This is a genomic window from Bradyrhizobium manausense, assembly GCF_018130615.1.
Classification (GTDB): domain Bacteria; phylum Pseudomonadota; class Alphaproteobacteria; order Rhizobiales; family Xanthobacteraceae; genus Bradyrhizobium; species Bradyrhizobium manausense_A.
The window spans coordinates 1-54,672 of the sequence record NZ_JAFCKB010000033.1; the positions used below are offsets into that span (position 1 = coordinate 1).

A 54,672-nucleotide genomic window follows, 5' to 3' on the forward strand; every position below is an offset into this window, starting at 1 on the left:
TCCTTGTCCTGCCACAGGTCATCCTCGGAATGCCTGTCACTGAAATTATCGTGTCTCACTTCAGGGGTGCAGTCCAGCACTGTCACCGTAATAGCCACCGTTCCGGATACCCTGGGTTCGGTTATCGGCTCGCTGTCTTCGGCTTCCGGCACTTTGACCAGGACTGGGTACCTGCCTTACGGCAAGAGCGGCGGTGCTGGACCATTCGGGTACACTGGTCAGCGGATCGATTCGGAAACAAACGGGCTCTACAATTATCGAGCGCGGCATTACTCCCCCGCGTTGGGACGATTCCTACAAGCTGATCCAATCGGCTATGCGGGCGGAGCTCATCTCTATGCCTATGTCAACAATGATCCATTGAATTTGACCGATCCTACGGGTCTCACTGCTGACGGCTTTGGAAATGGATTCAGAGGCATAGTCAACCCCAATCCTGTGGATCTTTTATCTACCCTGGAGAACTATTTCGGCTCAGATAACAACAGTAGCGGATCTGGCAAGGCGGGTGTCGCTGCTGGAATCGCTTCGGCCATTATATACACCAATGTCGTATCCATTGGAGCCAGCGCCTCTGTCGCAAAGGGGACGCCGACTAGTCCTGTCATTAATCCGGCAGGCGCAATCAGAGCAGCTCAGTTCGGTGAAATGCAAGGAAGAGCATCGCTAAGCGAAACGGTAGCAAATGTTTCGGGTACGAACCCAACAATCACTTACACCGCCTCTGGTAAAACGATTTACGCAAATCCTGAAACTGGGTTGCAGGTTGTTTATGACAACGCAGGGAATTATTTTCGGGTCGAGAATACGAACGTTACGGGGGCACTTCGATACACAGATCAATATGGCAATGCGATACCGGCGAACGTCCCGCTTGTGAAACCATCGGGTTCGACGCAGACTGGTGTGCCACCAGAGGTACGGCGCGCGCTAACTCACTTCAACAATACAGATTGATAGACTATGCATCCCTCCTATTTTCAATTGTTGAATTGCGAGGCAGACGCCCCCAAGGGAAGCTTGTCACTTCGTGCTGAGACTTCGGAATGGCTATTCCATATAAAATTCTGGGACGCTATCAATGTCGAACTGGGAAGCAATTTTGGGCAATATGAAGATGATACCTTGTCATTGAGCGATGCGCCTGTCGTTTTGAGAGAGCTTGATAAGCTCAGAGATAATTACCTTAGAGATCCAACGTACTCTCAAAAGGTAGTTTATGGTTGGACCCCAGATGGACGGGATCTAGAGTTTTCCATATCGGGCCCAGAATTGAGAAAAAGCATCGAAGAGTTGAGATCGTTTGTACTTTGGGCAATCGAGCAAAAATCTGACGTATTTTGCCAGCTTTGATCCCGTCGGGACGAGGCTTGGCAGCAACAATTGAGTGCACTGGACTGCACCCCTGAAGTGAGACACGACAATTGCGGTGACGGTACCGGACTATCGCTTCAATTGGCCTGCAATCACGAAGTATCTGGTTCAGCATGAAAATGAGGATCGCTCGTTCGTCAGATTCCGAAAGCCGAGACGTCGTGCGTCGTGGCGACTGGCTGTTGCCGCTGTCGTCGAGGGCCACGATGGCATAGTGCCACTGTTTTGCCCGACGCGTCAAATTGAATTCGCTAAATACGAAACTTGGGTTAGACCTGAATCCGCGATTCCCGCGCAATTTCCGCGCGTTGCCCAATGGGCATCGTCTGCCATCGTTTTTCGAAGACCGCCCCTCGCCTCAGAGGCCGCGCTCCCTGCCCGTCTCAAGCTGGTTTGCTCGACACCGCAATGGCTTGATCGGACGGGCATCGTGTCCTTCCACACCACCGCTTCTACTGTGCATGGGGTTGTTTTTCACTCTTTGCGAGACCATGCGCCGGCGCGGTTCAGAAAGGAGGGCGCGCAGCCCCGCCTATCGCTCCGCTCTTCCTCAGCCTGAGACCGCCCGGGCAGTGCACTCAATCCGCCACCGCAATCGCCTCGATCTCGATCAGCCATTCCGGCGCGGCGAGCGCGGAGACGCCGACGAGGGTCGAGGCCGGCGGCTCCATGCCTTCGAAGAAGACCGAACGGGCTTTGCCGATGATCGGGCGCAGCTCCGGCTTATAGCCGACGACGAAGGTCGTGATCTTGACGATGTTGGCGTAGGTGGCGCCGGCCGCCTTCAGCGCATGGCCGAGGTTCTGCATCACCTGCGTGGTCTGCGCGGCGATATCGCCCTCGCCGACGATCCGCCCCTCCTCGTCCACCGACACCTGGCCGGAGATGTAGATGGTGCGCGCGCCGGAGGCGGTGACGACGTGGGAATAAGCGGGATTGTGATGCAGGCCGCTGGGGCGGAGATGATCGAGCTTGGGCATGAGGCTGGCTCCCGGAGTTTTATGGTTGGGAGGGAGCGTAGCCGGAGACTGTGTCGAGAGCTAGCCTCGCCCCTCAATTGCAGGGCTTGCTGTCCTTGACGTCGAACTTGCCCATCGCACCGGAAATGACGAAGTCGTTGTAGTCGAGCACGAGCTGGCGGGAGACGCCGTTCTCGTAGAGCTCGAACGACATGGCGTAGACCGGCGTCTGCTCGCCTTCCTTCTGCTGGGCCTCGCGATCGAAATAGCTGACGGTGACCGGCCAGCGCTTTTGCGATTTCATGTGCTCGTCCGATGTCGACGGATCGGGCGCAGCGGCGCGGTCGGCCGCGATCGGCTGACCGATCACGGTCAGCGTGTTGTAGACCTTCTGGCCGTCGTCGGAGCCGTCATAGACGGAGAGCTCGAGCAGCGACTTGCCGTCCTTGGCGGCCGCAATGATGCGCTGGATCTGCTCGGTCGGGAACACGATCTTGCCGTCCAGGGTGAAATTCTTCGGCGCCGGCAATTTCAGCTTGACGTTGATGTGGTCGCCATCGCGCTCCGCCGAGCCGTCGACGAGGCCGGCCTCGGTCTCGTTCATCCGCGTCTCGATCTTGAAGCGGTAGCTTTTGCCGGTGGCGTCCTCCCAGGAATTGGAGCGGAGGTCACTGAGCGTGATCTTGCCCTCGCCGCTGTCGAGCTCGGAGACCTGGCGGAATTCGGAGGTGTAGCCTTCGCAAGCGCTGCCGGCGAAATTGTAGAGGATGCGGCCGCGCGCGCTGTTGATGGAGTTGGAGCGCGATTTGACCAGGCTCAGATCGTAAAGCGCCTGATGCGGGAGGAACGGACCATTCGCGGCATGGGCACCGGCGCCGAGCGTGGCCGCGGCGAGCGCCATCACACCGAGTGAAGTCCGGAAAAGGTGCACCATGTCTGTTCCCTGGGGACGCGCAGATTCGACACTTTAATGACCGTTCCATTGCGTCGCAACTGCGGCGGTTTCACGTAAAGTTGCGCCTCTCCGTTGAACCTCCTGACCTGCCTTGGGAAAATGCAGTCTGCCGCAGCGTTCGTCCGCCCGATCGGCTTGCTTGCATGTGGCGGCTTGATGGGCGAAACAGGGCGCGCCCGGCGGTCACGAGACGCGCCGGAGCGGATGAGTTTTCAGACATCGAGGTCAGGACATGGCGGGCACGGTCGAGCAGAAACTGGCGGAACAGGGCATCAAGCTGCACGAGGCCCCCACCCCCGTGGCCAATTACGTGCCGTTCGTGCGCACCGGCAATCTGCTGTTCGTCTCGGGCCAGGTCTGCTTCGATCCCGCCGGCAAGCTGATCGCCAAGGGCAAGCTCGGCGCCGGCGTCTCGATCGAGGACGGTGCTGCGGCCGCGCGCGGCTGCGCCGTCAACCTGCTCGCGCAGGTCAAGGCCGCGCTCGGCGACCTCGACAAGGTCGTGCGCGTGGTGCGCCTCGGCGGCTTCATCAACTCGGCGCCCGACTTCCTGGACGGGCCGAAGGTGCTCAACGGCGCCTCCGACCTGATGGTCGCGGCCTTCGGCGACAAGGGCCGCCATGCCCGCACCACCGTCGGCGTCGCCTCGCTGCCCGCGGATGCGGCCGTCGAAGTCGAAGGCGTGTTCGAGGTCGCCTGAGGTCAGCATCGTGCGTGCTCCGGATTGGCTGACAGCGCGGCCGGTCGCCCATCGCGGCCTGCATGACATTTCGCGTGGCATCGTTGAGAACATGCCGGGCGCGGTGCAAGCCGCGATTGCCGGCAACTTCTCGATCGAGGTCGACATCCAGCTCTCGGCTGACGGCGAAGCCATGGTGCATCACGACCACGCCCTCGGCCGCCTCACCGACGCCACCGGCCCGGTGGTCGCAAAGACCGCGGCCGAGCTGAAGGCCATCGCATTCAGGGATACGCCCGAGCGGATGATGTCGCTCGGCGACCTCTGCGCCATGGTCGCCGGCCGCGTGCCGCTGGTGATCGAGGTAAAGAGCCATTTCGACGGCGACCGCAAGCTGGTGAAGCGGATGGCCGAGGTGCTGGCGTCTTATCAGGGACAAGCGGTCGGCATGTCCTTCGATCCCGACCAGGTGCTGGCGCTGCGCGAGCTGCTGCCGTCCCGTCCGCGCGGCATCGTCGCGCAGCGGAGCTATGAGGACGAGTACTGGGCCTACCTGACGCAAGCCCAGCGCGACAGCATGCTGTACCTCCGCCACGGCTTCCAGACCCAGCCACACTTCGTCGCCTTCAAGGTCGACCACCTGCCGGCGCCCGCCCCCTGGATTGCCCGCAACGTGTTCGGCTGCGCCCTGCTCGGCTGGACCGTGCGCACGGACGAGCAGCGGACGCGAGTCGGGCAATATGCCGACCAGATGATCTTCGAAGGCTTCGTGCCGTAAGCTTGATGTTCCCCGCCCTTGAAGTCGCTGCTGCAATGCACGATCTTGGGAGCAATGGCATCATCCGAAATCACGCTGGAGGCGGTACCGTCCATTGGCGAAGTCTCGCCGGAGGATTGGGACGCTTGCGCCAATCCAGGCAAGATCTGCAACGGGCATGGCTTGGGAACCTCGTCCGGGGTCCCAGACGATTCCCTCGGCTTCTTAAAGCCCGCCTATAACCCCTTCGTCTCGCATGCGTTTCTTTCCGCTGCTGAGAAATCGGGTTCGGCTACGATCCGCACCGGCTGGGGTCCGCGGCATCTCGTCGCCAAGATTGGCGGACGCGTCGTCGGCGTCGTGCCCTGCTATCTGAAATCACACAGCCAGGGCGAATACGTTTTCGACCGCGGTTGGGCGGACGCCTATGAGCGCGCGGGCGGGCGCTATTACCCGAAGCTGCAGGTCTCTGTTCCCTTCACGCCGGCGACGGGGCCGCGGCTCCTGGTCCGTGACGGCGTCGACCGCGAGCGGATCACCGAGGCGTTAGCCAGCGGCCTGATTGCGCTGTGCGGCGTCAGCAAGGCCTCCTCGGTGCACGTCACCTTCGCCCGCGAGGCGGAGTGGCAGCTGCTTGCCCAGCATGGTTTCCTCCAGCGCACCGACCAGCAGTTTCACTGGCGCAATGAGGGCTTTGCGAGTTTCGACGATTTCCTGGCGACGCTGAACTCACGCCACCGCAAGTCTATCAAGCGCGAACGACGCGATGCGGTGGCCTCTGGTATCACCATCCACTGGCTCACGGGCAAGGACATCACCGAGGACGCCTGGGACGCGTTCTTCATGTTCTACATGGAGACCGGCTCTCGCAAATGGGGCCGTCCATACCTCACGCGCGAGTTCTTCTCGCTGATCGGCGAGACCATGAGCGAGGACGTGCTGCTGGTGATGGCCCGCCGCAACGGCCGCTGGGTCGCGGGCGCGATCAACTTCATCGGCTCGGACACGCTGTTCGGCCGCAACTGGGGCGCGGTCGAGCATCATCCCTTCCTGCATTTCGAGGTCTGCTACTACCAGGCAATCGATTTCGCCATCAAACACGGTTTGAAGAATGTCGAAGCCGGCGCGCAAGGCGAGCACAAGATCGCGCGCGGCTACCTGCCGCGGACGACCCATTCCGCCCATTTCATCGCCGATCCCGGCCTGCGCCGCGCCATCGACGATTACCTCAAGCGCGAGCGCGCCTATGTTGCGGAGGCCGGCCGCGAGCTCGCCGAGCTTGGCCCGTTCCGGAAAGGCATCGACGAGGCGCCTTGACGGTTTGCCGTCGGTGGTGACAGTAAGCGCGAAATTCTAAGCGCAATGTTCTTGAAAGCTCTTGGGAGCCGCCGCCATGACCGCCTACGACACCAACAACATCTTCGCAAAGATCCTGCGCGGCGAGCTGCCCTGTCACAAGGTCTATGAGGACGAGCACGTGTTCGCCTTCCTCGACATCATGCCGCGGGTGCCCGGCCACACGCTGGTGATCCCGAAGGCTCCTGCCCGCAACATCCTCGACATCGCACCGGACGATTACGCCCACGTCGCCCGGGGCGCGAAGAAGATCGCAATCGCCGCAATGAAGGCGTTCAAGGCCGATGGCATCACCGTGCAGCAATTCAACGAGCCCGCCGGCGGACAGGTGGTGTTTCATCTCCACATGCACGTGATGCCCCGCCACGACGGCGTCGCGATGCTGCCGCCTGCGAGCCGCAAGGAAGACGTCAAGGTGCTGGAAGAGAACGCGACCAAGCTGATCGCGGCGCTGAAGAGCTGATCGTCATTCCGGGGTGCGCATCCTGGCGCGAACCCGGAATCCATCATGCGTCAGAGATGGTGGCGGAATGGATTCCGGGCTCGCGACTTCGTCGCGCCCCGGAATGACGGACTACTCCGTCTGAAAATCCCCTGCTTGCGGCGCCGCTAATGGCGTGAACTCGCAGCGGTCCGGCTTGATGTCGATCAGCGGCGTGTTGTCGAGGCAGTCGAGGCCGCGCACGAGGATCGAGCTGCCCTCGATGCCGACCAGCTTCACGATCGAGGTGCCGATCGGATTGGGTCGCACCGGCGAACGCAGCGAAAACGTACCGCGGGTCTTCTCGTTGTTCTTTGGGCTTTGCAGGACGATGTCGCGGCGGGACTTGTCGAGCCAATAAAGCACTTCGAGATTGCTGTAGAAATCGACGCCCTTGATCGCGGGTACGAAGGGCTCGAAGATCTCGAGCCTGCACACCGGGCCGTCGGCGCGACCCTGCCGCGGCGTCTCGAGCCGCGAGATCCAGGGCGTGCGGATACGACCGATGAAGACGAGGCCGGCATCCTCCGCAGGCGGCAGCTCGATGGCGACCTCTCCCTCACGGAGTTCGTTTTCGCGAACCATATTTCCACTTCCTTGGCTGTTCGCAAGGGTTTTAGCCCAACCACCATTTGCCGGCCAGCATGAAGACTTCACCGGCGACAACCCCCGCAAAGATCGAGCGGCGCGTCAGCAGGAACATGACGAGGCCGGCGCCGACGGCGCCGTAGCGCAGGCCATCAGGCACGCTGGCCAATGCGCCCGGCGGCTGGACCACGATCTGGGCGATGACGCCGGCCAGAATGGCAGTGGCAACCGCCCTCACCCAGACCAGCAACTCGGAACCTTCGTCGATGCCGCCGCCGAACCACAGGCCGAGCATGCGCCATATCTGGTTGGGAATGACGCCGGCGACGAACAGCACCAACAGCGCGTGCCAGTCGCCGATGAGTTGCGCGGCGCTCATGCGCCCACCTCCCGCCACCAGTGCACGCCGTAGGCGATCGTGCCGGCGGCAACACCGCTGACGAGAATGTCGAGGCCGGAGTTCATCTTCGCGGCCAGCGGATAGAGCAAAATTCCGAGCGTCAGCGCAACCACGTCGGCGACCTCGCGGCTGTTGCGCGCGGTCGAGAACAGAAACGATAGCGGCGTCAGCAGCAGGATCGCGGCGCCCAGCGTGTGCGTCAGGTTGGCGGCGAGAAAATAGCCGACCGTGTTGGCGGTGAGGCACACCGAAACCAGACCAAAGCCAAGTCCGTTGACGAAGGCGATGCGCCGCTCGCGCGGTACCTGCGGCAGGAAGCGATGGCATTCGACCCATAGCGTCACGGCCGTCAGATGGGCGGCGAAGAACAATTCACGCCGCCTGGTCGTCGGCGTACGCATCAGCGGCAGCACTGAGACCACCATCGGAAACAGCCGGATCGCGCTGACGGTGACCGCGATCGCCGACTGGATGATGGTCGCGCCCGAGCCGAGCGTGGTGATCAGGATAATCTGCGCCGGCCCGGCCCAGACGAACAGCGTCGAAGCCAGCGCCCAGACCAGGCTGAAATGGCTGTCATGGGCGAGCGCCCCGATGCCGAGATAGGTTGCGAACAGAACGAGCGTGAGGATCGTCTGCGTGATCGAGTGCAGCCCCCAGGCAAAGGCGCGCCAGGGACTTTGCCATTGAGGTGAATCGAGCGGAGGAAGCGCCACGGGATCTTGGGCCGGCGGGTGAGGAATCGTGCCTGAATAACGGGCAATGCGGACGGCCACGTCAAGGAAGCTCGCGGCGGGGCTGGCATGCGCACGGCACCCCCTACCCGCTCACACCCTTGTTCTTCAGGACAAAACACGCCCCACCCGCCTTCCGGATGCGGTTGCAGAGATCATCCGCCTCAGGGCGCGTTTCGGCACCGATGCGCACCTGGTAGAAGGCGTGCGACCCGCGGCTGCGCACAACCGAACTGAGCAGGCTCGGATCGCGGTCGCCGATCACGGCGCTAAGGCGTGTGACTGCACGAGAGTACATCGCCAGCGCCTTGTTGCGGTCGAAGCCAGCGGCGAGCTGAACGCCCCAGATCTTGGCGGCGGCGAGCTCGACATGCTGTTCGAGCTCTGCGACGAACGGGTTCGGCGCACGCTTCAGCAGCGCCATCAGGTCGCGGCAACTCGTTGGCGGCGAACTCGGCGGCCCCTTGCCGGCGCTGCCGGCCTTGGCCCACGCGTCAATGCTCGCTCCAGTGATGGCGTAGACATAGTTGCGCGTCTGCTCCGGCATGCCACCGGTGCCCGCGAGCCATTCCTGCACCCGTCGCGGGCCGGCATTGTAGGCGGCCGCGGCGAGGCCGAGATTACCGAACTGGTTGCGCAGCTCGTTCAGGAACTCGGCCGATTTCGGCAGCGCCTGAACCGGATTGAACGGATTGAGCAGCCCCCGCTCGCTGGCGGTGCCCGGCATGAACTGTGCAATCCCCTGCGCGTGCTCGCCACTGCGCGTCGTCGGACCCACCGCATCGGCCTGGAAGCGGCTCTCCTGCCAAATGACGCGGGCGAAGAATTCGAGCGGCAGATTGGCATCGCGCGCGGCGGCCTCCACGATCAGGCAGATCGACTCCCGCGTGTCGCTCTCGCGGCCATCCGCCGGCTTCTCCGGCGGCGCCTCGACGCTGGGGACTGCAGTATCGGTCTTTGCGGGTGAGCTGTCCTCCGCCGCCCCCGCTGTCATCAAGATCAGCATGGGACGACGAGTGATGCAATTCGCGCCAACCGTGCCCAAGCATCGCGGTGGCGGGCGCCTGCGCGGCATGCAACAAGGTGATCTGCCATATCGTGGCGCTGTGCCCTGGTTCGACGAGTTGCAATCGATGTTGCCTGACCTGCTTCTCCCAATGCGTTCCCCCGCCAGACGGATCCATACCATCCTCGCCCTCGCCGCGCTTCTCTTCAGCGCCGTGCCGGCCATGGCGCAAGTCACGCCCCAAGTCGCCTCCCAACTTACCTCCCAAGTTACCTCTCAAGTTACCTCTCAAGTTACCTCTCAAGTTACTTGGCAGATGACCACCGAATATCCGGAGAACAACATATCCGGGATCGGGCTCACCACCTTCGCCGATCGCGTCGCAGCGCGCACAAACGGTTTCGTGAGCGTGACCAACGCCTTCGACAATCAATTGAAGATCACCTCGGGCGAGATGCCGCGCGCGTCACTGGATGGCCGGATCGCCGGCGGCGACGCTTTTGCGGGCGCGCTCTCGGGCCTCGCCCCTGTGCTGGGCTTCTCGACCCTGCCATTCGTGGTGCAATCGGTCGACATCGCCCGCGCGGCAAATTTGCGCGCGCGGCCCCTCTACGAGAAAGCTCTCGCAGCACGCGGCCTCAAGCTGCTCTATCTGACGATCTGGCCGGCCACGGGCCTGTGGTCAGACCGCGCGCTCGCAGGCGCCGACGACCTACCGAAACTCGACCTGCGTGCTTACGATGCCAACTCCAGCGAGGTGATGAAGGCGGCCGGCGCGAACGCGCAGGTCTTGCCGATGGATGCGGCGCTTGCCGGGCTCCGGGAGCACCGGCTGAATGCGTTCCTCACCTCCGGCGACGGCGGCGCGGGACGCAAGCTGTGGGACTTCCTGCCCTATTTCACGGCCATCAACTACGCGATGCCGGTCTCGATCGCCTTCGTCCGTAACGAGGCGTTTGCCGCACTGCCCGAGCCTATGCAGCGCGAGGTGCTGACCGCAGCAGCCGAGACCGAACAGAGCCAGCTCGCATTGCTGGCCCATCGTACGGCCGAGAATTACGCACGCATGCGCGAGAACGGCGTCCACATCGCCGAGCCGGCACCGCCATCCCTCGTCGCAGCGCTGCGAATGGCCGCAACGGGCACGATCGCCGCATGGGAGGCGCAGGCCGGCGCAGATGCCGCCGCGATCGTCGAATGGACGAAGCAGCAATGACGCGACGGCTCTTGACTTGAAGCCCGATCCGACTAGCAACGGACCGGCAGTTTCAACGCGGGCCGGTTCCTGATGGCGACAATCTTCTTCGATCTCGACGGCACGCTGACCAACCCGAAACCGGGGATCACCCGTTCGATCCAGTACGCCCTGGAGCGGCTAAGCCTCGCAGTGCCGGGCGAGGATGAGCTGACCTGGTGCATCGGGCCGCCCCTGCATGCAAGCCTGAAAAAACTCACCGGAACCGACGCGCTGGCGGACCAGGCACTGCTGCTCTACCGCGAGCGGTTCAGCGATATCGGCCTGTTCGAGAACGAGGCCTATGCCGGCATCGTGGACACGCTGGCGACGCTGGCCGCCACGACACCGCGCATGTTCGTCGCGACCAGCAAGCCCACGGTCTACGCCACTCGTATCGTCGATCATTTTGGCCTGAAACCCTATTTCGAGCGCGTGTTCGGCTCCGAGCTCGACGGCACGCGCGTCGACAAGCGCGACCTGCTCCGATACGCGCTCGACGAGACCAGGGTCGAAGCGGACGGTGCAATCATGATCGGCGACCGCAGCCATGACGTGGTCGGCGCCCGAACCAACGGCATGACGGCGATCGGCGTGCTCTATGGCTATGGCAGTGAGGCCGAGCTGAGGGACGCCGGCGCGCACCACATCTGCGCCGCGCATCCGGAGCTGCTCGGCCACTGCGTCGCCTAAGCGCCGACCGTCTCCACGGCCGCAAGCATCCCGGTCTTCGCGTGGCAGTTCAGATATTCGAAGAACTGCTCGTCGGCGGCCGCCACCGTGACCTCGTGGTAGAGTCGCAGCTTTGCCGACGGCCCTAGCGTCGAGAGGTATTTCATCGCCGCACCAAAGATCTTGACGTGGGTCGGGTGCGATTCCGCCCAACGCTCCAGCGCGGCGAGACTTTTCCACCAGCTTTGGCCGTAGGATTTTTCGCTTGCCTTGCCATCGGCCGAAAGCACCTGCATGTAGCGGTTGGCGTAGCAGCCGATCGCAAGCCCGTCGTCGCGCAGGAAATCCATGCCCTCGCGCAATACCGGCTCGACATCGTCGAGATAGAGTTTTCGCTCCGACGCCTCGGTATCGCTCCAGTCCTGGCCTGAGCGGATCAGGCAAAGATTGTCGTTCGCTTTCACGCGCAGCCGCACGCCATCGCGGACCAACTCGGGAGCACCGTTAGGCGACATCGGATCGGTCTGCGACAGCGGAATGCGATCGCGCATGCCGCCCCAATAAGCATGCTCCTGCACCTCGCCACTCATGCCTTCTGCGATGACAGCGACACCCTCGGGCCTGCCGAGCGAGGAGAACAACGTCTCGTGTCGCGCCACAGTGGGGCGCAGCACCTCGATAAAGGTGCCGATCCCTTCGCGGCGCTTTCCGGTCCAGGCCTCGCGCGCCGACGCAAACCAGGCGTCGAAACGCACGATATCGTCCCAATAAGCCACCGAGACAATGTTCGTGTGGCCGGTCTGATCGACATGATGCGCGCGGTCCCAATGCGAGGGACCACCCTCGCCAGCGAAGAGCCCGGCGATTTCAGCCAGCGCTTCCGCCGCAGCCGACGGCGCCGTGCCGCGATACTGTATGCCAAAATAGGCCATCACGACGCGGCTCACGGCGGGTTTGTAACGCGCCACAAAGGACGGATATGGCGGCTGGTAATCGTCCGGCACGCGCTTGTGACGCGTGCGCGGGCTTTCGAGATGTTGAGGAATTGCGGATTCCATCATCGTACCCTCCTCGCGATTTCGCTGATCAACTCGCCGCCGCCGCAATGTCAGCGGGTTCGACAGTGTCGACCGGCAACGCGAATTGCTCGACACGTTTGTACGGCTTCTTGTTGAGCAGCAGCCGCGTGACGTCGGGCCGCGAATAGTGCCCGGCGGGATCGGCGGCATTCTTGGCGACGCCGATCGCGCCGAGATCGATCTCGGCCATCAGCAACCCCTCCTGGTCCGGTGCGAGCTTATCGCCGATCTGGCTGCCGTCGGGCCCGTAGATCGCAGCAAAACCGCCGCCGACATGCAGCAGCGCGTTCTTGTCCGGCCGATCGCAGAGCTCGTCGATCATCGCCTGCGACACGGTCGCGCAAGGCGCGAGCACGAAGCAGGAGCCCTCCACCGCATAGACGCGCGAGGCGGCGTTGTTGACCTCGGCGCCGAGGGCCGGCGCGAACGGATCGTACAGCGAGAAGCTCGGCCAGGCCGCGACATGGACCTGCTCGTTCTGGGCGTACATCGCGTATTTCGACAGCGGCTGGAGATGCTCCCAGCAACACAGCGCGCCGATGCGGCCGATGTCGAGGCGCGCGTGGACCGCAAGGTCGCTACCGTCGCCCTCGCCATAGACGGTACGCTCGGCATGGGTCGGGCGCAATTTGCGGCGCTTGGCGATGGTCTCGCCGTCCGGGCCGATCAGCCATTGCGCCAGATAAAGGCTGCCGCCGTCGCGCTCGGAGAGGCCGATCACGGCCGTGAGCTTGGCTTTGCGCACGGCATCGCGCAGTCGCTCGGCCTGCGGACTGTCATAGGACAGCGAATTGTCGAAATAGCGCTGCACGAAGCCACGGCCGATCGCCCAGGCCGGCGAGTCCATCCAGATGTGCCAGGGGTAACCGGGGATGAATGCCTCGGGGAATGCAATCAGCTTGGCGCCTTTCTCGGCGGCCTCCCCGATCAGCGCGATCGACTTGTCGATCGAGGCGTCGAGATTAAGCCAGGCGGGGGCCGCCTGCACCACCGCGACCTTGTATTTCGGATGTTCGATGCCCATTGCCGCCTCCCTCGCCGGTTGATCGGAGACCACGTCCGATGCAGTCTATTGGGCCAAGCTTGGCGGCCGCGCGCTCGACCACGGCGGAACAAAAACTCGACTGGAAGGGATCGCCACCCGGGACGGAACTTGCCTGCGCTCCGGCGGGATATGTGCCACCATGCGGTTTTGCTGGATATGAAAAGGAGGCCTGCCGATGACGATCCAGTTCACGACAGACGGCAGCCCCGGCTACCGGCGGCTTGCCCTCTGGCAGGACATCGTCTGCGACGTCTTCGTCGGGCTTGACTGCAAATCGGACCTCGGCAGCGCCTTCCATGGTTCGGTCACGCAGGTCCCGCTCGGCAACGCCGTTTGCTCCGAGGTCTGCTCGGATCGTCAGCATGTGTTTCGTACGCCCTCGCGCATCGCGCGCTCGGATCAGGATTATGTCCTTGTTGCGCTCGGCAATCGCGGCGATGGCGGCGTGGTGCAGGACGGCCGAGAGACCGTGATCCATCCCGGCGAGTTCGCGCTTTACGACACCACGCGTCCCTATGAGCTGAAGTTCAGAGACACGTTCTCCCAGACCATCTTCAAGGTGCCCAGGAACATGCTGCAGCGTCGGCTCGGCGGCACCGAGACACTCACCGCAATCACCTTCGGGGCCGATGTGCCGCTCGAGCGGCTCGCCTATGATTTCATCTTCAGGCTTTGCCAGAGCGCTGACCGGCTCGCGCCGAGCAGCGCCGTCGCCCTGTCGGAGCAAGCCGTCGACCTGCTTGCCATGGCGCTGAGCGAACGGCTCGGCAAGACGTCACTGCCATCCTCGACGCATCGCTCCGCCCTGCTCTATCGGCTCAAGGCGCATATCCGCGCGCGCCTCGCCGATCCCGACCTCTCGCTGGCCGAGACCGCCGCCGCGCTCGGCATTTCATCGCGTTACGTCAACGATCTCCTCGCCGACGAGGACACCTCTTTTCAGCGTCATGTGCTCGCCGAGCGTCTCGCCCAATGCCGGCGCGACCTCGCCTCGCCCGTGCTCAGCCACCGCCACATCAGCGAGATTGCGTTTGCCTGGGGCTTCAATGACGTCTCGCATTTTGGCCGCGTCTTTCGCGAGCATTTCGGGATGTCGCCGCGCGATTTCAGGCAGAGCCAGCTGCCGCACTGACATCCGGTACGCTCAGCCATCATCGCAAGCCTTCGTCTCAGGCGAAGGCCATGCTCGCCAATTCCAGATTGTCCCCTCGTGCAACCTGCATCAGGCTAGCCCGCATGAGGACTCACGCGACGATATCAGGATCGGAGCTGCTGCTGAGCGTGATCGCGTTCCGGCTCGCGGTGCTGGTCCTGGCGGGCTGGGGCTTGACGCTCCTGCCTCGGCAGACTTTGGACACCCAGCCCGCCTGCGTCCTCTCCTCCGCAGCCAGGATCGAAACGCAACCTCCGGCGACGACGATCAGCTCGCATGTCGCAGATGCAGCGGTCGATGATATGCGTCTGCACGACTAGGCCATTCCGCGGCAAGGCGGGTATGTCGGCAGGCGGTAGGATAACGCGTCTGCTTGCACTACGATCTGCCTCCACGGCCGCGCCAATCAATCAGCGGCCGCGAGGAGCAGTTCGATGGAATACCGACGCTTGGGCCGATCCGGCCTCATGGTGCCCGCTTTGAGCCTTGGCACGGGCACGTTCGGCGGCGTCGGCCGCCTCGCGGCATGGGGAACGACCGATGCGACCGAGGCGCGGCGCCTTCTGGACATTTGTCTGGAGGCCGGGGTGTCGATGTTCGACACCGCCAACGTCTATTCGCTCGGCGAATCCGAGCGGGTTCTCGGCGAAGCCATCAAGGGCCGCCGCGACAAGGTGCTGGTCTCGACCAAGGCGACCTTCCGCTTCGGCGACGGCCCCAACGACCTCGGCTCGTCGCGGCAGCATCTGCTTGCGGCCATCGACGGCTCGCTGAGCCGGCTCGGCACCGACTATATCGACCTGTTCCAGCTCCATGGCTTCGACGCCCTCACCCCGCCTGAGGAGGTGCTCAGCACGCTGGACGTGCTCGTGCGCGCCGGCAAGATCCGCTATATCGGCGTCTCGAATTTCTCGGGCTGGCACCTGATGAAGTCGCTTGGTGTCGCCGACAAGCACGGCCTCCCGCGCTACGTCGCCAACCAGACCTATTATTCGCTGATCGGGCGCGACTATGAATGGGAGTTGATGCCGCTCGGCCTCGACCAGGGGCTCGGCGCCGTGGTCTGGTCACCGCTCGGATGGGGCCGCCTCACCGGAAAGATCCGCCGCGGCCAGCCGAAGCCTGAAGTGAGCCGCCTGCCCCAGACTGCCGACTTCGGACCGCCCGTGTCCGACGAACATGTCTATCGCGTCGTCGAGGCGATCGACGAGGTCGCCAAGGAGACTGGCAAGAGCGTCTCGCAGATCGCGCTGAACTGGCTGCTCCAGCGTCCGACCGTTTCAACGTTGATCATCGGCGCCCGCAACGAAGCGCAGCTGCGCGAAAACCTCGGCGCGGTCGGATGGTCATTGACCAAGGATCAGATTGCAAAGCTCGACGCCGCGAGCAAGGTGACGCTGCCTTATCCTTACTGGCACCAGCGGGGGACCTTCTCCGACCGCAATCCGCCGCCGGTGTAATTGACCTCCTCGCAAGGGCCGGCTTGATTTTTGAGCTGCATCAATCCGGTCCATGCCGATCGTGGCATCGTGCCCGCCTCGCGAGGCAGCCTGATGCGCCGATTTGCCATGAAGGCCCTGTTCACGATCCTCAACCTCAACCGCGAGGAGCGGACGCGGATCGACTGGGATCGCACCGCTATCGTCGCCTCCACGGCAGTGACGCTCGGGCTTGTCGCCCTCTATATCTACGGCAAGGCGACCTCGCGCTGGTGAGCGCGCAAACAGGGCGCAGATCCATGCCCGCAGCGCCGGCAGACCTGCTTCCGCCACAGGAACCGTCCGTGTCCTGCCGGGTTGCGATGGTCAGCGCAATTTCCTAATCCGGGGATCACCACGGCTCGAATCAAACACGCCTTCACCATGTCGTCTGTCCCGATCGAGCATGCCGACGGCCTGCCGCAACCTCAGCGCAACCAGGCGGTGCTGACGATTGCGCTCGGCATCCTCATGGCTGTCGTCGACAGTGCCATTGCCAATGTCGCGCTGCCGACGATCGCAGCCGACCTGAACGCGAGCCCGGCCTTCTCGATCTGGATCGTCAACGGCTATCAGCTCGCGATCACGATCTCCCTGCTGCCGCTGGCTTCGCTCGGCGAGATCGTCGGATACCGCCGCGTCTATCTGGTCGGGCTCGTGCTGTTCACGCTCGCATCCGCGTTCTGCGCGCTGGCACATACGCTGCCTCTGCTGACGACCGCGCGCATCGTCCAGGGGTTCGGCGCAGCCGGCATCATGAGCGTCAACTCGGCGCTGGTCCGCTTCACCTATCCGCGCAGCCTGCTCGGGCGTGGCATCGGGCTCAATGCGCTCGTGGTCGCCTTCTCTGCCGCGGTCGGGCCGACACTCGCCGCCGGCATCCTCGCGGTCGGCAGCTGGCCCTGGTTGTTTGCCATCAACGTCCCGCTCGGCGTGGTCACGCTCGTGCTCGGCCTGCGCAGCCTGCCGCATACAACGCCAGCAAGCCATTCGTTCGACTGGCAGAGCGCGGGGCTCTCAGCGATCACCTTCGGCGTCGGCATCGCGGCGATCGACAGCGTCGGCCACGGCGAGGCGACAATCACCTGTCTCGTCCAGTTCGCCATCGCGATCGTCGCCGGCGCTTTGCTCATCTATCGCGAGACGCACATGAAGTCGCCGCTGCTGCCGGTCGATCTGTTGCGCATCCCAGTATTCGGACTGTCGATTGCGACCTCGATCGCCTCGTTCTGCGGGCAGATGCTGGCCTTCGTCGCGATCCCCTTCTACCTCCAGAGCCGCTTCGGCTATTCGGCCGTGCATATGGGCCTCCTGATCACGCCGTGGCCGATCGCGGTGGCCTTCGCAGCCCCGCTGGCCGGCCGCCTGGTCGAGCATTATCCGGCCGGCCTGCTCGGGGGCATCGGGCTGACGCTGTTCGCCTGCGGCCTCGCCGCACTCGCTTTCCTGCCCGCAAGCCCGACGTCGCTCGACGTGGTCTGGCGGATGGCACTGGCGGGCGCAGGCTTCGGCCTATTCCAGACGCCAAACAACCGCACCATGATCGCGGCCGCACCGCGCGAGCGCGCCGGCGGCGCCAGTGGCATGCTGGGCACCGCGCGGCTGCTCGGCCAGACCACTGGCGCTGCGCTCGTCGCGCTGTTCCTCGGCCGCTATCCGATCGACGGAACCCGGATCGCGCTCCTCGCCGGCGTCGGATTTGCCCTCTGCGGCGCGATGCTGAGCATGTTGCGGCTGTCGCCTGCCGGCGCGCGTGGCGCCGAACACGTCCGCGTGCAGGACGACCAGCGCCTGCGCGGCGAATAACAGGCCCCCGCTCAGGTTACCGCTACTTCCAATCCCAACCTGTGCGTGGCTTAACTAACTGGACATATGGCGTATTGCCCTCCCGCTCTGATTGCGCTTCAGTGGCAGCGGGGAATTAGGGGCATTTCATGCGTTCATTTGGAATTGTGGCGCTCAGCGTCATGCTGGGCGGCTGCGCGTCTGTCACGCGCGGCACGACCGAGAATATCAGCATTGCGTCAACACCGTCGGGCGCCGAAGCCGTCATCAGCGGAATGGAAGTACCGACGACCTGCACGACGCCCTGCTCCGTGGTCGTCAAGCGGAACGCAGATATCTCCATCACCGTCCAGAAGGCCGGCTACGAGCCGCAGATCGTCCCACTCAGCCGGGACATTCAGACCGGCGGAGCTGCTGGCTTTGCCGGCAATCTTTTGCTGGGGGGCGTCGTCGGCATGGGAGTCGATGCCGCGACGGGAGCAGCAACCGATCACAAGCCCAATCCGGTCATCGTGACGATGCAGCCGTCGGCCCCTCCCCGCGCACGGCCGCCCGCGCAGAAGAAACCGCGGCCGCCCGCGGCAGACGCACCCGAAGCCGGGACTTAGGACCCGGCACTCCAACGCAAATAAAAAGGCCGGCTTCTCAGCCGGCCTTTCGGTTCATGTGCGTCGATCAAGCCTTGACCAGCGGGCCCTTCGAGGTCGGCCCCTTGGAGCCGCCGGGGCCGCCCGGCTTGTTGGGCTTGCCCGGCGGGCGCTTGCGGGTGCCGGGCAGCTTTTCCTGCTTCGGCGTGACCGGGCCCTCGACGAACTCGAAGCCGATCTTCTCCTTGGTCTCGTCGGCCTCGTCCTTGACCAGAACGACGCGAACGTGGCCGCCACCCTTGAGCTTGCCGAACAGCACCTCGTCGGCCAGCGGCTTCTTGATGTGCTCCTGGATCACGCGAGCCATCGGCCGCGCGCCCATCTGCTCATCATAACCGTGCTGGACCAGCCAGGTCTTGGCGGGCTCGGACAGCTCGATGGTGACGTCGCGATCACCGAGTTGCGCCTCGAGCTGAAGCACGAACTTCTCGACCACGGTGCCGATCACCTCGACGCTGAGATGACCGAACGAGACGATGGCATCGAGACGGTTGCGGAATTCCGGCGCGAACTGCCGGTTGATCGCCTCGTGGTCGTCGCCTTCCCGCTTCGAACGCGTGAAGCCGAACGCCTGCTTGGCGAGATCCGAAGCACCCGCATTCGTCGTCATGATCAGGATGACGTTGCGGAAGTTGACCTGCTTGCCGTTGTGGTCGGTGAGCCGGCCGTGGTCCATGATCTGGAGCAGCACGTTGTAGAGGTCGGGATGCGCCTTCTCGATTTCGTCGAGCAGCACGACGCAATGCGGGTGTTGGTCGACGCCGTCGGTGAGCAGGCCGCCCTGATCGAAGCCGACATAGCCGGGAGGCGCGCCGATCAGGCGCGACACGGTGTGCCGCTCCATGTATTCGGACATGTCGAAACGCAGCAGCTCGACGCCGAGCGACGCCGCGAGCTGCTTCGCAACCTCGGTCTTGCCGACGCCGGTGGGCCCCGAGAACAGGTAGCAGCCGATCGGCTTTTCCGGCTCGCGCAGGCCGGCTCGCGCCAGCTTGATCGAAGCGGCAAGCGACTCGATCGCCTTGTCCTGGCCGAACACAGTGCGCTTCAGGGTCTGCTCGAGATGCTTGAGCACCTCGGCATCGTCCTTGGACACGCTCTTCGGCGGGATCCGCGCCATCGAGGCGATCGTGGTCTCGATCTCCTTGATGCCGATCGTCTTCTTGCGCTTGTTCTCGGCGACCAGCATCTGCGCCGCACCGGACTCATCGATCACGTCGATCGCCTTGTCGGGCAGCTTGCGGTCGTGGATGTAGCGCGAGGAGAGCTGCACCGCAGCCTCGATCGCTTCATTGGTGTACTTCAGCCGGTGGTAGTCCTCGAAGTACGGCTTGAGGCCTTTGAGGATCGCGATGGCGTCCTCGACCGTCGGCTCGTTGATGTCGATCTTCTGGAAGCGCCGCACCAGCGCGCGGTCCTTTTCGAAGTGCTGGCGATATTCCTTGTAGGTGGTCGAGCCCATGCAGCGGATCGTACCCGAGGCCAACGCCGGCTTGAGCAGGTTCGAAGCGTCCATCGCGCCGCCCGACGTCGCTCCCGCACCGATCACGGTATGGATCTCGTCGATGAACAGGATGGCATTGGGATGGGCTTCGAGCTCCTTGAGCACCTGCTTGAGGCGTTCCTCGAAGTCGCCGCGATAGCGCGTGCCCGCAAGCAGCGTGCCCATGTCGAGCGAGAACACGGTTGCAGCCGCCAACACCTCCGGCACCTCGCTGTCGACGATGCGCTTGGCCAAGCCCTCCGCGATCGCGGTCTTGCCGACGCCGGCTTCACCCACGAACAGCGGATTGTTCTTCTGGCGGCGGCACAGCACCTGGATCGCCCGGTTGATCTCGGAATTGCGTCCGATCACAGGATCGATCTTGCCGTCACGCGCCTTCTTGTTGAGGTTGACGCAATAGGTCTCGAGCGCCTCACCCTTCTTCTTGGTGTCCTCGCTGCCCTTGGTCTCGGTCTCTTCGTCGACACCGCGCACGGGCCGCGCCTCGGAGACACCCGGCCGCTTGGCAATGCCGTGGCTGATGTAGTTGACGGCGTCATAACGTGTCATGTCCTGCTCTTGCAGGAAGTACGCAGCATGGCTCTCGCGCTCGGCGAAGATCGCGATCAGCACGTTGGCACCGGTCACCTCTTCGCGGCCGGAGGACTGCACATGGATTACCGCGCGCTGGATCACGCGCTGGAAGCCGGCGGTCGGCTTGGCGTCATCGGCGCCATCCGTCACCAGGTTTTCGAATTCGGTTTCAAGGTAGTTGACGAGACTCGTGCGGAGCTTGTCGAGATCGACGCTACAGGCGCGCATGACGGCGGCCGCATCGGAATCATCGATCAAGGAAAGCAGGAGATGCTCGAGCGTCGCGTATTGGTGATGACGCTCATTGGCGATCGCCAGTGCACGATGCAGGGATTGTTCAAGGCTTTGAGAAAAAGTCGGCATTCGCGTCCTCTATGGCCCCCACCATCATGATCGCCATCGCCCGGTCAGGCAACAACAACCTTTGTCACATATAGTTATACAAGATCGCGGCGAAAGACCGGTTCCGCGACTCGGCAGCTCGGCACCTGCGGTATTCTCGATGCAAAACCCGTTCCGATTTGGGCAGGATTCTTAGACGGATTCTCGCCGGTGCGAATTTCCGTAGTTTTGCCGATGGCCATAGACACTTCGCCGGGACAATACGCCGGTACACAACACCAAGGCATCACGCGACACTGCGTCATGCGCAAGGCTGGCTCGAACCTGCCGTGACGCGTCCTATTTCTTTTCCATCACGCATTGCAGCGGATGCTGGTGCTTCCGGGCGAAATCCATCACCTGCGTCACCTTAGTCTCGGCGATCTCGTAGGTGAACACGCCGCACTCGCCGATGCCATGATGATGAACATGCAGCATGATCTTCGTCGCGGCCTCGACGTCCTTCTGAAAGAACTTCTCCAGCACGTGGACGACGAATTCCATCGGAGTGTAGTCGTCGTTAAGGATCAACACGCGATAGAGGTTCGGCCGCTTGGTCTTCGGTTTGACCTTGGTGATGACGGACGTGTTCGGACCCGCCGGACCTCCGGAACGGTTCTCGTCATTGCTCATCCGGGGAGCGTGGGCGGCGGCGGACAGGTCGAGTCTGGAAGTCAGTTGCGGCATGGCTCAGGCGTTCAAAATTCCCCACGGAAGCGAGTGACGCTCGGCCCCACCCTTTCGGAGCTTGGCACGGGCGCGCCACCTTGTTGGATCGCCGCTTCCAACCGGTCCGGTCAGGCCCGGATCAATTCTGGGGAATATGGGCCTGCCCCCGGCTCCCTGCAAGCGTGCAACAATCTGGCCGATATGGCCAAGGCAATCCCGATTCCCGCTCCGGGCGATCCTATCCAAGGTTAATCAATCCGGACCGATTTGACAAAAATTTCCGCCTCGACCGCCTAGAAGCAACTTGACCAGGAACCGGCCCTCAGCGTTGCGCGCCGGGACATCTCCGGTCTTCTACGGTCCGATTGAACTTGCCGACCCAGTCCCAGGACACGGCCTTCGGATGACGATCGTTGCGCGTTACCTTCGCGCACGTCTCGATGTTCAAGCACATACCGAGCTGCGCGCGGCACGCCGACGAAATCGTCACGACAAACGAAAAAAGCCCGGCTGAACCAGCCGGGCTTTTCGATTCCAGAAGTTCAGAAATTACTGGGCGGCCGGGGTGAACTTCGACACGACCGTCTCGACCGGCTTGAACGCCTGCTTGGCGAGGTCGCTGTAGAGGCCGGCGATTTTCTGCGATTCCGCGACGAAGGTCTCGTAGGAGGAGCGGGCAAAATCGGTCTGCGCTTCAAGCGCCTTGTCCAGCGACTTCACGCCGGAAAGCTTCTCGACGAAGGACTTGGTGTCCTCGAACGACTTCTTGGTGTAGTCGCCATAGGCGCTGGCGATCGCCTGGAGGCCGTGCTGCACCGAGGTCGCGGAAGCAACGCACGACTCGAAGTGCTCTTTCCCATAGTTCTGAAAGTCTTCAACCTTGAACATTTTGGAATCCTTTTCCTTGGCTCGCGTCCGGAAGCCCCGGCTCCCTGACTCTGCCCACAATTAGTGCAGCGCACAAAAAAGTCAAGAATCTTGTGCGTCGCACAAAAATCAATCCAACTTACGGAGATTCCCGGGCTTTCCCGCAAGGGTTCCTTAAGCTTTTGGAAACCGCGGCCCCCTACCCTGATTCCCTGGACGTGTTCACCTTCCGCAGACGGTCAAAAGCCGTTTGAGAACATCACCTTAGCCAGAACAGCGGCTCAGGCCCAACGTCTCCCGCGGTGAGCACCAGCGGAGCGACAGCCTGAGCAGGTAATGATCCCGGGTCCGCAGGGCACAATTTCGCCTCACGAGCCGGTGATCAAGTCACAAACGGGGACGGGGTTCCATGCTTCGTAACAACTGGTCTTCCTCGCGCTTGGCGCGGGTTGGCGTTTTCGGGCTTCTTACGGCCGCCACAGCCGTCATTGTCACAACCGATGCCGCGGACGCACGGCGCTATCGGCGGCACTACGCGCACCACCGGGTGCATCGCGATGTCTCCGAGAGCTACAGCCCGCAATTCGCGTCGATCATCGTCGACGGCAATTCCGGCGCGGTACTCCAGTCGACCAGCCCCGACGGGCTGCGCCATCCCGCCTCGCTCACCAAGATCATGACGCTCTATCTGCTGTTCGAGCGTCTCGAGTCCGGCAAGATGAAGCTCGACACCGAGATGCCGGTGTCGCAGCACGCCGCCGATCAAGATCCGACCAAGCTCAATCTGCGTGCCGGTCAGACGATCCGCGTCGAGGACGCGATCAAGGGTCTCGTCACCCGCTCCGCCAACGACGCCGCCGTCGTGATCGCGGAAGCGATCGGCGGCGACGAGGACGATTTCGCCGCGATGATGACGCGCAAGGCGCGCGCGCTCGGCATGTCCAAGACAGTGTATCGCAACGCCAACGGACTTCCCAACGACGAGCAGGTGACGACCGCGCGCGACCAGGCCACGCTCGGCCGCGCCATCCAGGAGCGCTTTCCGCGCTACTACCGCTATTTCTCGACCACCTCGTTCACCTGGCGCGGCGAGCAGATCCGCAACCACAATCACCTGCTCGGCAGCGTCGAGGGCGTGGACGGCATCAAGACCGGCTACACCCGCGCCTCCGGCTTCAACCTCGTGAGCTCGATGCGCCGCGGCAACCGCCATCTGATCGGCGTGGTGCTCGGCGGCCGCAGCGGCGGTTCGCGCGATGCCATTATGCGCAACCTGCTCGCGGAGAACCTCGAGAAGGGTGCCACCACCCACACCGTCGTGGCGGTGACCGAGCGCAACAGCGCTGACACCAGCAACGACGTCGCCGATGCTTCGGATACCCCGGCCCGGCCCGCTGCGCCGGTTCAGGTCGCGGCTGCGCCCGCCCCCGAGACGGCCGCACCGCGTCTCGCATCGCGCCTGTCGGCGCTTGCAGCTGCGACCGCTGCAATGCCCCCGGTTCAGGCCAAGCCTGAAGCCAAGCCTACCGAGTCAAAGATCGAGCCCGCGCCGCTCACCAACGGTGTGATCGCGAGCCAGCCGCTCTCCCTCATTCCGGGCTCGTCCGAGCCAATGAAGCCGGTCCGGGTGAAAACGGTTCAGGTCAAGGCCGGCGCGCTGAAGGTCGCGTCCGCCGCCCCGACGCAAGTTGCGCCACAGGTCACCAACACGATTTCGTCCCATAACGACGTCGCTGAGACTTCCGGCGCCGTCGTCGCCAGGGCCGACATCATCAACAAGCCGGAACCGGTCAGGACCGAAGCCGCCCGTGCCGAGTTGCCGCAGCAGCCGGCGGGCTTCGGCACCGGCAACGGCATCCTCGGCGTGCTGCCGGCGGCCACCGCCGCGGCCCCGGTCGCCAAGCTCGCCTCCGCCGATCCGGCCCCCCAGCCGATCCAGCTGAGCGCCACCACCAAGCCGGTCGTCACCCATAGCGGCTGGATCGTCCAGGTTGGCGCGCTCGAGAGCGAGAGCGAAGCCCAGCAGCGCATTGAAGCCGCCCGCAGCTCGGCCCGCGGCCTGCTCAGCAAGGCCGATCCCTTCACCGAGCCTGTTGTCGCCCGGGACAATCGCAAGCTCTACCGCGCCCGCTTCGCCGGGCTCGAGCGGGACCAGGCCGAGGCGGTGTGCAAGGCGCTGAAGCGCGCCGACATCTCCTGCATGACCGTCCGCAACTGATCTCTCTTACCTTCCAAGCCAAAATGCCCGCGCCTTGCGCGGGCATTTTTGTTTTGGGGATGTGGTGGCGCGGGAAGCTGTTCCGCGACAACCTCTCGTCAAGAATTTACGGTTAAAACTTTGCTCAAGGGATCGACCACGCCGACAATGGCGGGCATCGGGGCGACGGCAAACAGAGCAAGCGGGGCCCACGCGGTACGGGCGTTTGTGGCGTGGTGCCGGAGTTAGCCGTTATGCGTACGAAGCAGAGTATCCTTGGCCTCGTTTACCCGGGCAGCGAGGTACGTCGAGCCCCCCTGGTCGGGATGCAGTTTCTTCATGAGGGATTTGTGCGCCCGGCTGATGTCGTCGCGCCCCGCTCCCGGCTGCAAGCCAAGGATCTGATAGGCTTCCTCCGCCGTCATTTTGCCGCTCGCCGCCGTGCGGCGCTGCCCCCCTGCCGCGTTGCCCTGCGCGTTCTGACGCCAAGCGGGAAACCGGCGGTCCAGATAGCTTTCAAGTAAGGCCACGCTCTCAGCGTCGAACGCCGGGACCATTGCCAGCAGGCTAGCAAGATCGAACTCGTCGAGACTGCGCCCGGCGTAAGGCCCGGCGACGATCTGGCCCGACAGCTGGCCAGACTCATGGTCGAGCCGCATATCCAGGAATTGCGAGCGCACGTGCGAGGTCTGACCGGATGGGCGCGTTGCGCCACCGCCGAACAACCCACCCATATTGCCAAACCCCGCATTCGCCAACGGCGTCCAGCCAAGCAGTCCGGCGCCGAATATCCCGAGCGGGATCGCCACCGCCAGCTCGCCCCTCAAGCCGGTGAAGGCGGCCACCGCGAGCGCGACCACGCCGCCACCGAGCTTGAGGGCGCGCGCCAGCACCGCCGGATTGGCGGCGCGGAACATCTGCAGCAACAGATAGAGCGTGATAACGGCGACAACGCCGGCGATCAGGGTCATGGCTGGAATATAGTCGCGCTTCCGGCAAAATGCACAGCATCCGCCTCCGCCGCGCTGGCCGGCTATTTCATCTGTCCGATTAGCTGCGCCGCGCCGCTCGCCGTCTTCGCCAATCTCAACAGCGCCTCGCGACCTCCGGCCGCGTAGGCCGCCGCAGCCCGCAACAACTCGCGCAACTGTGCCGCCGCACCCGGATCAAACCGGCACCAGGCGCCGCCGGTCAGACGCGCGATCTCGCGAAACGCCTGCTCGGCGCCCGCATCATGGCCTTCCTGAAACAGGAACACCGGCACCTTCAGCATGCCGAGCTCACCTGCCTTGGCGCAGAGCGCGTCGACCTTCTCCTCCATGGCATCGCCGACGAAAACCACGGCGCGCACGCCCGATGCAACCGCCTCGCGCCGCGCGTCCGTCAGCACCCTGCCAATCTGGGTGTCGCCGCCACGGCAATCGATCTTGCTCATCAGCGTCGCCAGTTTGGCGCTGTCGGAAATCCACCCGGTGGCGCGGCATTCGTTGTAACCGCGGTAATAGACGAGCCGAATGTCGAGGCTTCCGAGCGCTGCAGCCTCGCGAAACATGTCGGCCTGAAGCGCGCAGGCCATGTCCCACGTCGGCTGCCGGCTCATCGTCGCATCCAACGCAAAGATCAAGCGGCCCTTCGCGCCAGGTGCATGCGGCGACAGCGAACGCGCCTTGGCGACGAAGGCGGCGACGTCCTCCGACGTCGACGTCTTTGCCTGCGGCAACGCGCCGTCGCTTTCGGCTCTCGCCGACACGGCCTCGCCATTACGCGGTTTGATGGGGTCGCCGGGCATCCGAAGTTACACCTGGTCTCACACCACCAATGTGGATAGCGTGCCCTGCCCGGTCAATGTGCAAAGCCCCCGCGGGCGGAAGCCGGCGGGGGCTTTGAAACTCGTTTCCGATTATGACCGAATGGATCGGCTGGTTTCAGATCAGCTTTTGGCGGGTGCCATCAGCGCGACCGGACCGGGCTCCAGGATCTTGGGCGGAGCCGAACGGGTGTCTACCGGCGCGATTGCGCTGTCGGTGTCGGTCAGGAATTTATCGAGCATGCCCTGGATCGAGTTCTTGGCGTCATCCGGGCCGGTGTCGCGCATGTCGTTGTGCTGGAAGTCCGTCTTCACGACCTGAATGCCGGCCTTCTCGCACTCCTCGTCGGTCGGGATCACGCCCGGATCGGTCTTGAACTGCGGATCATGAGAACGGAACGACAGGATCTTGAACTTGCCCGCGGTCACGAACGGCACGCGGAGATTATCCAGCGTCACGACCTTCTTGACCTCATCCGGATACTGCTTGGCGAAGTACATCGTGATGTCGCCGCCCATGGAATGGCCGACCATCGTCACCCTGGAGTAGTCGGCGTTGGGCTGAACCTTCTTCATTTCCTGCATCGCCAGATGAATGTTGGCGACGCCGCGCAGAATTTGCGGCAGGCGGCCGACATAGAGTTCTCCGGGCTTGGTCACCATCGGAGGATCGGTCGGCAGATCATGCTGCGGGCTGACAACGAGATAACCGCGGGCGGCGAACGCGTTGGCGAGGAATCCGTACTCGGTATTCTTGACGGTGTTGCCGTGATTGATCACCGCGACCGGCATGGTGATCATGCCGGCATTTGCCTGCATTTCCTTGTCGCGACGGATCGCGATGTCGACAGGCACGGGACGATTGTCGCGCGAAGCGTCGTAAAAGGTGATGGTCTCGTGCTTGATGGCCCACTTGCTCGCCGTGAAATAGGCGACACCGCAGAGGGCTCCGACAGAAACCAGAACGGCAATTCCACGCTTCATTTTCGTCCTCAGCCTCAGGCCTTGCGACCTGATCCCTGTTGAAAATCGTGTTGTTCGAGGAGCTCTTCGGCCCCTTCGCGCCTATTCCCTAATATATGTCACAGCCGCGTGACAGGAAGGCTAAATATTGTGATCCAGCAGCCCTTTCATTGTGCGACGCACACGTTTGGTGAGCACCCTGTTCTGATACCGCTACGTCCGAATGCAGATGACCCTCCGACGCAACCCGTCACGATCGGGTTCAATCTCACAGTGAATGCCTGATGAAAACGGCTTTGCAGGCGTTCGGTTCCCGCAGGAACTCGCTGCCGTGATCGAGCGGAAGTAGCAACGTACCGCTTAGGCGCCGAGGATGTCGTGAACCTCGAGCGGCTTATCCACCTGGCTGAACCACTCTGCGCGATTTGCCGCACGTCGCCGGCCGCGCTCGTCGAGTGGCAGCTTGAGCTGGCGCAGCAGGCCCGTCACCTCTTCCCGCGCGGTGAGATGGCCGAGATTGGGCCGCATGCCGAGCGTCGTCTCGTCGATTTCGTCCAGCGCCGTCAGGCCGCGCGGGAAGAACTCGCGATAGACCACGCGTTCGGCGAAGCCATCGACGTAACGGAAGCCGAGCCGCAGCGACAGATCCTTCAGCCCCTCGGCGACAAGCTGCTTGTTGCGGGAGCCGAGCATCGACAGGCGGTTGCGCACCACGATCCAGTCGGTGGTCGAACCGTCGAGCTGGCGACGCTTGCGCCTGACGTCGCGCACCATCTCGGCGTAATGGCTTTCCCCGGTCACCGCGTAATTGGCGGGGTCGACGGTGCCGAGCACGTCGAAATCCAGGAAGCTGTCATTGATCGGCGTGACCAGCGTGTCGGCCATCGAATGGGCGAGCCGCATCAGATAGCTGTCGGTGCCGGGGGTATCGATGACGATGAAATCGAAACTGCTCTCGACCGCCGACACCGCCTCCATGAACTGCTGGAACTCGGAATTCTCGTTCTCGGCGATCTGCATGGTCTCGCCGAGCTTGATGCAGCGATGCACCGGAAGCTCGAGGTCGATCTTGCTGCGCCGGGCCCAGACGGAGCGGTTGTTGATGTAACGGGTGAAGCTTTGCTGGCGGCAGTCGAGATCGATAGTGGCGACGCGCTGGCCGGCTTTCAGGAGCGCAACCGCGATGTGCAGGGCGGTGGTCGATTTGCCGGAGCCGCCCTTCTCATTGCCGAGCACAACGACGTGCGCCGAGCCGGATTGGCTTTGGCTAGCCTGCACGAGCATGGCGATCCTCAACACCCCTGAACAATATCTTCGAGTTGGCCGCGTCTGCGGTCAAGTGAAATGCGTGACAGGATGACGAAATCACAAGTGCGCTGGTCATCATCATGAATCGTGTCGCGATGTCACATCAGTGATCCAGCCCACAAGGGCGCGACATCCTCATTACGACGGATGCTGTGCCGCATGTCGATGCATGGCGTCCACGATCGCGGCTTGTTAAGGTTATCCGGCTGCGCGGCAGGCCGCGCCCTCCCCCCAACCTTGCCGAGTCCTGATGTCACGAAGCCCCTTGATCACCCGCACGGTGCCCGCCCTGCGACGCGCCGTCGACAGTCTTCGCAGGCGAAAGGCCACGATCGCGCTGGTGCCGACCATGGGGGCCCTCCATGACGGGCATGTGTCGCTGGTGCGGCTCGCCAAGCAGCGTGCGAGTCGCGTCGTGGTCTCGATCTTCGTCAATCCAACCCAGTTCGCCCCGACCGAGGATTTCGGCGCCTATCCGCGGACCTGGAAATCCGACATCGCCAAGCTCGCAGCCGAGAACGTCGACATCGTCTGGCACCCCGGCGTCGAGGCGATGTATCCGGAGGGCTTTGCGACGCGCATCGTCCCGGAGGGGCCGGCGCTGGCCGGCCTGGAGGACCGCTTCCGCCCGCACTTCTTCGGCGGCGTCGCCACCGTCGTCGGCAAGCTGTTCACGCAATGCCGGCCGGATGTCGCGATCTTCGGCGAGAAGGACTTTCAGCAATGGCGCGTGGTGACACAGATGGCGCGCGACCTCGACCTCGGCGTTAAGGTGATCGGCTCCCGCACCGTGCGCGAGCGCGACGGGCTCGCGATGTCGTCGCGCAACGTTTACCTGTCGCCTGCGGAGCGGCAGACCGCCACCACCCTCTTCCGCGCCATGAAGGATAGTGCCGCGCGGATCCGGTCCGGCGAAGCCATAGCCAGCGCGATGGCCCGCGGCGCCGAGATGATCACGGCGGCCGGCTTTGAGCTCGACTATTTCGAGGTGCGGCGTGCCGACACGCTGGCGCCGGTCACCTCGCGCAAGGATGGGCCGCTGAGGATCCTGGTCGCCGCCAAGCTCGGCACGACGCGGCTGATCGACAATCTTGCGGTTTAGAGCAGTCCGAGATCGCGCAGCTCGCGCCGCATCGGCTCCGGCATGGCCGCAATGGTGCCGGCAGCGGACTTGCCGAGATCGGCCGGCACGGAATCATCCGTGAGATAGCGCCAGCCCTGGAACGGGCGCATCGGCCGCGGCGATACCGAAATCACCTTTGGCTGCATCACGATCCGGCAACGCCCGATACCGTCCTTGTCGCGGAACGGCTCGATGCCGATGATTTTCTCGCGCGCGGCGATCTCGCCCTTGATGACCCAATAGAGCGAGCCGCCTGCGAGAATCTCGGCGTCGCGCTTCGGCACCATGCGGGTGATATGGATGTGGCGTTGCGGCAGGCCTTTTTTCTTGGCCGTCTGCATCCGTTCGGCGACCCACCCCTTCAATTCCTTGACGGAGTCGCAGCCGACGGCAAGCTTGATCAGATGGAGTGGCATGGCCCAGCATTAGCGGGCCAGCCACGCCTTTTCAAAGCCGAACTAGTCGTTATCCGCAGCCGCAGGAGCCGTGGCCGGCGGCGGTGCCAGCGGAACCGGCGCAGCGGCCGGCGCGCGTGCAGCCTTCGGCGCGGGCGGCTTCTTCGCAGCCGGAGCCCCAGGCGCGGTGGCCTGAGCCGAGGTCGCAGCCGGAGCGCGTTGCGCCGGCGCTGCGGCCGCGTTGGCAGCCGGCGGCTGGCGTGTCGACGGCTCCGGATTCATGATGCTCACCGGCGGGGTCGACGAAGCGCTCGGGAACTCCGCATTGGTCGGCTTGCCCGTCGGCATCGACGGCGGCAGCGCGGCGACCGCGCCCGGGAATGGAGTGCCCGCCGGCGCCGAACCAGGCGCGTTCCAGGTCGGCGCGTAGCGCGCGACCAGCATGTCGTAGAGATGGGCGTCCATGTTGGCGGCGACCTGCTGCTGATCGGTCAGGGAGCGGAACGCGGCACAATCGAACTGGGTACAAGCGTCGCGCATGACCAGCACCTGCGCGACGAGGCCATAGCGATCGTGCTCCAGCGACTTGCGCAGCACCTTCAGGTCCGGTGTCAGGCTCTTCTCGGCAGTCGCGACATCACCAAGCGCGGTCAGGCGGTCGATCCGCGCGGCCGTGTAGGAGACGGCGGTAGCCGCCGCATCCGGCGAGCCGAACAGCGCCTTCTCGCAACCGACCTGCACGGCATCGCCGGCGATGTCGTCGAGGCACGACAGCGCCGGCAGGGTCGCGGTCACCGTGGCTTGCGTGCGGGCCTCCACAGTCGAGGTTTCTTGCCCGAGCGGCCCATAGATACGCATGGTGGCGGCCACCGCGATGCCGATGGAGAGCAGCGTGATGACGGTCAGCGCGCCGTTGGCGACCGATTTCTCGGCGCGCAGCAGCGTGATCAGCAGGATCAAGCCGAAGAAGCCGGCCGCCGCCAGCGTCAGCCACATCGGAAAGGCCGGCGAGCGCCAGACTTGGTCGAGCGACGAGGCCCATGCCCAGTTCATGCGCGATGTCCCCTCACGCGAGCAAAGAGCGAATGGTCAAGCGAGCACCGCGAACCGGTAACTGCCCCCGCGCCACCTTGCCGAGCCGAAGCGGGCCTTTTGACGGCAGGCGGAGCAAATTCCTCCGCGATGTCAATGCGTGGTGCTGTCAGCGCACTATGAGAGGGCGAGCTGGCTTTCCTTGGCGACCCGTTCGAAGGCTTCGGTCGAGCTCTTGATCCGGTATTGGCAGTCGTCGCCTTCCGTCGGCAGCAGGCGAATGACCTCGTATGCGCCACTCGCAGCCGGGCGCGCGACGTTGCTGGCCGTGAACAATACGCGCGTTCCCACGGGGAATTTATGCTTCAACGCCCATCTCCATCACTCAAACAGCGCCGGCCGTGCCCAGGGTCCCCACTGCGACGGACCGGCTGAAAACCCGATCCGACGTATAGCACGCGATGCGGCGTTTTGGCCAGCAGTATGCAGGCCAGGCAAACCCAGCAATCCCGCAGTGTTTTCAGGATGATAGATAGGGGTCGAGCGTTCTGCGATACCGTCGGAACCGCCCCACTCAGGCACCGTGGGGCAGATGGCCCTGCGGGCTTGCCTGATCCACGGCCTTGGGCAGCTCCTGGGCCAGGATCTCGCCGAGCTGGTCGACCGGAATGTTGTAGCGCGCGGCAAGCTGGCGGACGGTGTCGTTACCGAGCACGGCGCGGAGCTGGTCGGCCGAGATCGGCAGATTCTGGCCATTACCGAGCCAGGATTTGACCTGATCGCCGAAGCCCGCCTGCTGAAGCTTGGCGACGATCGCGCCTAAGCCCCCCTGGTTGTTGCTGCCGAGCACCTCGTTCAGCACGGCCGGCAGGACGGCGGCGCCGAGCTGGCCGAGCGCACTACGCAATGCGGGATTGTTTTCCAGTGAGTCCAGAATTCCCATTACCGTCCCCTCTCCTGAGCCGTCTTCCCTTCGATTGAGCGCTGCGAGCCGGCATGCCGTCAAGCCGCGCCAAATCACATTTCAAGCGAGCACGACCTTGTCGGAGCAGCGGTGCCGCTTCTCCGATCATGTCCACGATCAGACGCTCTCGAACTTTTCGATGACGAGCGTTTCGGCGAGCCCATCGCGGGTCCATTCCTGGAACGCCGGCATCGCCATCATCGTGTCCATATAGGCCTTGGCCTCCGGCGTGACCTCGATCGCGTAGGTGCGGAAGCGATGGACGACCGGAGCATACATCGCATCGGCTGCGCCGAAGCGGCCGAACAGGAACGGCCCGTCCGCACCGTAGCGGGTCCGGCACGTGCGCCAGATCTCCTGCACGCGCGCAACGTTGGCCATGGCATCCGCCGACAGCGTCACGGGACGCACCGGACGATGCAGGTTCATGCCGCACTCGCTGCGCAGGGCCATGAATCCGGAGTGCATCTCGGCGCACACCGAACGGGCAAACGCCCGCGCCGCCAAATCGTCGGGCCACAGCTTCTTCTCCGGATAGCGCTCGGCGACGTACTCGATGATGGCAAGCGAATCCCACACCGTGACGTCGCCGTCGACCAACACCGGCACCTTGCCGGCGCGGCTGAAGGACAGGATCTGCTCCTTGTCCGCGGGATTGTCGGTGTAGAGCGGGATCACGGTCTCCACGAACGGGATGTCGTTGGCGCGGAGCGCGAGCCAGGGCCGCATCGACCATGACGAGTAGTTCTTGTTGCCGATCGCGAGCTTGAGCGCTGCCATGTCACTGGTCCTTCCGTAGGTCTTTCGGGTGCGGCTGCTTTTAACGCCATCGCCTGCCGCCAATCAATCGTTGCCGCTACCAGCCATGCGTGGCAATCGTGGCGGCTCGCGAGGAGAGAGACATGAGCAGGCATTGGGTCGACATCACCGCCGTCGGCTTCTTCATCATCGAATGGCTGGCCTATGCCGCCACGCTCGAGCATTCGGCCTATGGCCGCGACAGCCTGTCGGCGCGGATGAACCGCTATCGCGAGGTCTGGGTCCGCCGTCTGCTCGATCGCGAGACGCGCATGGTCGACATGCAGATCATGGCCTCGCTCCAGAACGGCACCGCCTTCTTCGCCTCCACCAGCCTGTTCGCGCTCGGCGGCGCGCTGGCGCTGCTGCATGCGACCAACGACGCCATCACCATTCTGGGCAAGCTGCCGATCGATCTCAGCCCCTCGCCCGCGCTGTGGGAGCTAAAATGCGTCGGCCTGGTGCTGATCTGTGTCTATGCCTTTTTCAAGTTCGCCTGGGCCTATCGGCTGTTCAACTATGTCGCGATCCTGTTCGGCGGCATGCCGCCGTCTTCCCTGCGCGACACGCCAGAGGCCGAGGCCCATGTCATCCGCACCTCGCGCGTGTTCGAATCCGCCGGCCGCCATTTCAACCGCGGCCAGCGTGCCTTCTTCTTCGCGCTCGGCTATCTCGGCTGGTTCGTCAGCCCCTGGGTGCTGTTCGTAACCACGGCCGCCGTGGTGGTGGTGACCTGGCGCCGGCAGTTCGCCTCGAGTGCCTGGGCGGCCATGGCGCCGGATGTGATCGCAGGCGACGAGGGGTTGAAGCGCGGTCATTGAGGCCGGCTCTTTCCATATCGTCATTGCGAGCGCAGCGAAGCAATCCAGAATCCCTCCGCGGATACGCTCTGGATTGGTTCGCTGCGCTCGCAATGACGGAGTATGAGGAGACAGCTCCGCTCTTCCCGTTCGCACTGAGTAGCAGACACACCTTCGCAGCCTCGCGGCGCAATTCGCCCGAGCTTTGCTTGATCACTCCGCCCTCTCGTCCGAGAGGGCGCAGGGAAGGCCGGGTGCTGACCTCGCACCCGCGGTCTGCTGCGCGAATGTAGCGCAGTGAAAGACCGCACAGCAGCATACAGGTGAAGCCCAACACACGGCCTTCCCTGCGCGATGGGTTGACGGCTTATGCCGTGCTCTCCCGGGAGCCGAATTCCTTCTGGCCTCCCTCGCCTCGCGAATTGACGATGTGGTTGATCCGGTTGGACGCTCCACATCTCCGCGACGGCTTGACCGTAGCAACGACGGTCGGGACCACACGGTTTTGCCGTACGCGCGTTCGCCTGATGCCACAGGGTTTTCCCGCACTGTCGACGTTGCGGGAAAAAATGTTGGCGAGACGAATTTCACAGCGCCGCTCGTCCGCACGCGGTTTCGGGCTCACAAGGACTACCCGCCCTGCCCGCACCCTCTCGTGCCGACGCTGCCGCGTCCACCGCAAGCCCGGCTCGCAATTCGTGACGACGTACGATCGCCCCTCAAGGATGAGCCGGGATGGGCGACACATACGCCATTCCCGAATTTCGGTAAAGAAGAATATTTTCACACGGGTGCATTGACAGAGGGCGACACAGCGAAGCTGCGCGCACGCAGCCGCAGGATGGGCAAAGCGCAAGCGTGCCCAACAATCGATTGCGATTGGAGAGAGATCGCGGGCACGGTGCGTGGCGCCTCTGCCCAGCCTTCGAGACCTCCGTGATCGAGATCACGCGCACCACTTGACATTGCGCCCGCGTTTCCCCGACAACTCAAGCCGTGATCAGTTTTCCCAATATTGCCGACCTGCCGACGACGCCCTTCTCCGGGACCGATGTGGTTCGCGGCGTCGAATGCGCCACGTCCGACGGCGACGGTCCGGGACGCGTACGGGTCGAAGTCGACGGCAAGCCCGATGTTCTCGCCTTCTATGGCGCGGCGTCCGAAGGCACGCCTGATGATCCCGTCATCTTCCTGCGCGGCGATGCCGTGGAGAAGCGCGATGATGCCGTCGTGGCCAACGAATGGTACGTCGCAGCGACGGCCTACGACGTGCAGGCACTCGCCGAACAGTTCAGCGCCACCTTCCATCGCCCCTATCTGCATCTGGCGCGCCCCGGCATCTTGGGTTCGACGGGGCACCATCTCGACCGGCGCCGGCCGCGCGAGGTCGCGCTGGTCGATGCGGCGCTGACCCGCCTCAAAGCGCATTTCGGCTGGCGCCGTCTCAATCTCGTCGGCCAATCCGGCGGCGGCCATCTCGTGGCCGCGCTGATCGCGCGTCGCGATGACATCGGTTGCGCGGTGATCACCTCGGGCAATACTGCGGTGGCCCAGCGCAATCGCGAGAACGGCTGGACCGCCGACATCACCGGACACAGCGATTTCCTCGACCCGATCGACCATGTCGCCGGCGTCGCGCACCATCCCCCGCAAAAGATCATCGTACTGACCGACCCGCACGACCAGCGCGTGTCGGCGTCGGTCCAAACTGCTTACGTCGAGGCGCTGCGCCGCGCCGGTGTCGCGGTGGACCACCGCCTCCTGCCGGCATCAGGCAGACTTCGTCATGACCTGCAACTGCCGGGAATTTTGGCGGCGCTCACGTGGCTCGCGAGCAAACGACGAATGTGATCGCGTAGCCGGATGGAGCCAACGGGTCGCGCGAATGCGCGCCCGATGACGGGCTCCGCGAAATCCGTGCTGCGACCTACGATCCGAAATCTCCCGGCGTGAACGACAGGTCCATCACCTTCCATTCCTCGTACTTGTCGACGGGCAACATCTTGTAGGGCTGGCAGGCCTGCAGGGCGCTCATCGCGGATTTCACGATGGCCACGCCCTTCGTCGACGGCGGGGCCTCGATCAGGATCGGCGGGCGGGCCAGCGCGCCGTCGGTAGTGAACACTGCGCGCAGCTTGACGCGCACCGCGTCGGTCGGCGCAACGTCCGACGGCAGTTTCGAACAGTTCCTCAGGTGCCGGCGAAGCTCGGCGACGACCTCGGGCGGCAGTTTGGCACCGATCGAATCCCTGGCATCGGCGCCGTCATCCTTGGGCGCGTTTTTCGGCTCGGGCGGCAATTCGGGCGGCAGGCCAAGCATCACACCGTATTTGACGGTCACGTCGGGCTGCGGCGCCTGATAGGCTGGAGGCGCAGCCTGTGGCTGTGGCATCGCGGGGAGCGGCTGTGCCGGCTGAGGCTGAGGTTGCGGCTGCGCGTTGGCCTCTTGCTTCTGGACCTGCGACGGCTGAGGCTGCTTCTGTTGCTGTTCGTGCGATGCCTGCTTTTGCGGCGCCGCCTTCTGCTCAACCGCAGGCTTCGGCGCGGCGTCCGGCTTGTCGGTGAGATCGAACTTCGGCAGCTTCAACTCGGGGAGCGGCTCCGGCGGCTTCGCATCCTGGGCCTTCTCCTCGACTTTGGCTTCCTCCTGCTTCACCTGGTCCGGCGTGACGATATCGACCGCGACAGTCTCGATCGGTGCGGAATGAAACGGATGGACCTCGCTGATAACGATGATCAGCGCCACCAGTGTCAGATGCGCGATGGCTGACGCCGCAACATCCGTCCGTATGATCTTCCGCAGGTCCATCGCCCGATCTTGGGTTGCCGTTCTGGTCCTAGCATAACCAAACCGACCCTCAATCCCATTTCGGGGCGAAGCCGAAATCGGTCAGACGGCCCTTCGGGCTGGCCAGCGCGGCGATCTGCGCCATCTCGGCATCTGAGAGCTCGAAATCGAAGATCTCGATGTTTTCCGACAATCGCTCGACACGTGAGGTTCTGGGAATCGCCGACACATTTTGTTGCGCCAGCCAGCGCAGGCAGATTTGTGCCGGCGTCTTGTGGTGGGCGCGGCCGATCGCGGCGAGCGTCTGATCCGCCTTGATGCGGCCCTTGGCGATCGGGCTGTAGGCAACCAGCGCCATCCCGTGCTGGTCGCAGGCCGCCTTTACCTTCGTCTGATCCAGATAGGGATGATATTCGACCTGGTTGCAGACGAGCGGCTCGCCCGACAGCGCGGCCGCCTGCTCGATCAGAGCCACCGTGAAGTTGGAGACGCCGATATGGCGGGTGAGGCCCATGCGCTTGGCATGTGCCAGCGCGCCCAGCGTCTCCTCCAGCGGCACATGCGGATTGGGCCAGTGCAACAGCACGAGGTCGACGGCGGGAAGCCGCAGCCGCACCAGGCTCTCCTTCACCGACCGTTCGAGATCGTGGGGCGCGAAATGATTGGTCCAGACTTTGGTGGTGACGAAGACGTCGTCGCGGCGCACGCCCGAGGCGCGCAATCCCTCGCCGACCTCGCGCTCATTGTCATAGACCTGGGCGGTATCGATGTGGCGGTAGCCGAGCCGCAGCGCCTGCTCGACCACGCGCGCGCAGATGCGCCCCTCCAGCTCCCAGGTTCCGAGCCCGATCGCCGGTATCCTCGCGCCATTGGCCTCGACGAACAGCATGAGGAATCCTCTCTGTTGCGGCAGCCCAAGAGTCGTCAACACCATCATTATGGACCCGGCCCGCCAGAGTGCAACGGACGACGCCCGGTCCCGGGTGCGCATCTTCGGCGGAAAGCTAACGGGAGGTTCGTCTCAGGCCTTGGCGAGCGCCTGGAAGACCGTGTCGGGCGCATGCGCGATCACGGCCAGGAGGGCGCGGGCGGGCCCGCGTGGGGCGCGCTTGCCCTGCTCCCAGTTGCGGATGGTCTCGACGGGAACACCAAGCTTGGCGGCGAACTCCATCTGGGTGAGACAGGCGCGCCGGCGCAAATCGCGTACCGCGAGCGAGCCGGCTTCGGCCGGCGGGGTCTCGACGGCAGGCGGGACCGGCTGGACAGGAAACTCTTGCCCGTCCCGCAATTCAACGACCCGTCCGTCTGCCTTCAGCCGCAACCGCATGCTCATTCCCCCAAGCGGGAGGATCATGCGGGAGGTCGCTTAAAGTCGGATTAAAGCTGGCTGGCCGTCATTCCGGGGCGCGCCACTTGGCGCGAGCCCGGAATGACAGAACGGAGATGAGCCCTACTTCAGCCCGAACCACAGCGTCGCGATACCGAGGAAGGAGAAGAAGCCGACGACGTCAGTCACCGTCGTCACGAACGTGCCGGAAGCCACGGCCGGATCGGCCCTGACGCGTTCGAGCGCCATCGGGATCAGGATGCCGCCGAGCGCACCGGCGATGAGGTTGCAGATCATCGCGAGCCCGATGACGACGCCGAGGCCCGGGATCTTGAACCAGGCTACCGCGGCGATGCCCGTGATCACGGCAAAGGCGACACCGTTGATGAGGCCGACCAGCGTCTCGCGGATAACCACGCGCCAGGCGTTGGAGGAACCGAGCTCGCGGGTCGCGAGCGCGCGCACCGCGACCGTCATGGTCTGGGTCGCGGCATTGCCGCCCTGGCTCGCGACGATCGGCGCCAGCACGGCGAGCGCCACCATCTGCTCGAGCTGGCCCTCGAACAGGCCGAGCACGGAGGACGCCAGGAATGCCGTGGCAAGGTTGATCAGCAGCCAGTTGAAGCGGCCGCGCGCAATGGTGAGAAACGTGTCCGACAGCTCTTCGTCGCTGGTGACACCGCCGAGCGCCTTGAGGTCCTCGTCCGCTTCCTCCTCGATGACGTCGACGACGTCGTCGACGGTGATGACGCCGACCAGGCGATCCTGGGTGTCGAGCACGGGAGCCGCGACGAGGTTGTACTTGCCGAACATGTGCGCGACTTCCTCCTGGTCCTCCAGGACGGAGACGCGGCGGCGATCCTCGTCTGTCAGCTCGGTGAGCGGCACCGGGCGGCGCGCGCGCAGCAGCACGTCGAGCGGAACCGCACCCTGCCAGTGCTGATCCTTGTCGACGACGTAGATTTCGTAGAAGCGTTCCGGCAGATCGGGCGTATCGCGCATGTAGTCGATCGCCTGCCCGACCGTGAAATCCTGCGGCACGGCGATGAACTCGGTCTGCATCCGCCGCCCGGCGGAGTTTTCCGGATACAGCAGGCTGCGCTCGAGCGCGACGCGCTCCTGCAGCGGCAGCTTCTCGAGGATCTCCTCCTGCTCGTCCTCGTCGAGGGTTTCGAGCAGCTCGACCGCGTCGTCGGATTCGAGCTCGCGGACGCCCTCGGCCACCGTCTCGGGCGGCAGCTCGTCGAGGATCTCCTCGCGGACGGTCTCGTCGACCTCGTTCAGCGCGGAAAAGTCGAAATCGGCGCCGGTCAGCTCGACCAGGCGGACGCGATTGTCCGGCGCGAGCGCTGCGATGAGGTCACCGAGATCGGCCTCGTGGAGCTCGGCGACGCAGGCGCGCAGCGCGGCGCTGTCGGCGGCCTCGATCGCATGGGCGATTTCCTCGACGAATTCCTGCCGAATTTCACCGTCTTCATTGCGCATCGGCACGTGGTCGAGTACCGAGGTCTCAGCGGCAGGGGTACCGTCCATATGTTCATCCATGGTACGCCTCGCCGTCTGACAGATTGGGTTGATAATTTGGGCTGACGGTCACGCAATACCCACAAGGCAATCGCGAGCGCAATGGCAAAGATGCATCGACCGAAATGGACCTCGATCACCACGGGCCTGGCTCTGGCGAGCCTCGCCGCGATCGGCTCGGCCAAGGCCGCCGACTGCCCACGCAAGGACACGCTCGGCACCTCGCGCGTGCTCGCGGTCGACCCGAAAACCTACCCACGCGTCGGATTGAAGAGCTTCCCGCAGACCCTGCCGCTCGCGGATCACGAGGTGGTGCTGACCTTCGACGACGGCCCTCGTCCGCCCTACACGCAGAAGGTGCTGGCGGCGCTGGCGCAGGAGTGCGTGCGGGCGACGTTCTTCCTCATAGGCCAGTCTTCCGCCGAGTTTCCTGACCTCGTCAGGCGCATCGCCGCCGAGGGCCACACCGTCGCGCACCATTCCTGGTCGCATCCGATGACATCCAAAATCCCGTTCGAGCAAGCGAAGGAGAACTTCGATCGCGGAATCGCGGCCGATGAAGCCGCGCTCAACGGCGTCTCGACCAACACGCCCTCGACACCGTTCTTCCGCTTCCCCTATTTCGACTCGACGCCCGCGACGCTCGACCTCATGCAGTCGCGCGGCATCGCCGTGTTCGGCGCCGACCTGTGGGCGAGCGACTGGGAGGAAATGACCCCGGAGCACGAGCTGAAGCTCGTCACGGATCGCCTCAACGCCGTCGGCAAGGGTATCATCCTGTTCCACGATCCCAAGGCCCACACGGCCGCCATGATGCCGGTGTTCCTGCGATATTTGCGCAAGAACGGCTATCGCGTCGTGCACATCGTCCCGGCGGCCCCAGGGCAAAAAAGCGCTGAAATCGCGCATTGATGCCGGGATGTCACGCCTGACCAAAATGGGGTGATTTGAGCCCTATTAATACTCTGTTCATGCTATGCCGTGCAAAGATTGAGGCGAGCGCCAGGTGGCAAAGGTCTTTGCACCTGAACCGTTTTCCGACGTCTCCGACCTACTATGACGGCAAACGCAGATGAGGGCAGACCGGGTTCATGATCGGTAGTAGCGTTGTTGTCCGGACGCGATCGTGGGCCGTCCTGCTTCTGGGATTGCTGACCGCGGCGTCGCCAGCAGCCTTCGCGGCCGACTGCCCCGGTCATCCTGATGCGCTCGGCACCTCCCGCACCCTCGTCGTCGACCCGCGCGAGCATCCGCGCATCGGCACCATGCAGTATCGCGAGACGCTGCCGCTGAAGGACCACGAGGTGGTCCTCACCTTCGACGACGGTCCGCTGCCGAAATATTCCAATCAGGTGCTTCAGATCCTCGCCAACGAGTGCATCAAGGCGACCTTTTTCATCATCGGCGAACAGGCCAAGGCGAATCCGGAAGGCGTGCGCAAGCTTGTCGCGGCAGGGCACACTGTCGGCACGCACAGCATGAACCATCCGCTGACATTCGACCGCATGCCGCTCGACAAGGCCGAGGCGCAGATCAACGGCGGCATCGAGTGGACGTCGGCGGCGATGACCGATCCGTCCAAGCTCGCGCCGTTCTTCCGCATTCCCGGCCTGATGCGCGCCGACGGCGTCGAGAACCTTCTGATCTCGCGCGGCATTCAGGTGTGGAGCGCCGACTTCCCGGCGGATGACTGGCGGCATGTGTCGCCCGATCGCGTTTACCAGCTCGCGATCCAGCGGCTGGAGGCCAAGGGCAAGGGCATTCTGCTGCTGCACGATATCCAGGCGCGCACCGTAGCGGCGCTGCCGAAGATCATCCGCGACCTGAAGGCGCGCGGCTATCGCATCGTGCATGTGGTTCCCGCGACTGCCGACCGGCCGGCGACACCGACCGCCGCTGTGGAGTGGCTGCTGCATCCGCCGACGGAGACGACCCCGATCGCACGCTGGCCCGCCGCGCCCAACTTCGTGTTCGCGCAGACCGCAACACTGCCGGCGCCCGGCCTCGCCGATCTCAACGCACAGACCGCGCATCAACCGCTGGTGTTGCCGCGCAGGACCATGGCGCTCGCCGACGTCGCCGCCACCCTGCCCGCGCCCGGTCGCGATCTCTTTGCGATTCCCGAGGGCTCGGTCGAGGTGTTGCTGTCGACGACCTTGTCGCGGCGCGCCGCGACACGGCTCGCGATGGCGGCCGAGGCGCCGCATGCCGGCAAGGGCAAGGCTGGCAGGATTCAGGTGCGCCGAACCGCGCATGCGGCACACGCCATGCCGAAGCACGCAGCTCAAGCCAAGATCGCAGCGCCCCGCCCGACCCGGGTCGCCACCAGCGTGAAGAAGCGCGCCTGAGTAAAGGCCGTTACTGCCGCATGATGTTGGCGACGCAGAGCAGCACGATCAGCGCCAGGAAGAACAGGTCCATATAGGACTTGAGCTCGCCGTCGCGGCGCAGCCGCGCAACATCCACCACGATCTGCTTGCGCGCGTTGGTTCCGCCAGAGCCGTCATTGATCGGCGCCTGCAGCCGCTTGGCTTCGGCTTCGAGCTTCTCGATCTTCTGGAAAAAATAGAAGGCGCGCAGCGTCGAGGCCGCGCGCATGCCGGCATAGACCAGCACCAGGATCGCGAGGATCGCCCGGTTCTGATACTTCTCCATGAAGTTCAAGCTGAAATAGACCAGCGCCATGAACGCGAAATTGGTCAGGAAGCGGTAGACGAAGCTTAGAAAGACCATGCTGGCTCCAGCCGAGAGAGGTCGCGCGAGGCCCGTCTACGCCAACTTTGTTTCAACAAAGATACCAGTGCCCGCGCGCCGCCGCCTTTTAGCCACGCGCCGCCATAATGCAAGCGAGCGCGCAAGCCGCCCGCCGTGTTCCACGCGCCACGCGCCGGCGGCGGCTCGATAGAGATTCGACGGAAGCTACGGTAGAGTGCTGCCGCCGCTACAGGCGAAGTCTGCGGATTGGGGTCTGCCGATGCCGAAGAAGGGAATCACGGGTCACGACGACTGGGTCCTGACCGAGGCGCTCGCGACTGCGCTGGTTGCACTGGAGCAGCTCGAGGCGAAGCACCAGCCGAGCGCGCATATGGACGACATTCGCAAGATGCTCTCGCACGGCAAGGAGCCGAACGCGGTGAGCCTGCATCTGGCCCAGGCCAAATGCCGCCTGTTCCCCGACCTCGATCCGCTCGAGATCTACCGGGAATACGGCATCGGCGATGAATACGGCTGATGGGCCCGCGCGGGGCCGCCTGCTTCCCGAAATGAGATTTGAAGGTGGTGCGCTCGGAGGGACTCGAACCCCCACGGTGTTACCCACTGCCACCTCAAGGCAGCGCGTCTACCAGTTCCGCCACGAGCGCAAGAAGATACCGGCCTGAGGTCGTTGGCTGGCCGGATCAGCGGTCGCCGATCTAACAAATCCATCAGGGGGATACAAGCCTGCAAGGGCCCCGAATTCCACAAGCTTGGCAGGAAAGTCTCCGCCCCGCCCGGATCGGCCCTATTCGGATGGCCGACCTTAGCGGATCCCCAGGCCGCTACCCCGTACCCTGGCCGCTACCGCGTGCCCCGGCCGCTACCGCGTGCCCCGGCCGCTACCGCGTGCCCCGGCCGCTACCGCGTGCCCGGCGTCCGCGGCAGCATCTGCTTGACCTCGACCGCGATCCGGTTGCGGTCGACCAGCACGACGCCCGACGCGACCGGCAGGTTGTTGGCCAACACCTTGACTTCGTCGGCCTCGGTTGCGTCCAGCTCGATGATGGCGCCGCGGGAAAGACGTAATACCTGATGGATCGGCATGGTGGTCGTCCCGAGGACGACCATGAGATCCACGGTGACTTTGTCGAGTGTGGGCACTGTCAGGACCGCCGCAACTGGGACTCAACGCCAAAGGACTTGGCATTTGCGCCTGTGATCATCACCACGTTATGGTTAGCCAATGGTTAATTCGCCTCGAAACCCCCGCCAAAACCAGCGTCAAGAGCTCGATCTGACGTCGTTTTCCACTGCCGGCGGCGAGCCCGTCGAATGGCGAATCTCGGACGCGCCGGTGCCCTATCCGGAGGCGGTGGCCGCCATGGAGGCGCGGGTCGCAGCGATTACGGCGGGCGAGGCGCCTGAGCTGGTCTGGCTGCTCGAACACCCCCCGCTCTACACCTCCGGCACCTCAGCCAAGGAAAGCGACCTGCTCGACGCCCGCTTCCCGACCTTCGCCTCCGGGCGCGGCGGGCAGCTCACCTATCACGGGCCCGGCCAGCGGGTGGCCTACATCATGCTCGACCTCAAGCGGCGCCGGCCGGACGTGAGGGCCTATGTCGCGAGCCTGGAGGAGCTGATCCTGAAGACGCTGGCCGCGTTCAACGTCCGCGGCGAGCGGCGCGAGGACCGGGTCGGCGTCTGGGTGAGGCGGCCCGACAAGGGGCCCGAGCACGAAGACAAGATCGCCGCAATCGGCGTGCGGCTGAAGCGCTGGGTCTCGTTCCACGGCATCGCCATCAATGTCGAGCCCGAGCTATCGCATTTCGCCGGCATCATTCCCTGCGGCGTTGCCGATCCCCGCTATGGCGTCACCTCGCTGATCGATCTCGGCCAGCTCGTGACCATGGTAGATGTCGACATCGCGCTGCGGCAGGCGTTTGAAGAGCTGTTCGGGCCGACCCGCGCGCTGCTGCCCGAAACCGCGGCATGACATTTCTGTTGGCGAGGCGCCGCGCGCGTTCTCGCGCGCCGTGGAATCGGTTAGGCTTGCGCCAGGTGCCGCCTACGCCTCCCCCCTCCGCAGGGAAAGTACACGTCATACCGGGCGACGAAACCATCGGACCGACTGTTCGAGCGCCAGGCATAAGGAGGGATTGCGCTTTCTGCTCGCAATGGGAGGTTTGACGATGAAATTGTCTGCACCGATCTATCATCTGAAGCGAAAAGCAAAGCGCCTGTCCCGCGAGGAAGACATCCCGCTGCACGACGCGCTCGACCGCATCGCCACGACGGAAGGCTTTTCCGCCTGGAGCATGCTCGCGGCAAAGGCCGGAGCACAAACGCCCGCCAACAAACTGTTTCCGCAATTCCGGCCGGGCGATCTCGTGCTGGTCGGCGCGCGCCCCGGTCAGGGCAAGACCTTGATGAGCCTCGAACTCGCCGTGGAGGCGATGAAGTCCGGCCAGCGCGCGGCATTCTTCTCACTCGAATACACCGAGAAGGACGTGCTGGACCGCTTGCGGGCGATGGGCGTGGCGCCTGCGCAATTCGACAAATTGTTGGAGGTCGATTGCTCCGACGCCATCAGCGCCGATTACGTCGTCAAGCAAATGGCAAACGCCCCGCGCGGCACGGTCGTCGTGATCGACTATCTGCAGGTGCTCGACCAGCGGCGGGACAACCCCGACCTGACCGTTCAGGTGCGCGCGCTGAAATCCTTTGCGCGCGACAAGGGGCTGATCGTCGTATTCATCTCGCAGATCGACCGCTCCTACGATCCCGCGATCAAGCCCTGTCCTGACATCCACGACGTCCGGCTGCCGAACCCACTGGACCTGACGTTGTTCGACAAGACGTGTTTCCTGAACAACACCGAGGTGCAGTTCCGCGCGGCGAGCTGACGATCAGGCCGCGGGGAGATCGCTCACCCGCGGCTCGCAGCCTCACGCCGCAGCCAGCGGCACTTCGAGCTTGCCGGCGATGTACCGCCGCTCCTGGGTCAAGCCGCCAAAGCCGTAGGCATCGGCCTTGACCTCGTCGACATGCAGGTACGTCTCGGGATGCAGCGGGCCCAAAATCTCGGCCATGCGCTTGAACATCGCGGCGAGATAGGCCGCCTTCTCGTCCTTGGTGTTGGTGCCTTCGCTGACATGGATGTCGATCCAGTAGCTGGCGAGCTTCTGCTCGGCGAGCGACTTGCCGCCGGCGAACCAGTCGCCGGCATCGACCGACTTGACGATGATGGCGGTGACCTTGGGATCCTTGTGCAGGATTTTTGCGGTGAACTCGGATACGGCGCTTGCGATGTCGGCCTTCAGCGACGGCGACTGGCGGGACGAGGTGTAGGATACGGTGATCAGAGGCATTGTCGTTCTCCTCAGGATGTCGCGCTGTTTGCGCGGCGTTGGGGAGAAAGCTAGACCACCACCCGTCATTTTGGTATCTTATCCATATTGATACCAGTGATAACCAATCATAATGACAGCCACACTCGACATCGCCACCGTCCGGGCCTTCCTGCTGGTCGCCGACCTCCAGAGCTTTACGCGCGCCGCGGAGGCGCTGGGCACGACGCAGGCCGCCGTCAGCCTCAAGCTGCAACGGCTGGAGACATTGCTTGGCAAACGTCTCGTCGAACGCTCGCCGCGCGCGGTCCGGCTCACCGCCGACGGCGCCAGCTTCCTCGATGGCGCCCGCGCGCTGATGGCAGCGCATGACCGCGCGCTGTCGGGCGAGGTCCCGGCGGCGCAATCGCTCTCGCTCGGCATCTCCGACCACGCCGCAGGCCCCGAACTGGTGCCGCTGCTGGAGCGTCTGCATGCGATGTCGTCGAACCTCACGCTCGCCGTCACCATCGGCTTCTCGCGCGAGATGCAGGATGCCTATGACGCGGGCGCACTCGATGCGGTGATTGTCCGCCAGGAAGGTAGCCGCCGCGGCGGCGAGAAGCTGACCGAGGACGAATTCGGGTGGTTCGCGTCACGACGCTTCACCCTGCCGAAGGGCGAGCCGCTGCCGCTTGCAACCCTTGCCCCGCCCTGCGGCGTTCGCGCCATTGCCGTCCGCGCACTCGACAAGGGTGGCACCGCCTGGCGCGAGCGCTTTGTCGGCGGCGGCGTCACGGCGGTGGTCGCGGCCGCGCTCGCCGGGCTTGCCATCGCGCCGCTGGCGCGGCGGATCGCGCCTCCCGGGCTCATCGACATCGGGCCCGCGCACAAGCTGCCGAAGCTCGGCAGCTCGAAGGTGATGCTGCATTCGAAGGTCAGCGATCCCGCAAAACTGGCTGCGTTGCGCGCAGTGGCCGCAACGTTTCGCAGCGTGGCGGCCACCTGACGTCTCACAAAATTGCCTCGAACGCGCTGCGCAGCGTCTCGTGCCGAAACCTAAAACCGCGGCTCAAGGCCTTGTTCGGCAGCACGCGCTGGCCGCCGAGCAGAAGCTCGTCGGCAAAGCCGCCGCCGATCCGGCGCAGCAGGCCGCCGGGAATGCGGAACACCGCAGGTCGGTGCAGACGGCGCCCCAACTCTTCCGTGAATTTTGCATTGGTGACCGGGATCGGTGCGGTGGCATTGACCGGCCCCGACAGATCGGGCGTCGCCATCACATAGGCGATCAGCCGGATCAGATCGTCGCGCTCGATCCAGGACATCCACTGCCGCCCGGTGCCGAGCGGGCCGCCAAGCCCGAACTCGAACGGCGTCAGCATCCGCGTGATGAAGCCGCCCTCCGTGCCCAGCACGAGACCGATGCGCAAGCAGACCACGCGGACGCCAAGCTCTTCCGCCGGCCGCGCCGCCTTCTCCCAGGCCGCGCACAGCTCGTGGCTGAAGCAGGCATGCGACTTCGCGGACTCCGTCAGCACCTGATCGGCCCACAGCCCGTACCAGCCGATGGCGGAGCCGCTGACGAGCACCTCGGGCTTGCGGTCGAGCCGCGCGATCAGTTTGACGACGTCGCCGGTCATGTCGATGCGCGAGCCGATGATCTTCGCGCGCTTGGCTTCAGTCCAGAGGCCGTTACCAATCGGCTCGCCGGCGAGATTGACGATGGCGTCGATGGGCGTATCCGCGGCAAGCTGGTCGAGGCTGGTGATCAGCGTCACCGGCGGCGGCAGCATCTCCGCCTTGGCAGGGTTGCGGATCAGCGCGATGACATCGTGCCCTGCCCCGCTGAGGCTCGCCGCGAGGCGGCTGCCGATGAAGCCGGTGGCGCCGGTAATCAGCACGGTCTTGCGCCCCGAGATCTTCTCAACGAGTCCTTCTGCCGGAACGCTCTTCATGCGGCCAAGCCGTCGCATTGCCGCAAAATCCCTGATGCCGCAGAGCGATGCGCCAACGGCGCAGGCGCTCGCGGCGATGCTGAGCAGGCCCTGATACACGACGCTCACACCAAAGGGCTGCGTCGCCCAATCGATCAGCACCGGTAGCAGTAGCACCAAGATCGCGCCGTAGTTGATCGCAAGCAGCGTGTGGTTGATCCGCTCGCTCGGCGGCAGCTTCCGGCTCAGATCCTCCTCGACGAAATCCATCAGCGTGATGACGATCTCGCCGACCAGCACGGCGATGATCGCAAGCGCCAGCACACCGTAGACCTCGAGCCAGCCGAGCAGCAGGAACAAGAGCGCATAGAGCATGTTGCGGATCCCGTGCAGCTTCAGCTCGAAGCGCTGCGACGGCCGCCACGCCAGGCGCTCGGTGAATTCGTGGTGATAGAAGGTATCGAACACGCCCATCACGATCTGGATGGCGATGAGCGTCCACAAGAGCGGGGTCATGACACGGCCTCCCTGAACACGGCGGACTGGTGGATCAGCGCGCCGTAACGCGGATGAATGACGTCGAGGGTGAAGCGGAAGGCGCCCTCGCCGAGATCGCTGTGCGTCACCGTGAGATCGCCCGGCGTGAGCCATTGCGGCAGCGGAATCCAGAGCCGTCCGAACTGCAGGCCGTAGCCGGCGCTGCGGAAGGTCAGCGTCTGGCCCTCCACCGCAATGCGCAGCGCCATGGAGACGCCGAAGCCGACATATTCCTCGAGCCCGGTCGGACCGGCGAAGCGCTTGGCCGAATGGATCACCTGCGGAAAGCCACGCTTGCGCGCGCAGATGCGGGTCCAGGTCTGGCCGCCGGTCGCGCTGTCCTCGGTGACCGTCACGATCATGGGCACACCGGTGTCGCGCCCCGTCGGCAGCGGCCCGCCGATCAGGCGCGCGACTTGCGAGAACCACCAGCCGATGTCGCTGAAGGAAACCTCGTCGACCACGCCGACATAGACCACGCTGTCACCGTCGGCGACGCGCTTGGAGAAGCGCCGCCAGGTTGCGAGCGGCAGGCGGCCCCAATCCTCGTCCGACAGCAATGCGCGGAAGCGGCGGTCGTCGAGCAGTTTAATGTGAGCGGAGGTTGGTGCGTTGGAGCCTGATAATCTCGCCGACGTCATCACAACCTCCTCAACACTATTTGGCCTTGCCTAGCGGCAGCAGGTTGGCGATCTTCTCGCCAAGCCGCATCAGGGCGACCACGCGCGGCCGCGGCACTTTCAGCATCTGCATGAACCAGTGGTCGGCGAGTTCGGTGAAGGCGAGCATCTCCTTCAGCCGTTTGCTCGCGACCGGATTGATGGCCGGATCGTCGGCAGCATCGGACACGCAGGCCCTGAGCGCCGTGATCGCCGGATCGAGCTCGCGCTCCTTGCGCCGGGCCGCGATGCGAGCCGCGACCTCCCAGATGTCGGTCTCGGCCTCGTAATGATCGCGGCGGTCGCCGAGGATCGGCACGCGCCGGATCAGGTTCCAGGCGAGCAGTTCCTTGAGCGAATTGGAGACGTTGGAGCGCGCCATGCCGAGCGTGTCGGCGATGTCCTCGGCCGTCATCGGCGCTTCGGCCAGATAGAGCAGCCCGTGGATCTGGCTGACCGAGCGGTTGACGCCCCACTGATCCCCCATGTCGCCCCAATGCAGGATGAAGCGCTCGACGGCGGCGGGCAGTTTCTTCTTTCCGGTTATTTCTGTCATGACAGAAATATCTGACCAATATGATCGTATGTCAAGTGCTCCTCGCGCCTTGCCTCTTGCATACCGTTCGCCCTATTTGCCTAAAAACGTCCCAGAAAGCGGGAACCAAACGCGCCCTGCAGCGTTTGTCCCCGTCGAGGCGGGGTCCGGAATGGTCAGAAAGTCCAGTCAACAGAGAGACTTGTTCGAAAGCGAGCGGAGTTTCCGGCTGTTGGTGGAGGGAGTCGCGGACTACGCGCTCTATATGCTCGATCCCACCGGCATCATCACGAGCTGGAACATCGGCGGCGAGCGGATCAAGGGCTATTCGCCCCAGGAGATCCTTGGCCAGCATTTCTCGCGCTTCTATACCGAGACCGACCGCGCCAACGGCAAGCCTGCCCGTGCGCTCGGCATCGCGCGGGACCAGGGCCGCTACGAGGAGGAAGGCTGGCGCGTTCGCAAGGACGGCACTTTCTTCTGGGCGAGTGTGGTGATCGACCCGATCTACGAGGACGGCACCCTCGTCGGCTTCGCCAAGATCACGCGCGACATCACCGAACGCCGCAACACCCAGATCAAGCTCGAGGCGATGCAGACGCAGCTTGCCGAGTCGCAGAAGTTCGATGCGCTCGGGCAGCTCACCGGCGGTGTCGCGCACGACTTCAACAATTTGCTGATGATCATCAGCGGCAGCCTTCACGTCCTGAAGAAGGGCGACCCCGACGATGCCAGATTGCGGCACGCAATCTCGGCGATCGAAACCGCCACCAAGCGCGGCGCCGCGCTGACGGGTCAGCTCCTGACTTTCGCGCGGCGGCAGAGCGTCAATCCGCAGGCGATCCATTTCGGCGATCGCATCGAGGCGATCCGCGAAGTGCTTCACGCCGGCGTCGGCAGTGCCGTTCGTCTGGCCTTCGAGATCGAGCGCGCGGTCTGGCCGATCAAGGCCGACGTCTCGGAGTTCGAGACCGCACTGCTCAACCTCGTCATCAACGCGCGCGACGCAATGCCCGACGGCGGCACTGTGACGATTGGCGCGCACAACGTTGTCCTCGACGATCCGCTCCATAGCGGCGAATACGTCGCCATTACGGTCGCCGATACCGGGCTCGGCATCCCCTCCGACGTGGTCGACAAGATCTTCGAGCCGTTCTTCACGACGAAGCCGGTCGGGAAAGGCACCGGTCTCGGCCTGTCGCAGGTGCACGGCTTTGCGCATCAGGCCGACGGCACGGTCAAGGTCGCAAGCGAGCTCGGCAAAGGTACGACCTTCACCATCCTGCTGCCGCGAGAAACCGGGGCGGCCGCACGGACCGAGACGCCTGCGGCGGCGCCGCTGCGCGGCAGCGGCACGGTGCTGCTGGTCGAGGACAATCCCGACGTTGCCCTGGTCAGCACCGGACTTCTGGAGCAGCTCGGCTACAACGTACGGCGCGTCGCCGATGCCGAAGCCGCCTTGCGTGAGGTCGAGACGAACGGCATCGACTTCGTCTTCTCCGACATCGTCATGCCCGGCAAGCTGGACGGGCTCGGCCTCGCCCATCGCCTCCGCCAGATCCGCCCCGGCCTGCCGATCCTGCTTGCCACCGGCTACAGCGACGTCGCAGCCGGCGTGCGCGGCGATTTCCCGATCCTGCGCAAGCCGTATGAAATCCACGAGTTGAGCGAGGCGATTTCGAAACTGCCGCGGTGACCCTTAACCTCTCCCCGCTTGCGAGAACGGTGCAAGGGAGCGCACCGCTGGCGCGGCGAAGAGCTTGGCTCACACGGTCGGCAACACCGAGAACGCCTCCCCTGCCCTGCGCAGATTCAGCTCATCCGCATTCGCCGTCTCGCTCGTCACACTGTCGACGCGCGACGACGGCGGGCCGTGGCGACACAGCGCGACCATGTCGGCGACATGGTTCGGCGCGCCGGCGAACAGCGCTTCCACGCCGCCGTCGCGGCGGTTGCGGACCCAGCCTTCGAGGCCGCTCGCGGTCGCCTGGTACTCGACCCAGGCCCGATAGCCGACGCCCTGCACGCGACCACGGATCATGACCTGAAGGATTGCGCGGCTCATTTTTTCAGCCCGAGAAGATCGGCGCTGCGCGCTTTGACGTCGGCTTCGCGCATGACGCGGTTGGTCAACTCCGCCGACGGCACCCCCTTCAACGCTTTCGGCGCCGTACCTTCGCGCAATGCCTTCTGAATCTCGTACACCGCCTGCGTCGCCGCCGCGATCGGCGCGTGGCCCTGGAGCGCAATGCGCACGCGCTGGCCGGCAAGATAATCGATCGCGTTCAATTCGTCTGGCGCGCCGCCGAGCACGATGGGAAGACGCGTTGCAGACGCGATCGCCTCGAGTTCGGCGCGCGACTTGATGCCGGTAAAGAACAGCGCATCGACACCCGTCGCCTCATAGGCCTTGGCACGTCTGATCGCGTCCTCAATCGAGGTGATCGAGGCCGCCCCCGTTCGACCCATGATGACCAGCGAGGGATCGGCCCGTCCGTCGAGGGCGGCTTTCATCTTGCCGACGCCCTCCTCCAGCGAGATCAGCTGCGCCTTGGCTTCGCCAAAAGCCACCGGCAGCAGCGTATCCTCGATGGTGAGGCCGGCGGCGCCCGCGGTCTCCAGCTCCTGCACGGTGCGGCGCACGTTGAGTGCGTTGCCATAGCCGTGGTCGGCATCGACCAGCACCGGCAGGCTTGCGGCGCGCGACATCCGCCGCATCTGCTCGGCAAGCTCGGTGAGCGTGATCAGAGTGACGTCGGGATCGCCGAGCACGGCGAGCGAGGCGACCGAGCCGCCGAACATGCCGAGCGGAAAGCCGAGATCTTCGGCGATACGGATCGAGATCGCGTCATAGACCGAGCCGGGGTGGACGCAAGTCCCGCCCGACAGGATCGATCGCAGTTTCTCGCGGCGGGAACGAAAGGCCATGGGATGTCTCGATGATTGCAACGCCCTCGCAGCATACTCCGTCATTGCGAGCGAAGCGAAGCAATCCAGAGATGCATCCGCGGAGGCAGTCTGGATTGCTTCGTCGCAAGGGCTCCTCGCAATGACGGTGGTTGCGGGCAAACTGGCCCGCCCCACTCACGCCTTACGCAAACTCCAGGATCAGCGCGTCGACCGCGAGCGTCGCGCCGGCACTGGCGTGGATCTTCTTCACGGTGCCGTCCTGCTCGGCGCGCAGCACGTTCTGCATTTTCATGGCTTCGACCACCGCCAGCGTCTCGCCGGCCTTGACCTCCTGGCCTTCGGTCACCGCGATGGAGACGATGAGACCGGGCATCGGACACAGCAGCTTCTTGCCGGTGTCGGAGGCCGTCGTCACCGGCATCAACCGTGCAGAGGCCGCTTCCGCCTCGGTCCAGACATAGACCGGCACCTCGACGCCCTGATGCGCAAGACGAATGCCGTTGGCGATCGGGCGCGCCTGGACCGCGACGAAGTGACCGTCAATGGTGCCCTGCCAGACCGGATCGCCCGGCTTCCATGCGGACTGCAACAGATGCGCGTTGCCGGCCTTGCCGTCGGCATCGACGAAGCGGATCGCAATGGCATCGCCCTCACGCGCGACCTCGAGCGAGATTTCCTGGCGGTCGAGCCAGACCGCGCGCCGGCGCTCGCGCTGCACGACGCGGCCGCCAAGCTGACCCGAGATCTGCCGCTTGCGCTCCCCTAACACATGATCGATGGCAGCGCCGACCGCAGCGACGCGACGCGCGACCTCGCCTTCGGGCACGCGCACCGCAAAGCCCTTGGGGAATTCCTCGGCGATGAAGCCGGTCGAGAGCCGGCCCTCGCGCCAGCGCGGATGATGCATCAAGGCCGACAGGAACGGGATGTTGTGCCTGATGCCGTCGACATAAAACGAGTCAAGCGCGGTCGCCTGCGCCTCGATCGCGGCCGCCCGCGACGGCGCGTGCGTGACCAGCTTTGCGATCATCGGATCGTAATGGATCGAGATCTCGCCGCCCTCCTGCACACCGGTGTCGTTACGCACCGTGATGCCGTCATGGCTCGCTTCCGCCGGCGGGCGATACTTCACCAGGCGCCCGATCGAGGGCAGGAAGTTGCGGAACGGGTCTTCGGCATAGAGACGCGACTCCACGGCCCAGCCGGTCAGCGTGACGTCCTTCTGCGCGATGCCGAGCTTCTCCCCGGCGGCAACGCGGATCATCTGCTCGACGAGGTCCACACCGGTGACGAGCTCAGTGACGGGGTGCTCGACCTGGAGGCGCGTGTTCATCTCCAGGAAGTAGAAGCTCTTGTCCTGGCCTGCGACGAACTCGACGGTGCCGGCGGAATCATAGTTCACGGCCTTGGCCAGCGCCACCGCCTGCTCGCCCATCTTGCGGCGCGTGGCCTCGTCCAGCAGCGGCGACGGCGCCTCCTCGATGACCTTCTGGTTGCGGCGCTGGATCGAGCATTCGCGCTCGCCGAGATAGATGACGTTGCCGTGCTTGTCGCCCAGCACCTGGATCTCGATGTGGCGGGGATCGACGATGAACTTTTCGACGAAGACGCGGTCATCACCGAACGAGGCCTTGGCCTCGGCCTTGGCCAGATTGAAACCTTCGGCGACCTCGGCCTTGGAATGTGCGATGCGCATGCCCTTGCCGCCGCCGCCGGCGGAGGCCTTGATCATCACGGGATAGCCGATCTCGTCGGCGATGCGGACCGCGTGCTTGTCGTCCTCGATGACGCCGAGATAGCCGGGCACGGTCGAGACATTGGCCTTGGCGGCCGCCTTCTTGGATTCGATCTTGTCGCCCATCGCGGCGATCGCGCCCGGGTTCGGGCCGATGAAGACGACGCCGGCGGCTTCCAGCGCCCGCGGAAACGCCTCGCGCTCGGACAGGAAGCCATAGCCGGGATGCACGGCCTCGGCGCCCGTCTTGCGGCAGGCCTCGACGATCTTCTCGATCAGCAGATAGCTCTCGGCCGCTGCCGGCGGGCCGATCAGCACGGCCTCATCGGCCATCTCGACATGGAGGGCATCACGGTCGGCCTCGGAATAGACGGCGACCGTCTGAATTCCCATCTTGCGCGCGGTCTTGATGACCCGGCAGGCGATTTCGCCGCGATTGGCGATCAGGATGCGTTTGAACATTGTTTGTCTTGAGCTTCGTCCCTTGGGCGGGACCCCCTCCGGGCCGTTGGCGGGCCGACGGGACGGGGCCGTATGCTTTCGTGGTACAGCAAAATGGGCCGGAGGCAACGGGCAAAATCCGGCCCGCTCTGGCGTACCAGCGCAAGACCGGATCGCGCCTGGTGAGCCCTGGGCGCCCTATTGCTTTCTGGCCTTGGCCACGTCCCGGACCAGGCTGTGAATGAAGCCCAGTTTGGCGACCACGGCCGGCGACAGGATGAAGGGATAGAGGTCGCGCAGGCCCATGGCGCGGTTGACGCTGTTCATGGCAAAGGTGAAGGGCAGCCATGCGTCGACGATCGCCTCAACGCCTTTCGCCTCATAGGGATTGAAGCGGATCCGCGTCGACAACTCCCCATCGCGGTCGACCTTGGGGCGCACCTCCATGCCGAACTCGCCAGCCATTTCCAGGGTATCGACGATGTGGAGGTAGTGC

Annotated in this window: 58 protein-coding genes and 1 tRNA gene (1 of these 59 only partly in view); 24 read left to right on the forward strand and 35 right to left on the reverse strand. The window is 64.3% G+C overall.

The features are described 5' to 3' along the window. Positions 1 to 957: RHS repeat-associated core domain-containing protein (locus JQ587_RS35500; protein ID WP_212428463.1), on the forward strand; the 957-nt coding region annotated here is incomplete at its 5' end. Between the two features lie 995 nt (positions 958 to 1,952). Here the strand turns inward: JQ587_RS35500 and JQ587_RS35505 are convergent. After that, positions 1,953 to 2,354 carry a RidA family protein gene (locus JQ587_RS35505; RefSeq protein ID WP_194482396.1) on the reverse strand — a complete coding sequence of 134 codons (402 nt, stop codon included), beginning with the start codon at positions 2,352 to 2,354 and terminating at the stop codon, positions 1,953 to 1,955. 73 nt (positions 2,355 to 2,427) lie between these two features. Continuing rightward, positions 2,428 to 3,267 carry a cell envelope integrity EipB family protein gene (locus JQ587_RS35510; protein ID WP_212303884.1) on the reverse strand — a complete coding sequence of 280 codons (840 nt, stop codon included), beginning with the start codon at positions 3,265 to 3,267 and terminating at the stop codon, positions 2,428 to 2,430. 253 nt (positions 3,268 to 3,520) lie between these two features. Here JQ587_RS35510 and JQ587_RS35515 point away from each other — a divergent pair, with 253 nt between their 5' ends. The 4 genes from JQ587_RS35515 (at position 3,521) to JQ587_RS35530 (ending at position 6,543) form a co-directional block, all read left to right on the forward strand. Beyond that, complete coding sequence (locus tag JQ587_RS35515; protein WP_014494672.1) at positions 3,521 to 3,988, forward strand: RidA family protein; 468 nt, start codon at positions 3,521 to 3,523, stop codon at positions 3,986 to 3,988. Positions 3,989 to 3,998: 10 nt separating this feature from the next. After that, complete coding sequence (locus tag JQ587_RS35520) at positions 3,999 to 4,745, forward strand: glycerophosphodiester phosphodiesterase (RefSeq protein ID WP_212428464.1); 747 nt, start codon at positions 3,999 to 4,001, stop codon at positions 4,743 to 4,745. 54 nt (positions 4,746 to 4,799) lie between these two features. Further along, entirely contained in the window at positions 4,800 to 6,041 is a 1,242-nt protein-coding gene (locus JQ587_RS35525) for a GNAT family N-acetyltransferase (protein ID WP_212428465.1), read from the forward strand. A gap of 76 nt (positions 6,042 to 6,117) precedes the next feature. After that, positions 6,118 to 6,543, forward strand: coding sequence for an HIT family protein (locus JQ587_RS35530; protein ID WP_212303887.1), 426 nt, complete (start codon positions 6,118 to 6,120; stop codon positions 6,541 to 6,543). A 111-nt stretch (positions 6,544 to 6,654) separates the two neighbouring features. Here the strand turns inward: JQ587_RS35530 and tsaA are convergent, their stop codons facing one another. From tsaA to JQ587_RS35550, 4 genes are all read right to left on the reverse strand, one after another. After that, positions 6,655 to 7,146, reverse strand: coding sequence for a tRNA (N6-threonylcarbamoyladenosine(37)-N6)-methyltransferase TrmO (gene tsaA / locus JQ587_RS35535; protein ID WP_212428466.1), 492 nt, complete (start codon positions 7,144 to 7,146; stop codon positions 6,655 to 6,657). A 31-nt stretch (positions 7,147 to 7,177) separates the two neighbouring features. Then, positions 7,178 to 7,528, reverse strand: a complete 351-nt coding sequence (locus JQ587_RS35540) for an AzlD domain-containing protein (RefSeq protein ID WP_212428467.1) — start codon at positions 7,526 to 7,528, stop codon at positions 7,178 to 7,180. Next, complete coding sequence (locus JQ587_RS35545; protein ID WP_212303890.1) at positions 7,525 to 8,265, reverse strand: AzlC family ABC transporter permease; 741 nt, start codon at positions 8,263 to 8,265, stop codon at positions 7,525 to 7,527. Before JQ587_RS35545 ends, JQ587_RS35540 begins: the two co-directional genes overlap by 4 nt. 103 nt (positions 8,266 to 8,368) lie before the next feature. Continuing rightward, positions 8,369 to 9,277, reverse strand: coding sequence for a lytic transglycosylase domain-containing protein (locus tag JQ587_RS35550; RefSeq protein ID WP_249154689.1), 909 nt, complete (start codon positions 9,275 to 9,277; stop codon positions 8,369 to 8,371). Between the two features lie 328 nt (positions 9,278 to 9,605). Between JQ587_RS35550 and JQ587_RS35555 the strand changes: the two genes are divergently transcribed. Both JQ587_RS35555 and JQ587_RS35560 read left to right on the forward strand, forming a co-directional pair. Continuing rightward, the gene (locus JQ587_RS35555) at positions 9,606 to 10,505 is read left to right on the forward strand and encodes a TRAP transporter substrate-binding protein (RefSeq protein ID WP_249154690.1); all 900 of its coding nucleotides are present in this window, start codon (positions 9,606 to 9,608) and stop codon (positions 10,503 to 10,505) included. Positions 10,506 to 10,577: 72 nt separating this feature from the next. After that, positions 10,578 to 11,216 (forward strand): HAD family hydrolase, encoded by a 639-nt coding sequence (locus JQ587_RS35560; RefSeq protein WP_212428469.1) that lies wholly within the window; start codon positions 10,578 to 10,580, stop codon positions 11,214 to 11,216. Here the strand turns inward: JQ587_RS35560 and JQ587_RS35565 are convergent. Further along, positions 11,213 to 12,253: a phenylacetaldoxime dehydratase family protein gene (locus JQ587_RS35565; protein WP_212428494.1), complete on the reverse strand. Its 1,041-nt coding sequence runs from the start codon at positions 12,251 to 12,253 to the stop codon at positions 11,213 to 11,215. The genes JQ587_RS35560 and JQ587_RS35565 overlap by 4 nt on opposite strands. A 28-nt stretch (positions 12,254 to 12,281) precedes the next feature. Then, positions 12,282 to 13,298 (reverse strand): carbon-nitrogen hydrolase family protein, encoded by a 1,017-nt coding sequence (locus JQ587_RS35570; RefSeq protein WP_212428470.1) that lies wholly within the window; start codon positions 13,296 to 13,298, stop codon positions 12,282 to 12,284. A 196-nt stretch (positions 13,299 to 13,494) separates the two neighbouring features. Between JQ587_RS35570 and JQ587_RS35575 the strand changes: the two genes are divergently transcribed. From JQ587_RS35575 to JQ587_RS35600, 6 genes are all read left to right on the forward strand, one after another. After that, positions 13,495 to 14,451, forward strand: a complete 957-nt coding sequence (locus JQ587_RS35575) for an AraC-like ligand-binding domain-containing protein (protein ID WP_212428471.1) — start codon at positions 13,495 to 13,497, stop codon at positions 14,449 to 14,451. Between the two features lie 104 nt (positions 14,452 to 14,555). Continuing rightward, entirely contained in the window at positions 14,556 to 14,792 is a 237-nt protein-coding gene (locus JQ587_RS35580) for a hypothetical protein (RefSeq protein ID WP_212428472.1), read from the forward strand. A 114-nt stretch (positions 14,793 to 14,906) separates the two neighbouring features. Next, positions 14,907 to 15,932 (forward strand): aldo/keto reductase, encoded by a 1,026-nt coding sequence (locus tag JQ587_RS35585; protein WP_212428473.1) that lies wholly within the window; start codon positions 14,907 to 14,909, stop codon positions 15,930 to 15,932. Between the two features lie 93 nt (positions 15,933 to 16,025). Continuing rightward, the gene (locus JQ587_RS35590; protein ID WP_212428474.1) at positions 16,026 to 16,187 is read left to right on the forward strand and encodes a hypothetical protein; all 162 of its coding nucleotides are present in this window, start codon (positions 16,026 to 16,028) and stop codon (positions 16,185 to 16,187) included. 147 nt (positions 16,188 to 16,334) lie between these two features. Then, on the forward strand, positions 16,335 to 17,756 hold the full coding sequence (locus tag JQ587_RS35595) for an MFS transporter (RefSeq protein ID WP_212428475.1): 1,422 nt from the start codon (positions 16,335 to 16,337) through the stop codon (positions 17,754 to 17,756). A gap of 128 nt (positions 17,757 to 17,884) precedes the next feature. Beyond that, positions 17,885 to 18,343 carry a PEGA domain-containing protein gene (locus JQ587_RS35600; RefSeq protein WP_212303899.1) on the forward strand — a complete coding sequence of 153 codons (459 nt, stop codon included), beginning with the start codon at positions 17,885 to 17,887 and terminating at the stop codon, positions 18,341 to 18,343. A 67-nt stretch (positions 18,344 to 18,410) separates the two neighbouring features. Here JQ587_RS35600 and clpA read toward each other — a convergent pair whose 3' ends face one another. From clpA to JQ587_RS35615, 3 genes are all read right to left on the reverse strand, one after another. Continuing rightward, complete coding sequence (gene clpA / locus JQ587_RS35605) at positions 18,411 to 20,822, reverse strand: ATP-dependent Clp protease ATP-binding subunit ClpA (protein ID WP_212303900.1); 2,412 nt, start codon at positions 20,820 to 20,822, stop codon at positions 18,411 to 18,413. A 318-nt stretch (positions 20,823 to 21,140) separates the two neighbouring features. Next, positions 21,141 to 21,473 (reverse strand): ATP-dependent Clp protease adapter ClpS, encoded by a 333-nt coding sequence (gene clpS / locus JQ587_RS35610; RefSeq protein ID WP_027530069.1) that lies wholly within the window; start codon positions 21,471 to 21,473, stop codon positions 21,141 to 21,143. A gap of 585 nt (positions 21,474 to 22,058) precedes the next feature. Then, positions 22,059 to 22,397, reverse strand: coding sequence for a phasin family protein (locus JQ587_RS35615; RefSeq protein WP_212303901.1), 339 nt, complete (start codon positions 22,395 to 22,397; stop codon positions 22,059 to 22,061). A 388-nt stretch (positions 22,398 to 22,785) separates the two neighbouring features. Here JQ587_RS35615 and JQ587_RS35620 point away from each other — a divergent pair, with 388 nt between their 5' ends. Continuing rightward, entirely contained in the window at positions 22,786 to 24,594 is a 1,809-nt protein-coding gene (locus tag JQ587_RS35620) for a serine hydrolase (protein ID WP_212428476.1), read from the forward strand. A gap of 224 nt (positions 24,595 to 24,818) precedes the next feature. Here JQ587_RS35620 and JQ587_RS35625 read toward each other — a convergent pair whose 3' ends face one another. From JQ587_RS35625 to JQ587_RS35640, 4 genes are all read right to left on the reverse strand, one after another. Continuing rightward, the gene (locus JQ587_RS35625; RefSeq protein WP_212303903.1) at positions 24,819 to 25,544 is read right to left on the reverse strand and encodes a DnaJ domain-containing protein; all 726 of its coding nucleotides are present in this window, start codon (positions 25,542 to 25,544) and stop codon (positions 24,819 to 24,821) included. A 62-nt stretch (positions 25,545 to 25,606) separates the two neighbouring features. Then, complete coding sequence (locus tag JQ587_RS35630) at positions 25,607 to 26,362, reverse strand: VWA domain-containing protein (RefSeq protein WP_212303904.1); 756 nt, start codon at positions 26,360 to 26,362, stop codon at positions 25,607 to 25,609. A gap of 141 nt (positions 26,363 to 26,503) precedes the next feature. Beyond that, positions 26,504 to 27,364, reverse strand: a complete 861-nt coding sequence (locus JQ587_RS35635) for an alpha/beta fold hydrolase (protein WP_212303905.1) — start codon at positions 27,362 to 27,364, stop codon at positions 26,504 to 26,506. A 339-nt stretch (positions 27,365 to 27,703) separates the two neighbouring features. After that, positions 27,704 to 28,627 carry a division plane positioning ATPase MipZ gene (locus JQ587_RS35640; protein WP_212303906.1) on the reverse strand — a complete coding sequence of 308 codons (924 nt, stop codon included), beginning with the start codon at positions 28,625 to 28,627 and terminating at the stop codon, positions 27,704 to 27,706. Between the two features lie 274 nt (positions 28,628 to 28,901). On the opposite strand from JQ587_RS35640, the gene panC reads away from it, so the two are divergent. Then, a complete protein-coding gene (gene panC, locus JQ587_RS35645; protein WP_212303907.1) occupies positions 28,902 to 29,753 on the forward strand; it encodes a pantoate--beta-alanine ligase in 852 nt (283 codons plus the stop codon). On the opposite strand, the gene JQ587_RS35650 is transcribed toward panC, so the two are convergent. From JQ587_RS35650 to JQ587_RS35670, 5 genes are all read right to left on the reverse strand, one after another. Then, the gene (locus JQ587_RS35650) at positions 29,750 to 30,190 is read right to left on the reverse strand and encodes a DUF1489 family protein (protein ID WP_212303908.1); all 441 of its coding nucleotides are present in this window, start codon (positions 30,188 to 30,190) and stop codon (positions 29,750 to 29,752) included. The two genes, panC and JQ587_RS35650, sit on opposite strands and share 4 nt — an antisense overlap. Before the next feature lie 42 nt (positions 30,191 to 30,232). Next, entirely contained in the window at positions 30,233 to 31,222 is a 990-nt protein-coding gene (locus tag JQ587_RS35655; RefSeq protein WP_212303909.1) for a hypothetical protein, read from the reverse strand. A gap of 156 nt (positions 31,223 to 31,378) precedes the next feature. Continuing rightward, on the reverse strand, positions 31,379 to 31,570 hold the full coding sequence (locus JQ587_RS35660; RefSeq protein WP_036015225.1) for a hypothetical protein: 192 nt from the start codon (positions 31,568 to 31,570) through the stop codon (positions 31,379 to 31,381). 205 nt (positions 31,571 to 31,775) lie between these two features. Beyond that, entirely contained in the window at positions 31,776 to 32,144 is a 369-nt protein-coding gene (locus tag JQ587_RS35665; protein WP_212303910.1) for a YidB family protein, read from the reverse strand. Positions 32,145 to 32,282: 138 nt separating this feature from the next. Beyond that, positions 32,283 to 32,945 carry a glutathione S-transferase family protein gene (locus JQ587_RS35670; RefSeq protein ID WP_212428477.1) on the reverse strand — a complete coding sequence of 221 codons (663 nt, stop codon included), beginning with the start codon at positions 32,943 to 32,945 and terminating at the stop codon, positions 32,283 to 32,285. Between the two features lie 122 nt (positions 32,946 to 33,067). On the opposite strand from JQ587_RS35670, the gene JQ587_RS35675 reads away from it, so the two are divergent. Next, positions 33,068 to 33,784: a DUF599 domain-containing protein gene (locus tag JQ587_RS35675; protein ID WP_212428478.1), complete on the forward strand. Its 717-nt coding sequence runs from the start codon at positions 33,068 to 33,070 to the stop codon at positions 33,782 to 33,784. Positions 33,785 to 34,759: 975 nt separating this feature from the next. Next, the gene (locus JQ587_RS35680) at positions 34,760 to 35,614 is read left to right on the forward strand and encodes an alpha/beta hydrolase family protein (RefSeq protein ID WP_212428479.1); all 855 of its coding nucleotides are present in this window, start codon (positions 34,760 to 34,762) and stop codon (positions 35,612 to 35,614) included. Positions 35,615 to 35,690: 76 nt separating this feature from the next. Here JQ587_RS35680 and JQ587_RS35685 read toward each other — a convergent pair whose 3' ends face one another. The 4 genes from JQ587_RS35685 to mgtE all read right to left on the reverse strand — a co-directional run bounded on the left by JQ587_RS35685 (position 35,691) and on the right by mgtE (position 39,423). After that, the gene (locus JQ587_RS35685) at positions 35,691 to 36,572 is read right to left on the reverse strand and encodes a hypothetical protein (protein WP_212428480.1); all 882 of its coding nucleotides are present in this window, start codon (positions 36,570 to 36,572) and stop codon (positions 35,691 to 35,693) included. 49 nt (positions 36,573 to 36,621) lie between these two features. Beyond that, entirely contained in the window at positions 36,622 to 37,440 is an 819-nt protein-coding gene (locus JQ587_RS35690; RefSeq protein WP_212301497.1) for an aldo/keto reductase, read from the reverse strand. 132 nt (positions 37,441 to 37,572) lie between these two features. After that, positions 37,573 to 37,884, reverse strand: a complete 312-nt coding sequence (locus JQ587_RS35695; RefSeq protein WP_212301498.1) for a helix-turn-helix domain-containing protein — start codon at positions 37,882 to 37,884, stop codon at positions 37,573 to 37,575. Positions 37,885 to 38,001: 117 nt separating this feature from the next. Then, entirely contained in the window at positions 38,002 to 39,423 is a 1,422-nt protein-coding gene (gene mgtE, locus JQ587_RS35700; protein ID WP_212301499.1) for a magnesium transporter, read from the reverse strand. Between the two features lie 81 nt (positions 39,424 to 39,504). Between mgtE and JQ587_RS35705 the strand changes: the two genes are divergently transcribed. Both JQ587_RS35705 and JQ587_RS35710 read left to right on the forward strand, forming a co-directional pair. After that, positions 39,505 to 40,314, forward strand: a complete 810-nt coding sequence (locus tag JQ587_RS35705; protein ID WP_212428481.1) for a polysaccharide deacetylase family protein — start codon at positions 39,505 to 39,507, stop codon at positions 40,312 to 40,314. A 179-nt stretch (positions 40,315 to 40,493) separates the two neighbouring features. Then, a complete protein-coding gene (locus JQ587_RS35710) occupies positions 40,494 to 41,750 on the forward strand; it encodes a polysaccharide deacetylase family protein (RefSeq protein ID WP_212428482.1) in 1,257 nt (418 codons plus the stop codon). A gap of 10 nt (positions 41,751 to 41,760) precedes the next feature. Here JQ587_RS35710 and JQ587_RS35715 read toward each other — a convergent pair whose 3' ends face one another. Beyond that, positions 41,761 to 42,135, reverse strand: coding sequence for a hypothetical protein (locus tag JQ587_RS35715; RefSeq protein ID WP_212428483.1), 375 nt, complete (start codon positions 42,133 to 42,135; stop codon positions 41,761 to 41,763). A 241-nt stretch (positions 42,136 to 42,376) separates the two neighbouring features. On the opposite strand from JQ587_RS35715, the gene JQ587_RS35720 reads away from it, so the two are divergent. Next, entirely contained in the window at positions 42,377 to 42,634 is a 258-nt protein-coding gene (locus tag JQ587_RS35720; RefSeq protein WP_212301503.1) for a hypothetical protein, read from the forward strand. 45 nt (positions 42,635 to 42,679) lie between these two features. Here JQ587_RS35720 and JQ587_RS35725 read toward each other — a convergent pair. Both JQ587_RS35725 and JQ587_RS35730 read right to left on the reverse strand, forming a co-directional pair. Beyond that, positions 42,680 to 42,764: transfer RNA gene (locus JQ587_RS35725), tRNA-Leu, on the reverse strand. A gap of 253 nt (positions 42,765 to 43,017) precedes the next feature. Beyond that, positions 43,018 to 43,260, reverse strand: coding sequence for a FliM/FliN family flagellar motor switch protein (locus JQ587_RS35730; RefSeq protein WP_011088012.1), 243 nt, complete (start codon positions 43,258 to 43,260; stop codon positions 43,018 to 43,020). An 82-nt stretch (positions 43,261 to 43,342) separates the two neighbouring features. Here JQ587_RS35730 and lipB point away from each other — a divergent pair, with 82 nt between their 5' ends. Together lipB and JQ587_RS35740 are read left to right on the forward strand one after the other, a co-directional pair. Continuing rightward, a complete protein-coding gene (gene lipB, locus JQ587_RS35735) occupies positions 43,343 to 44,092 on the forward strand; it encodes a lipoyl(octanoyl) transferase LipB (RefSeq protein WP_212428484.1) in 750 nt (249 codons plus the stop codon). A 196-nt stretch (positions 44,093 to 44,288) separates the two neighbouring features. Then, a complete protein-coding gene (locus JQ587_RS35740) occupies positions 44,289 to 45,002 on the forward strand; it encodes a DNA helicase (protein ID WP_212428485.1) in 714 nt (237 codons plus the stop codon). 42 nt (positions 45,003 to 45,044) lie between these two features. Here JQ587_RS35740 and JQ587_RS35745 read toward each other — a convergent pair whose 3' ends face one another. After that, the gene (locus JQ587_RS35745) at positions 45,045 to 45,467 is read right to left on the reverse strand and encodes a tautomerase family protein (RefSeq protein WP_212428486.1); all 423 of its coding nucleotides are present in this window, start codon (positions 45,465 to 45,467) and stop codon (positions 45,045 to 45,047) included. Between the two features lie 112 nt (positions 45,468 to 45,579). On the opposite strand from JQ587_RS35745, the gene JQ587_RS35750 reads away from it, so the two are divergent. Further along, a complete protein-coding gene (locus JQ587_RS35750; protein ID WP_212428487.1) occupies positions 45,580 to 46,434 on the forward strand; it encodes a LysR family transcriptional regulator in 855 nt (284 codons plus the stop codon). Between the two features lie 4 nt (positions 46,435 to 46,438). Here the strand turns inward: JQ587_RS35750 and JQ587_RS35755 are convergent, their stop codons facing one another. From JQ587_RS35755 to JQ587_RS35765, 3 genes are read right to left on the reverse strand one after another with little or no spacing between them, the layout of a single operon-like run. Continuing rightward, complete coding sequence (locus JQ587_RS35755; protein WP_212428488.1) at positions 46,439 to 47,875, reverse strand: TIGR01777 family oxidoreductase; 1,437 nt, start codon at positions 47,873 to 47,875, stop codon at positions 46,439 to 46,441. Continuing rightward, entirely contained in the window at positions 47,872 to 48,537 is a 666-nt protein-coding gene (locus JQ587_RS35760) for a DUF4166 domain-containing protein (RefSeq protein ID WP_212301509.1), read from the reverse strand. The genes JQ587_RS35755 and JQ587_RS35760 overlap by 4 nt, the downstream gene beginning before the upstream one ends. Positions 48,538 to 48,553: 16 nt before the next feature. After that, positions 48,554 to 49,111: a GbsR/MarR family transcriptional regulator gene (locus JQ587_RS35765; protein ID WP_212301510.1), complete on the reverse strand. Its 558-nt coding sequence runs from the start codon at positions 49,109 to 49,111 to the stop codon at positions 48,554 to 48,556. A 151-nt stretch (positions 49,112 to 49,262) separates the two neighbouring features. On the opposite strand from JQ587_RS35765, the gene JQ587_RS35770 reads away from it, so the two are divergent. Beyond that, on the forward strand, positions 49,263 to 50,786 hold the full coding sequence (locus JQ587_RS35770; RefSeq protein ID WP_212428489.1) for a PAS domain-containing sensor histidine kinase: 1,524 nt from the start codon (positions 49,263 to 49,265) through the stop codon (positions 50,784 to 50,786). 69 nt (positions 50,787 to 50,855) lie between these two features. On the opposite strand, the gene JQ587_RS35775 is transcribed toward JQ587_RS35770, so the two are convergent. The 4 genes from JQ587_RS35775 to JQ587_RS35790 form a co-directional block, all read right to left on the reverse strand. Next, positions 50,856 to 51,155 carry an acylphosphatase gene (locus JQ587_RS35775; protein WP_212301512.1) on the reverse strand — a complete coding sequence of 100 codons (300 nt, stop codon included), beginning with the start codon at positions 51,153 to 51,155 and terminating at the stop codon, positions 50,856 to 50,858. Next, positions 51,152 to 52,018: an isocitrate lyase/PEP mutase family protein gene (locus JQ587_RS35780; protein ID WP_212301513.1), complete on the reverse strand. Its 867-nt coding sequence runs from the start codon at positions 52,016 to 52,018 to the stop codon at positions 51,152 to 51,154. Before JQ587_RS35780 ends, JQ587_RS35775 begins: the two co-directional genes overlap by 4 nt. A 163-nt stretch (positions 52,019 to 52,181) precedes the next feature. Then, positions 52,182 to 54,197, reverse strand: a complete 2,016-nt coding sequence (locus JQ587_RS35785) for an acetyl-CoA carboxylase biotin carboxylase subunit (protein ID WP_212428490.1) — start codon at positions 54,195 to 54,197, stop codon at positions 52,182 to 52,184. 177 nt (positions 54,198 to 54,374) lie between these two features. Next, positions 54,375 to 54,672, reverse strand: partial view of a zinc-binding metallopeptidase family protein gene (locus tag JQ587_RS35790; RefSeq protein ID WP_212428491.1) — the 3' portion only. It continues 773 nt past the right edge of the window; only the last 298 of its 1,071 coding nucleotides appear in the window; its start codon lies beyond the right edge, outside the window — the gene reads right to left on this strand; it ends in the stop codon at positions 54,375 to 54,377.

What these genes read in the sequence shown, in the direction of transcription:
- mgtE (WP_212301499.1), bottom strand. Translation starts at nt 39,423, where the DNA reads ATGGATGAACATATGGACGGTACCCCTGCCGCTGAGACCTCGGTACTC.
- JQ587_RS35720 (WP_212301503.1), top strand. Translation starts at nt 42,377, where the DNA reads ATGCCGAAGAAGGGAATCACGGGTCACGACGACTGGGTCCTGACCGAG.
- JQ587_RS35655 (WP_212303909.1), bottom strand. Translation starts at nt 31,222, where the DNA reads ATGAACTGGGCATGGGCCTCGTCGCTCGACCAAGTCTGGCGCTCGCCG.
- JQ587_RS35630 (WP_212303904.1), bottom strand. Translation starts at nt 26,362, where the DNA reads ATGCCCGGCGACCCCATCAAACCGCGTAATGGCGAGGCCGTGTCGGCG.
- JQ587_RS35510 (WP_212303884.1), bottom strand. Translation starts at nt 3,267, where the DNA reads ATGGTGCACCTTTTCCGGACTTCACTCGGTGTGATGGCGCTCGCCGCG.
- panC (WP_212303907.1), top strand. Translation starts at nt 28,902, where the DNA reads ATGTCACGAAGCCCCTTGATCACCCGCACGGTGCCCGCCCTGCGACGC.
- JQ587_RS35625 (WP_212303903.1), bottom strand. Translation starts at nt 25,544, where the DNA reads ATGACCCTGATCGCCGGCGTTGTCGCCGTTATCACGCTCTATCTGTTG.
- JQ587_RS35745 (WP_212428486.1), bottom strand. Translation starts at nt 45,467, where the DNA reads ATGCCTCTGATCACCGTATCCTACACCTCGTCCCGCCAGTCGCCGTCG.
- JQ587_RS35690 (WP_212301497.1), bottom strand. Translation starts at nt 37,440, where the DNA reads ATGCTGTTCGTCGAGGCCAATGGCGCGAGGATACCGGCGATCGGGCTC.
- clpS (WP_027530069.1), bottom strand. Translation starts at nt 21,473, where the DNA reads ATGAGCAATGACGAGAACCGTTCCGGAGGTCCGGCGGGTCCGAACACG.
- JQ587_RS35570 (WP_212428470.1), bottom strand. Translation starts at nt 13,298, where the DNA reads ATGGGCATCGAACATCCGAAATACAAGGTCGCGGTGGTGCAGGCGGCC.
- JQ587_RS35770 (WP_212428489.1), top strand. Translation starts at nt 49,263, where the DNA reads ATGGTCAGAAAGTCCAGTCAACAGAGAGACTTGTTCGAAAGCGAGCGG.
- JQ587_RS35525 (WP_212428465.1), top strand. Translation starts at nt 4,800, where the DNA reads ATGGCATCATCCGAAATCACGCTGGAGGCGGTACCGTCCATTGGCGAA.
- JQ587_RS35705 (WP_212428481.1), top strand. Translation starts at nt 39,505, where the DNA reads ATGGCAAAGATGCATCGACCGAAATGGACCTCGATCACCACGGGCCTG.
- JQ587_RS35755 (WP_212428488.1), bottom strand. Translation starts at nt 47,875, where the DNA reads ATGACCCCGCTCTTGTGGACGCTCATCGCCATCCAGATCGTGATGGGC.
- JQ587_RS35665 (WP_212303910.1), bottom strand. Translation starts at nt 32,144, where the DNA reads ATGGGAATTCTGGACTCACTGGAAAACAATCCCGCATTGCGTAGTGCG.
- JQ587_RS35670 (WP_212428477.1), bottom strand. Translation starts at nt 32,945, where the DNA reads ATGGCAGCGCTCAAGCTCGCGATCGGCAACAAGAACTACTCGTCATGG.
- JQ587_RS35590 (WP_212428474.1), top strand. Translation starts at nt 16,026, where the DNA reads ATGCGCCGATTTGCCATGAAGGCCCTGTTCACGATCCTCAACCTCAAC.
- JQ587_RS35620 (WP_212428476.1), top strand. Translation starts at nt 22,786, where the DNA reads ATGCTTCGTAACAACTGGTCTTCCTCGCGCTTGGCGCGGGTTGGCGTT.
- clpA (WP_212303900.1), bottom strand. Translation starts at nt 20,822, where the DNA reads ATGCCGACTTTTTCTCAAAGCCTTGAACAATCCCTGCATCGTGCACTG.
- JQ587_RS35760 (WP_212301509.1), bottom strand. Translation starts at nt 48,537, where the DNA reads ATGACGTCGGCGAGATTATCAGGCTCCAACGCACCAACCTCCGCTCAC.
- JQ587_RS35775 (WP_212301512.1), bottom strand. Translation starts at nt 51,155, where the DNA reads ATGAGCCGCGCAATCCTTCAGGTCATGATCCGTGGTCGCGTGCAGGGC.
- JQ587_RS35780 (WP_212301513.1), bottom strand. Translation starts at nt 52,018, where the DNA reads ATGGCCTTTCGTTCCCGCCGCGAGAAACTGCGATCGATCCTGTCGGGC.
- JQ587_RS35580 (WP_212428472.1), top strand. Translation starts at nt 14,556, where the DNA reads ATGAGGACTCACGCGACGATATCAGGATCGGAGCTGCTGCTGAGCGTG.
- JQ587_RS35505 (WP_194482396.1), bottom strand. Translation starts at nt 2,354, where the DNA reads ATGCCCAAGCTCGATCATCTCCGCCCCAGCGGCCTGCATCACAATCCC.
- JQ587_RS35740 (WP_212428485.1), top strand. Translation starts at nt 44,289, where the DNA reads ATGAAATTGTCTGCACCGATCTATCATCTGAAGCGAAAAGCAAAGCGC.
- JQ587_RS35575 (WP_212428471.1), top strand. Translation starts at nt 13,495, where the DNA reads ATGACGATCCAGTTCACGACAGACGGCAGCCCCGGCTACCGGCGGCTT.
- JQ587_RS35600 (WP_212303899.1), top strand. Translation starts at nt 17,885, where the DNA reads ATGCGTTCATTTGGAATTGTGGCGCTCAGCGTCATGCTGGGCGGCTGC.
- JQ587_RS35565 (WP_212428494.1), bottom strand. Translation starts at nt 12,253, where the DNA reads ATGGAATCCGCAATTCCTCAACATCTCGAAAGCCCGCGCACGCGTCAC.
- JQ587_RS35540 (WP_212428467.1), bottom strand. Translation starts at nt 7,528, where the DNA reads ATGAGCGCCGCGCAACTCATCGGCGACTGGCACGCGCTGTTGGTGCTG.
- JQ587_RS35685 (WP_212428480.1), bottom strand. Translation starts at nt 36,572, where the DNA reads ATGGACCTGCGGAAGATCATACGGACGGATGTTGCGGCGTCAGCCATC.
- JQ587_RS35615 (WP_212303901.1), bottom strand. Translation starts at nt 22,397, where the DNA reads ATGTTCAAGGTTGAAGACTTTCAGAACTATGGGAAAGAGCACTTCGAG.
- JQ587_RS35585 (WP_212428473.1), top strand. Translation starts at nt 14,907, where the DNA reads ATGGAATACCGACGCTTGGGCCGATCCGGCCTCATGGTGCCCGCTTTG.
- JQ587_RS35710 (WP_212428482.1), top strand. Translation starts at nt 40,494, where the DNA reads ATGATCGGTAGTAGCGTTGTTGTCCGGACGCGATCGTGGGCCGTCCTG.
- JQ587_RS35675 (WP_212428478.1), top strand. Translation starts at nt 33,068, where the DNA reads ATGAGCAGGCATTGGGTCGACATCACCGCCGTCGGCTTCTTCATCATC.
- JQ587_RS35530 (WP_212303887.1), top strand. Translation starts at nt 6,118, where the DNA reads ATGACCGCCTACGACACCAACAACATCTTCGCAAAGATCCTGCGCGGC.
- JQ587_RS35715 (WP_212428483.1), bottom strand. Translation starts at nt 42,135, where the DNA reads ATGGTCTTTCTAAGCTTCGTCTACCGCTTCCTGACCAATTTCGCGTTC.
- JQ587_RS35595 (WP_212428475.1), top strand. Translation starts at nt 16,335, where the DNA reads ATGTCGTCTGTCCCGATCGAGCATGCCGACGGCCTGCCGCAACCTCAG.
- JQ587_RS35765 (WP_212301510.1), bottom strand. Translation starts at nt 49,111, where the DNA reads ATGACAGAAATAACCGGAAAGAAGAAACTGCCCGCCGCCGTCGAGCGC.
- JQ587_RS35640 (WP_212303906.1), bottom strand. Translation starts at nt 28,627, where the DNA reads ATGCTCGTGCAGGCTAGCCAAAGCCAATCCGGCTCGGCGCACGTCGTT.
- JQ587_RS35555 (WP_249154690.1), top strand. Translation starts at nt 9,606, where the DNA reads ATGACCACCGAATATCCGGAGAACAACATATCCGGGATCGGGCTCACC.
- JQ587_RS35635 (WP_212303905.1), bottom strand. Translation starts at nt 27,364, where the DNA reads ATGAAGCGTGGAATTGCCGTTCTGGTTTCTGTCGGAGCCCTCTGCGGT.
- JQ587_RS35550 (WP_249154689.1), bottom strand. Translation starts at nt 9,277, where the DNA reads ATGACAGCGGGGGCGGCGGAGGACAGCTCACCCGCAAAGACCGATACT.
- tsaA (WP_212428466.1), bottom strand. Translation starts at nt 7,146, where the DNA reads ATGGTTCGCGAAAACGAACTCCGTGAGGGAGAGGTCGCCATCGAGCTG.
- JQ587_RS35750 (WP_212428487.1), top strand. Translation starts at nt 45,580, where the DNA reads ATGACAGCCACACTCGACATCGCCACCGTCCGGGCCTTCCTGCTGGTC.
- JQ587_RS35650 (WP_212303908.1), bottom strand. Translation starts at nt 30,190, where the DNA reads ATGCCACTCCATCTGATCAAGCTTGCCGTCGGCTGCGACTCCGTCAAG.
- JQ587_RS35785 (WP_212428490.1), bottom strand. Translation starts at nt 54,197, where the DNA reads ATGTTCAAACGCATCCTGATCGCCAATCGCGGCGAAATCGCCTGCCGG.
- JQ587_RS35560 (WP_212428469.1), top strand. Translation starts at nt 10,578, where the DNA reads ATGGCGACAATCTTCTTCGATCTCGACGGCACGCTGACCAACCCGAAA.
- JQ587_RS35695 (WP_212301498.1), bottom strand. Translation starts at nt 37,884, where the DNA reads ATGAGCATGCGGTTGCGGCTGAAGGCAGACGGACGGGTCGTTGAATTG.
- lipB (WP_212428484.1), top strand. Translation starts at nt 43,343, where the DNA reads ATGGTTAATTCGCCTCGAAACCCCCGCCAAAACCAGCGTCAAGAGCTC.
- JQ587_RS35515 (WP_014494672.1), top strand. Translation starts at nt 3,521, where the DNA reads ATGGCGGGCACGGTCGAGCAGAAACTGGCGGAACAGGGCATCAAGCTG.